The 57,671-nt window shown below is 67.3% G+C and carries 49 protein-coding genes; 32 read left to right on the top strand and 17 right to left on the bottom strand.

The genetic code is table 11. The features are described 5' to 3' along the window. Window positions 1–196: 196 nt before the first annotated feature. Complete coding sequence (locus AC3WON_RS17690) at window positions 197–760, bottom strand: winged helix DNA-binding protein (protein WP_492352379.1); 564 nt, start codon at window positions 758–760, stop codon at window positions 197–199. 106 nt (window positions 761–866) lie between these two features. Between AC3WON_RS17690 and AC3WON_RS17685 the strand changes: the two genes are divergently transcribed. The 14 genes from AC3WON_RS17685 (at window position 867) to AC3WON_RS17620 (ending at window position 17,358) form a co-directional block, all read left to right on the top strand. Continuing rightward, window positions 867–1,985 carry an LLM class flavin-dependent oxidoreductase gene (locus AC3WON_RS17685; protein ID WP_492352378.1) on the top strand — a complete coding sequence of 373 codons (1,119 nt, stop codon included), beginning with the start codon at window positions 867–869 and terminating at the stop codon, window positions 1,983–1,985. Beyond that, window positions 1,972–2,499, top strand: coding sequence for a flavin reductase family protein (locus AC3WON_RS17680; RefSeq protein WP_492352377.1), 528 nt, complete (start codon window positions 1,972–1,974; stop codon window positions 2,497–2,499). The genes AC3WON_RS17685 and AC3WON_RS17680 overlap by 14 nt, the downstream gene beginning before the upstream one ends. A 26-nt stretch (window positions 2,500–2,525) precedes the next feature. Continuing rightward, window positions 2,526–3,305 (top strand): cyclase family protein, encoded by a 780-nt coding sequence (locus tag AC3WON_RS17675; protein WP_492317251.1) that lies wholly within the window; start codon window positions 2,526–2,528, stop codon window positions 3,303–3,305. Between the two features lie 44 nt (window positions 3,306–3,349). Beyond that, entirely contained in the window at window positions 3,350–4,402 is a 1,053-nt protein-coding gene (locus AC3WON_RS17670) for a porin (protein ID WP_492352376.1), read from the top strand. 190 nt (window positions 4,403–4,592) lie between these two features. Next, complete coding sequence (locus AC3WON_RS17665; RefSeq protein WP_492352394.1) at window positions 4,593–5,927, top strand: MFS transporter; 1,335 nt, start codon at window positions 4,593–4,595, stop codon at window positions 5,925–5,927. Between the two features lie 137 nt (window positions 5,928–6,064). Next, complete coding sequence (locus tag AC3WON_RS17660) at window positions 6,065–8,260, top strand: thiamine pyrophosphate-dependent enzyme (RefSeq protein ID WP_492352375.1); 2,196 nt, start codon at window positions 6,065–6,067, stop codon at window positions 8,258–8,260. 79 nt (window positions 8,261–8,339) lie between these two features. Next, entirely contained in the window at window positions 8,340–9,800 is a 1,461-nt protein-coding gene (locus AC3WON_RS17655) for an indolepyruvate oxidoreductase subunit beta family protein (protein WP_492352393.1), read from the top strand. Window positions 9,801–9,836: 36 nt separating this feature from the next. Then, on the top strand, window positions 9,837–10,292 hold the full coding sequence (locus tag AC3WON_RS17650; RefSeq protein ID WP_492352374.1) for an acyl-CoA thioesterase: 456 nt from the start codon (window positions 9,837–9,839) through the stop codon (window positions 10,290–10,292). Window positions 10,293–10,354: 62 nt separating this feature from the next. Continuing rightward, the gene (locus AC3WON_RS17645) at window positions 10,355–12,682 is read left to right on the top strand and encodes a bifunctional salicylyl-CoA 5-hydroxylase/oxidoreductase (RefSeq protein WP_492352373.1); all 2,328 of its coding nucleotides are present in this window, start codon (window positions 10,355–10,357) and stop codon (window positions 12,680–12,682) included. A gap of 34 nt (window positions 12,683–12,716) precedes the next feature. After that, window positions 12,717–13,841: a cupin domain-containing protein gene (locus AC3WON_RS17640; RefSeq protein WP_492317245.1), complete on the top strand. Its 1,125-nt coding sequence runs from the start codon at window positions 12,717–12,719 to the stop codon at window positions 13,839–13,841. 70 nt (window positions 13,842–13,911) lie between these two features. Next, window positions 13,912–14,823, top strand: coding sequence for a fumarylacetoacetate hydrolase family protein (locus AC3WON_RS17635; RefSeq protein ID WP_492317244.1), 912 nt, complete (start codon window positions 13,912–13,914; stop codon window positions 14,821–14,823). Between the two features lie 52 nt (window positions 14,824–14,875). Further along, window positions 14,876–15,910: a carbon-nitrogen hydrolase family protein gene (locus tag AC3WON_RS17630; protein ID WP_492317243.1), complete on the top strand. Its 1,035-nt coding sequence runs from the start codon at window positions 14,876–14,878 to the stop codon at window positions 15,908–15,910. Continuing rightward, window positions 15,911–16,681, top strand: coding sequence for a maleate cis-trans isomerase family protein (locus AC3WON_RS17625; protein ID WP_492352372.1), 771 nt, complete (start codon window positions 15,911–15,913; stop codon window positions 16,679–16,681). A gap of 59 nt (window positions 16,682–16,740) precedes the next feature. Next, window positions 16,741–17,358 carry a flavin reductase family protein gene (locus AC3WON_RS17620; protein ID WP_492352371.1) on the top strand — a complete coding sequence of 206 codons (618 nt, stop codon included), beginning with the start codon at window positions 16,741–16,743 and terminating at the stop codon, window positions 17,356–17,358. A 15-nt stretch (window positions 17,359–17,373) separates the two neighbouring features. Here the strand turns inward: AC3WON_RS17620 and AC3WON_RS17615 are convergent, their stop codons facing one another. The 6 genes from AC3WON_RS17615 to AC3WON_RS17590 all read right to left on the bottom strand — a co-directional run bounded on the left by AC3WON_RS17615 (window position 17,374) and on the right by AC3WON_RS17590 (window position 24,099). Beyond that, on the bottom strand, window positions 17,374–17,832 hold the full coding sequence (locus AC3WON_RS17615) for a MarR family winged helix-turn-helix transcriptional regulator (protein WP_284494955.1): 459 nt from the start codon (window positions 17,830–17,832) through the stop codon (window positions 17,374–17,376). Window positions 17,833–17,894: 62 nt separating this feature from the next. After that, window positions 17,895–18,446 (bottom strand): DUF3526 domain-containing protein, encoded by a 552-nt coding sequence (locus AC3WON_RS17610; RefSeq protein WP_492352392.1) that lies wholly within the window; start codon window positions 18,444–18,446, stop codon window positions 17,895–17,897. Window positions 18,447–19,288: 842 nt separating this feature from the next. Then, window positions 19,289–20,689 (bottom strand): ABC transporter permease, encoded by a 1,401-nt coding sequence (locus AC3WON_RS17605; protein ID WP_492352370.1) that lies wholly within the window; start codon window positions 20,687–20,689, stop codon window positions 19,289–19,291. A gap of 14 nt (window positions 20,690–20,703) precedes the next feature. Then, window positions 20,704–21,420, bottom strand: a complete 717-nt coding sequence (locus tag AC3WON_RS17600; RefSeq protein ID WP_492317239.1) for an ABC transporter ATP-binding protein — start codon at window positions 21,418–21,420, stop codon at window positions 20,704–20,706. A 21-nt stretch (window positions 21,421–21,441) separates the two neighbouring features. Then, complete coding sequence (locus AC3WON_RS17595; protein ID WP_492317238.1) at window positions 21,442–23,553, bottom strand: TonB-dependent receptor; 2,112 nt, start codon at window positions 23,551–23,553, stop codon at window positions 21,442–21,444. A gap of 138 nt (window positions 23,554–23,691) precedes the next feature. Beyond that, window positions 23,692–24,099: a DUF2946 family protein gene (locus AC3WON_RS17590; protein WP_492352369.1), complete on the bottom strand. Its 408-nt coding sequence runs from the start codon at window positions 24,097–24,099 to the stop codon at window positions 23,692–23,694. Between the two features lie 246 nt (window positions 24,100–24,345). On the opposite strand from AC3WON_RS17590, the gene AC3WON_RS17585 reads away from it, so the two are divergent. After that, window positions 24,346–25,503 (top strand): methyl-accepting chemotaxis protein, encoded by a 1,158-nt coding sequence (locus AC3WON_RS17585; protein ID WP_492317236.1) that lies wholly within the window; start codon window positions 24,346–24,348, stop codon window positions 25,501–25,503. A gap of 110 nt (window positions 25,504–25,613) precedes the next feature. On the opposite strand, the gene AC3WON_RS17580 is transcribed toward AC3WON_RS17585, so the two are convergent. From AC3WON_RS17580 to AC3WON_RS17550, 7 genes are all read right to left on the bottom strand, one after another. Next, window positions 25,614–26,951 (bottom strand): aspartate aminotransferase family protein, encoded by a 1,338-nt coding sequence (locus AC3WON_RS17580; protein ID WP_492352368.1) that lies wholly within the window; start codon window positions 26,949–26,951, stop codon window positions 25,614–25,616. Window positions 26,952–26,976: 25 nt separating this feature from the next. Further along, a complete protein-coding gene (locus AC3WON_RS17575; RefSeq protein ID WP_492317234.1) occupies window positions 26,977–28,482 on the bottom strand; it encodes an N-acyl-D-amino-acid deacylase family protein in 1,506 nt (501 codons plus the stop codon). 26 nt (window positions 28,483–28,508) lie between these two features. Further along, window positions 28,509–29,462 (bottom strand): Bug family tripartite tricarboxylate transporter substrate binding protein, encoded by a 954-nt coding sequence (locus AC3WON_RS17570; RefSeq protein WP_439672094.1) that lies wholly within the window; start codon window positions 29,460–29,462, stop codon window positions 28,509–28,511. A gap of 207 nt (window positions 29,463–29,669) precedes the next feature. After that, window positions 29,670–31,025 (bottom strand): AtzE family amidohydrolase, encoded by a 1,356-nt coding sequence (locus AC3WON_RS17565; protein ID WP_492352367.1) that lies wholly within the window; start codon window positions 31,023–31,025, stop codon window positions 29,670–29,672. After that, the gene (locus AC3WON_RS17560) at window positions 31,015–31,194 is read right to left on the bottom strand and encodes a hypothetical protein (protein WP_492317231.1); all 180 of its coding nucleotides are present in this window, start codon (window positions 31,192–31,194) and stop codon (window positions 31,015–31,017) included. The genes AC3WON_RS17565 and AC3WON_RS17560 overlap by 11 nt, the downstream gene beginning before the upstream one ends. A gap of 18 nt (window positions 31,195–31,212) precedes the next feature. Next, on the bottom strand, window positions 31,213–32,538 hold the full coding sequence (locus tag AC3WON_RS17555) for an MFS transporter (protein WP_492317230.1): 1,326 nt from the start codon (window positions 32,536–32,538) through the stop codon (window positions 31,213–31,215). Window positions 32,539–32,720: 182 nt separating this feature from the next. Beyond that, a complete protein-coding gene (locus AC3WON_RS17550) occupies window positions 32,721–33,809 on the bottom strand; it encodes a helix-turn-helix domain-containing protein (RefSeq protein WP_492317229.1) in 1,089 nt (362 codons plus the stop codon). Between the two features lie 236 nt (window positions 33,810–34,045). Here AC3WON_RS17550 and AC3WON_RS17545 point away from each other — a divergent pair, with 236 nt between their 5' ends. The 15 genes from AC3WON_RS17545 (at window position 34,046) to AC3WON_RS17475 (ending at window position 51,164) form a co-directional block, all read left to right on the top strand. Next, complete coding sequence (locus AC3WON_RS17545; protein ID WP_492352366.1) at window positions 34,046–35,167, top strand: aromatic ring-hydroxylating oxygenase subunit alpha; 1,122 nt, start codon at window positions 34,046–34,048, stop codon at window positions 35,165–35,167. Window positions 35,168–35,195: 28 nt separating this feature from the next. Then, on the top strand, window positions 35,196–36,662 hold the full coding sequence (locus AC3WON_RS17540; protein ID WP_492352365.1) for an aldehyde dehydrogenase family protein: 1,467 nt from the start codon (window positions 35,196–35,198) through the stop codon (window positions 36,660–36,662). Between the two features lie 84 nt (window positions 36,663–36,746). After that, window positions 36,747–38,483: a choline dehydrogenase gene (betA, locus tag AC3WON_RS17535; protein WP_492317226.1), complete on the top strand. Its 1,737-nt coding sequence runs from the start codon at window positions 36,747–36,749 to the stop codon at window positions 38,481–38,483. Window positions 38,484–38,652: 169 nt separating this feature from the next. Then, complete coding sequence (locus AC3WON_RS17530) at window positions 38,653–39,543, top strand: TorF family putative porin (RefSeq protein ID WP_492317225.1); 891 nt, start codon at window positions 38,653–38,655, stop codon at window positions 39,541–39,543. 39 nt (window positions 39,544–39,582) lie between these two features. Then, window positions 39,583–39,885: a CBU_0592 family membrane protein gene (locus AC3WON_RS17525; RefSeq protein ID WP_010811003.1), complete on the top strand. Its 303-nt coding sequence runs from the start codon at window positions 39,583–39,585 to the stop codon at window positions 39,883–39,885. A 363-nt stretch (window positions 39,886–40,248) separates the two neighbouring features. After that, the gene (locus tag AC3WON_RS17520; RefSeq protein ID WP_492352391.1) at window positions 40,249–41,871 is read left to right on the top strand and encodes a trimethylamine N-oxide permease; all 1,623 of its coding nucleotides are present in this window, start codon (window positions 40,249–40,251) and stop codon (window positions 41,869–41,871) included. Window positions 41,872–41,951: 80 nt separating this feature from the next. After that, window positions 41,952–42,905, top strand: coding sequence for a PDR/VanB family oxidoreductase (locus AC3WON_RS17515; RefSeq protein ID WP_492352364.1), 954 nt, complete (start codon window positions 41,952–41,954; stop codon window positions 42,903–42,905). Between the two features lie 103 nt (window positions 42,906–43,008). Then, on the top strand, window positions 43,009–43,473 hold the full coding sequence (locus tag AC3WON_RS17510; RefSeq protein WP_011617667.1) for an SRPBCC family protein: 465 nt from the start codon (window positions 43,009–43,011) through the stop codon (window positions 43,471–43,473). Further along, window positions 43,454–43,810: an ArsR/SmtB family transcription factor gene (locus AC3WON_RS17505; protein ID WP_492317222.1), complete on the top strand. Its 357-nt coding sequence runs from the start codon at window positions 43,454–43,456 to the stop codon at window positions 43,808–43,810. Before AC3WON_RS17510 ends, AC3WON_RS17505 begins: the two co-directional genes overlap by 20 nt. Before the next feature lie 99 nt (window positions 43,811–43,909). Next, the gene (locus AC3WON_RS17500; protein ID WP_492317221.1) at window positions 43,910–45,124 is read left to right on the top strand and encodes an efflux RND transporter periplasmic adaptor subunit; all 1,215 of its coding nucleotides are present in this window, start codon (window positions 43,910–43,912) and stop codon (window positions 45,122–45,124) included. Window positions 45,125–45,134: 10 nt separating this feature from the next. Beyond that, on the top strand, window positions 45,135–45,827 hold the full coding sequence (locus AC3WON_RS17495; RefSeq protein ID WP_492317220.1) for an ABC transporter ATP-binding protein: 693 nt from the start codon (window positions 45,135–45,137) through the stop codon (window positions 45,825–45,827). A gap of 6 nt (window positions 45,828–45,833) precedes the next feature. Next, a complete protein-coding gene (locus AC3WON_RS17490; RefSeq protein ID WP_492317219.1) occupies window positions 45,834–46,988 on the top strand; it encodes an ABC transporter permease in 1,155 nt (384 codons plus the stop codon). Between the two features lie 15 nt (window positions 46,989–47,003). After that, window positions 47,004–48,170, top strand: coding sequence for an ABC transporter permease (locus tag AC3WON_RS17485; RefSeq protein ID WP_492352363.1), 1,167 nt, complete (start codon window positions 47,004–47,006; stop codon window positions 48,168–48,170). Between the two features lie 239 nt (window positions 48,171–48,409). Then, window positions 48,410–49,600, top strand: coding sequence for a sodium/glutamate symporter (gltS, locus tag AC3WON_RS17480; protein WP_492340405.1), 1,191 nt, complete (start codon window positions 48,410–48,412; stop codon window positions 49,598–49,600). Between the two features lies 1 nt (window position 49,601). Continuing rightward, on the top strand, window positions 49,602–51,164 hold the full coding sequence (locus AC3WON_RS17475) for a TAXI family TRAP transporter solute-binding subunit (protein ID WP_492317216.1): 1,563 nt from the start codon (window positions 49,602–49,604) through the stop codon (window positions 51,162–51,164). Window positions 51,165–51,186: 22 nt separating this feature from the next. Here AC3WON_RS17475 and AC3WON_RS17470 read toward each other — a convergent pair whose 3' ends face one another. Both AC3WON_RS17470 and AC3WON_RS17465 read right to left on the bottom strand, forming a co-directional pair. Further along, a complete protein-coding gene (locus tag AC3WON_RS17470; RefSeq protein ID WP_492317215.1) occupies window positions 51,187–51,996 on the bottom strand; it encodes a CDP-diacylglycerol diphosphatase in 810 nt (269 codons plus the stop codon). After that, complete coding sequence (locus AC3WON_RS17465; protein ID WP_436224843.1) at window positions 51,984–52,217, bottom strand: CDP-diacylglycerol pyrophosphatase; 234 nt, start codon at window positions 52,215–52,217, stop codon at window positions 51,984–51,986. Before AC3WON_RS17465 ends, AC3WON_RS17470 begins: the two co-directional genes overlap by 13 nt. A gap of 153 nt (window positions 52,218–52,370) precedes the next feature. Here AC3WON_RS17465 and AC3WON_RS17460 point away from each other — a divergent pair, with 153 nt between their 5' ends. Continuing rightward, a complete protein-coding gene (locus AC3WON_RS17460; protein ID WP_492352362.1) occupies window positions 52,371–52,856 on the top strand; it encodes a DM13 domain-containing protein in 486 nt (161 codons plus the stop codon). A gap of 811 nt (window positions 52,857–53,667) precedes the next feature. Here the strand turns inward: AC3WON_RS17460 and AC3WON_RS17455 are convergent. Beyond that, window positions 53,668–54,738: a porin gene (locus tag AC3WON_RS17455; protein WP_492317213.1), complete on the bottom strand. Its 1,071-nt coding sequence runs from the start codon at window positions 54,736–54,738 to the stop codon at window positions 53,668–53,670. A 310-nt stretch (window positions 54,739–55,048) separates the two neighbouring features. Here AC3WON_RS17455 and AC3WON_RS17450 point away from each other — a divergent pair, with 310 nt between their 5' ends. Beyond that, entirely contained in the window at window positions 55,049–57,628 is a 2,580-nt protein-coding gene (locus tag AC3WON_RS17450; protein ID WP_492317212.1) for a penicillin-binding protein 1A, read from the top strand. Window positions 57,629–57,671 lie beyond the last annotated feature (43 nt).

The raw sequence follows: 57,671 nt of genomic DNA, 5'->3' as shown, positions 1-57,671 counted from the left end.
CAGCCCCACGACGGCGAACCATCAGGGCCATCCCTCTTGGTGTTTCCCCTAACTCAAAATGCCTTGGCGAAGCCTGCGGGAGTGCGCTACATTTGCATCAAATAAATCTTTTATTTGATTATTTATTTGATGCGCGCGATACGTCACGCGCCACCAGGAGACAGCGCCCCCCGATGAGTTTCCAAAACAACTCCTTCTAGCGACGGCGGTGATAGGTCGCGATTTCACGCGTAGCGATCTCGTAGACCTTCTCCAGTTGTTCCAGCTGTCCGGCCGCCCTCAGCGCGCCGGGCTTAGGGCCGAATTCGCCTTGCGCGGTCTCGAGCAGTGTCTCGCGCCGCAAGCGGGCAAATTCGTCGCACACCCTTATGCCTTCGTCAGTGGCGAAGTAGTAAATGCCCGTGCGTGCGCTGCCGTATTTGTCGACCAGTTCGGCCTTGAGCAGCTTGCGCAACTCATATTGCATGTTGGGCACGTCCTGGCGATTGGTCATGTGCAGCAGGTCCTTGATGGTCTTGGGCCGCTCGTGCATCCGGATGATGTGCAGCAGGGTATTTTCCTGCCCGCTCAGCGTAATCCCGGTCACGGCCGCCAGGCATTCGGACTGCCACCGCAGGAACGACTGATAAACCCGCATGACGGCGTATTCGAGGTCGGTGATCTCGACGCTGAAATCATCCGTCGCCAGGTGCCAGCGATGTTGTTCGGCAGTACGGTCGATTTTCGCGGATGGCGTGGAGTTACTCGAGGTCTTGGGCATTGTCAGCTCGACGCACGTTGCGTGCGTGGGTTTTTCAGGGCAGTACGGGCGCCGCATTATCCGCGTGCGGCGCCTGCTAGGGATTCTACTTGGCCGGGAGATACGCATGAGAAAAATTCTGAACACGAAGGACTTTGTACTGGGCACGTTTGCGACCAATTGCTCGGGTGGCATGTCGGTGACCAAGATCGGCGAGCGCTGGGACAACTCGTGGGAAAACAACGCGAAGCTGGCCCGGATGCTGGACGATGCCGGCATCGACTTCATGCTGCCGATCGCGCGCTGGATCGGCTACGGCGGCGAGACCGACTTCCACGGCTCGGTGCTGGAAACGATCACGTGGGCGGCCGGGTTGCTGGCGCAGACCAAGAACCTGACCGTATTCGCCACCATCCACACCGCGGCCAACCACCCGGCGGTGGTGGCCAAGCAGATCGCGACACTGGACCAGATCGGCCAGGGCCGCGCGGGCCTGAACATCGTGGCGGGCTGGAACCGCCCCGAGTACGAAGCCCTGGGCCTGCCGCTGGCCGCCGGCCACGACAAGCGCTACAGCTATGCGCAGGAGTGGTTCGACGTCATCAAGCAGATCTGGGAGCGCGACGACGCCTTCAACTATGACGGCGAGAACTTCCACCTGAAGGGCATCTACGGCCTGCCCAAGCCGTGGCACGGCGAGCGCCCGCCGATCCTGAACGCCGCCGGCTCCGGCGAAGGCCGCGACTTCGCCATCCAGAACGCCAACTTCCTGTTCACGCCGGCGATCGACCTGGCGCGTTCCAAAGTGGAAGTGGCCGAGCTGAAAGCCAAGGCCCGTGCGGCGGACAAGCCGGTGCAAGTGCTGACCTTCTCGCACGTGGTGTGCCGCCCGACCGAGCAGGAAGCGCGCGACTACCTGCGCCACTTTGCGCAGGACAACGCCGACTGGGCTGCGGTGGACAACCTGGTGGCGCTGCAGTTCGCCAACGCGCAGTCGTTCCCGCACGACCTGCTGGCGCTGATCCGCGACCGCATGGCGGCGGGCCACGGCGGCTTCCCGCTGGTGGGCACGCCCGAGCAAGTGGCCGATGGCATCTGCGCGCTGGCCGAAGCCGGCTTCAAGGGCACCACGCTGTCGTTCGTCGACTACGTGAAGGAGTTCCCGTACTTCCGCGACACGGTGCTGCCGATCCTGGAGGCACGCGGCCTGCGCCAGCCCGGAGGGTCGAAAAATGGCGGCCAGTAAGCACGACCGGCTGGCGGCGCTGCAGCAACAGTTCAAGCAGGCAATGCGCGGCTTCGCCGGCGCGGTGACCGTGGTGACGGTGGCCGAAGGCGAAGAGCGCAGCGGCTTCACCGCAACCTCGGTGTCGTCGTTCTCGGCCGAGCCGCCGATGGTGGTGGCGTCGATGAAGGCGAGGAGTTCTTCGGCCGGGCTGCTGCAGAGCACGCGGCGCTTCGGCGTGAACCTGCTGCGCGTGGAGCAGCAGGCGATCGCGCAGCGCTTCACCGGCTTTGGCGGCGAGGCCGGCGCCGCGCGCTACGGCAGCGACGCCTGGACCCAGCTGACCCCAGACGGCGCCCCCGTGCTGGCCGATGCCGTGGTGGCAATGGATTGCGAGGCCGAGGAACTGCTGGAGCGCCACGGGCACATCCTGATCATCGGGCGCGTGCGGGCGGTCCATGTGGCCGAACAGGCCCCGGCGCCACTGCTCTACTGGCAGGGACGGTACACGCGGCTGGCGCACGCTTCGGCCTGATACGGCGTACACAACAAGGAAACCCCATGAGCAACACCGTGCAACAGCTTGCCGCGGACCTTTCCGGCGGCAAGGCAAGGATCATCGACCTGACGCAGACCCTGTCGCCGGACTTCCCCGCGCTGGTGCTACCCCCCGAGTTCGGGCAGGTGTGGGCGTTCAAGATGGAACGCATCAGCCAATATGACGACAAGGGACCGGGCTGGTACTGGAACAACTTCTCCTGCGGCGAGCATACCGGCACGCATTTCGACGCGCCGGTGCACTGGATCTCGGGCAAGGACCACGCCAACAACACCGTGGACACCATCGACCCGGCCAACTTCATCGCCCCCGCGGTAGTGGTCGATGCCAGCGCCGAAGTGGCGGAGAACCCCGACTGGGTGCTGACGGTGGCGCACCTGCAGCGCTGGGAAGCCGACCACAGCCGCATTCCCGCCGGCGCCTGGGTGCTGCTGCGCACCGACTGGAGCAAGAAGACGGATCCGGCGGAGTTCCTGGGGCTGCGCGACGACGGCGCTCACACGCCTGGGCCAACGCAAGAAGCCGTCGAGTGGCTGATCCATGAACGCAATGTCCACGGCTTCGGCGTTGAAACCATCAACACCGATGCCGGCCAGTCCTACGCCTGGCCGCTGCCCTACCCGTGCCACACGCTGATGCACGGCGCGAACAAGTACGGCCTGCAATGCCTGAAGAACCTGGACCAGCTTCCGCCCACCGGCACGCTGATCGTGGCGGCACCGCTGAAGATCCAGAACGGGTCGGGCAGTCCGTTGCGGGTACTGGCGATCGCGGCCACCTGACAGAGCCGCAGACGTCCACAAGAAATGAGAAAGGAAGGGAGACAATGAAGCACCAACGCAGGATCCTGGCCGCCGTGGCGGCCGCCGGCAGCCTCGCCATCGGCGCCGCACAGGCCCAGAGCGCCGTGCAGCTTTATGGCACGATCGACGCCTTTGCCGGCTCCGTGCGCGCCAGTGGCGATGCGCGCAGCACCGCGGTGGTCGACAGTTCCGGCCTGACCACCTCGTACTGGGGCATTGGCGGGCAGGAAGCGCTGGGCAATGGCCTGAACGCCGAGTTCACGCTGGAGAGCTTTTTCCGTACGGACAATGGCAAGGTCGGCCGCTTCGACGGCGATGTCATGTTCGGGCGCAATGCCTTTGTCGGTCTGAATGGCGGCTTCGGTGCGATCAAGCTGGGCCGCAATACCACGCCGTGGTTCGTGTCCATGCTGTTGTTCAATCCGCTGGCGGACTCGGCGGTGTTCTCGCCGATGTTCCTGCACACCTACACCACGCCGCCGGGTTCGCCGGTGGGCAACTCGGTCGCAGGCGACACCGCCTGGGACAATTCGGTGCTGTACCAGAGTCCGGGCTTCGGCGGGCTGCGCTTCAATGCGATCTACGCCACCGGGGAGAGCACCGGCCACCAGGGCAAGCAGAACTACGGCGGCAATGCCACCTATTTCAATGGCAACTTTGGCGCCACGCTGGCGGTGCAGCGCGTGGGGGTCAATGCACCGGAGTTCGCTGCCAGCGGCGCCAGCTACCAGATGGCCTACCTGGCGGGCGTGTCCTACGACTTCAAGGTGGTCAAGCTGTTCGGCCAGTACGCGCAGTCGGACAACAGCTTCAGCACGCTGAGCCGGCAACGCAACCGCACCATGCAGGTGGGCGCCAGCGCCCCGCTGGGACCGGGCTCGCTGATGGCAACGTGGGTGCGTACCTGGCAGGGCGGCAACGAGACGCTGGGCTCGGCCCGCCGCGATACCACCACGCTGGCCTACGACTACCCGTTCTCCAAGCGCACCGACCTTTACGCCGCCTGGCGCTATGACAAGGTGACCGACCTGAATCCGGGCAACACCTTCGGGCTGGGCCTGCGCCACAAGTTCTAGTGGCAGCCTCGGCGCCTCCAGTCGAGGCGCCGACCAGATTTCCTTCGTCGCTCCAAAAAAATATTTCCACAATCATATGTTTATGCCTAAACTATGTGGAACGACAACAAACGCGTGGCGACGATCGCGCGAAACAGGTTCCCTGGCGGCCTCTCCGGTTCCCTATCCGCCACCCATCAGGAGACAGACAATGACCCCAGCTGGCACCATTCAGCCCTGGCACCCCGCTTCTCGCGCGACCTATACCGTACTTTTCGTATGCTTCCTTGCGATTCTCTTTGAAGGCTATGACGTCGGCGTCATGGGAGCGGTATTGCCCGCACTCGCCGACGACCGCAACTGGAACCTGACGCCGCTGGAACTCGGTGCCCTCAGCAGCTATGCCCTGGTCGGCATGTTCTTTGGCGCCTTCCTGATCGGCACGCTGAGCGAGATGATCGGGCGCCGCCGCATGCTGCTGCTCTGTGTTTCCCTGTTCTCGCTGACCATGCTGGGCGCGTCCTATGCGCCGACGCCGGCCATCTTCGGCGTCTTGCGCTTCATCGGCGGGCTCGGCCTTGGTGGCGTCATTCCCGTAGCCGCCGCCTTGACCATCGAGTACTCGCCGCCGCACCGCCGCAGCTTCAACTATGGGCTGATGTACTCGGGGTATTCCGTGGGCATCCTTTGCGCCGCACTCATTGCGATGTGGCTGTTGCCCCGCCTTGGCTGGCGTGGCGTGATTGGCCTGGGTGCCGTGCCGATGGTGTTGATACCCCTGATGGCGTGGATGCTGCCCGAATCGCTGGAGTACCTGGTGGGGCAAGGGCGAATCGATGAAGCGCAGGCATTGGCCGATCGCACCGGTCATGGCCGGCTGCCGTCACAAGTCCGGCCCGCCAGCAGCGCCGCCCGCGCCACCTGGCGCGACGTGATGTCGAGCATGTTCGCCCGCAAGCAGCTGCGCGCGACGGCGTGCTTCTGGATCGCACTGTTCTTCGGCTTGCTGCTGGTTTATGGCCTCAATACGTGGCTGCCGACCATCATGCGCAAGAATGGCTACGACCTCGGCTCCAGCCTTTCCTTCCTGGTTATCTTCAGCCTCGCTTCCGCGGTGGGCGGCCTGTTCCTGGGCAGCGCGGCCGACAAGATGGGTGCGCGTGGCACCGTCGCGGTCTTCTACCTGATCGGCGCTCTCGCCATCGGCGCGCTGATGTTCCGCAACTCCGTTGTCGTCAACTACCTGCTGGTCGCGCTGGCTGGCGTTGGCAGCGTCTCGGCATCCCTGATCCTTACAGGCTATCTGGCCGGCTACTACCCGGCACACGCACGGGCCGCGGCAACAGGATGGGCCCTGAGCTTCGCGCGAATCGGCGCCATGAGCGGCCCGCTCGTCGGCGGTTACGTGGCCGGCTCAGGCCTGAGTTTCGGCTGGAACTTCATCACGTTCTCCATTGCGGGCCTTGTCGCTGCACTGGCTGTGGCGCTGCTGCCATCGACACGGCAACCAGTCGTGGCCCGCGCCGCCCAGCAAAGCAACGCATAAAGCGCCTGAAAAGGGAATTCGGCTTCCACGGAAGCCGTCCACGTGACCTCGAGTTCCGCGCATATATATGATTATGAAAATATTTATGTTCAAACTATATTCATCTCGCCACAACGTGGGCGTCAGGAAGAGAAGCCATGGCTGAGCGTTCGTTTGCCGAAGAAGTCAAGAAGTTGCGCCTGGGTTCCGGCGAGGTATTCAGCGGCGAGGGCATCCTCGCGGTCACCAAGGCGCTGCTGGAGTCCGGCGTCGCCTACGTCGCCGGCTACCAGGGCTCGCCGATCTCGCACCTGATGGACGTGCTGGCCGATGCGCAGGACATCCTTGCCGAGCATGGCATCCGCTTCGAGAACAGCGCGAGTGAAGCCACCGCGGCCGCGTCGCTGGCCGCCTCGGTCAACTACCCGCTGCGCGGCGCGGTCACGTTCAAGGCCACCGTGGGCACCAACGTGGCATCGGACGCGCTGGCCAACCTGGCATCGGGCGGGGTCACCGGCGGCGCGCTGATCATCGTCGGCGAAGACTACGGCGAAGGTTCCTCGATCATGCAGGAGCGCAGCCACGCGTTCGCGATGAAGTCGCAGATGTGGCTGCTCGATCCGCGCCCCAACCTGCCGTGCATCGTGCAGGCGGTGAAGGACGGCTTCGACCTGTCCGAAGCTTCCAATACACCGGTGATGCTCCAGCTGCGCGTGCGCTCGTGCCACGTACACGGCCAGTTCGTCGCCTCCGACAACCGCCGCAGCCGCTTCTCGATCCAGGACGCGCTGGACCACCCCACGCGCGACCTCAGCCGCATCGTGCTGCCCCCGGCGAGCTTCGTGCACGAGCACGAGAAGATCAAGCAGCGCTGGCCCGCCGCCGTGAAGTTCATCGAGGAACGCCAGCTCAATGAGTTCTTCCAGGGCGAGATGGATGACATCGGCATCGCCGTGCAGGGCGGCAGCTACAACACGCTGGTCCGCGCACTGGAGCAGCTCGGCCTGGCCGATGTGTTCGGCGAGTCGAAGATCCCGCTGTACGTGATGAACGTGGCCTACCCGCTGATCGATTCGGAGTGGGAACGCTTCTGCGCGGGCAAGCGCGCCGTGCTGGTGCTGGAAGAAGGCCAGCCCAACTTTATCGAGCAGAACGCCGCCAACATCCTGCGCATGGCCGGCACCACCGCGACGCTGCATGGCAAGGACCTGCTGCCGCTGGCCGGCGAGTACAACACCGCGACCGTGCTCAAGGGCTTGCGCGCCTTCCTGGAGCAGTACGGCAAGCTTGAACCGCTGCCTGAGCCGAAGCCGGCCCGCAAGGTGATCCCGCTGGTTCAGGCGCCGGCCGCCACCGTCGACGCCGTGGCTGCCGAGGTGCTGGAACCGCAGAAGCTGGTCGACGAGAGCGTGCATGCGCGCCCGCCCGGTTTCTGCACCGGCTGCCCGGAGCGCCCGATCTTCACCGCGATGAAGCTGGTCGAGCGCGAGATCGGCGAGCACCACGTCAGCGCCGACATCGGCTGCCACCTGTTCTCGATCCTGCCGCCGTTCAACCTGGGCAACACCACCATGGGCTACGGCCTGGGCGGCGCCAGCGCTGCGGCGCTGAACGCGCCCGGCGGCAAGCGCGCCATCTCCGTGATGGGCGATGGCGGCTTCTGGCACAACGGCCTGACCAGCGGCATCGCCAACGCGGTCTTCAACAAGAGCGATAACCTGACCATCGTGGTCGACAACAGCTACACGTCGGCCACCGGCGGGCAGGACATCCTGTCCTCGACCGCGCTGAACGACACCCGTAGCACCGGCCACGCCATCGAGGACGCGGTCAAGGGCGTGGGCGTCAAGTGGGTACGCACCATCCGCCGCACCTATGACCTGAAGGCGATGAAGGCCACCCTCAAGGAAGCGCTGACCACCGGTGCCAAGGGTCCGAAGGTGCTGATCGCGCAGAGCGAATGCATGCTGAACAAGCAGCGCCGCGAGAAGCCGAAGACGCGCAAGGCGATCGCAGACGGCCAGCGCGTGGTACGCGAGCGCTTTGGCGTGGATTCAGACACCTGCACCGGCGATCACTCGTGCATCCGGCTGTCCGGCTGCCCTTCGCTGACGATCAAGCCCAACCCGGACCCGCTGCGCACCGATCCGGTCGCCTCCGTGCTGGACAGCTGCGTGGGCTGCGGCCTGTGCGGCGAGGTGTCGCACGCTGCGGTCCTTTGCCCGTCGTTCTACCGCGCGCAGATCGTCACCAACCCGACCCGCATCGACAAGCTGCGCCAGCGCCTGCGCGACGCCGTGATCGGCTTCCTGCAGCGCCGCGATGCCGCGCGCCGCACCCGCCTTGCATTCTGAACACCAAGTTTCGAGAGGTTCAATCGTGAACGCACCCAACAACCTCAGCGCCAAGCCGATCAAGGTCGCCATCCTCGCCATGGGCGGCGAAGGCGGCGGCGTGCTGGCCGACTGGATCGTGGATCTGGGCGAGCACAACGGCTATATCGCGCAAACCACGTCGGTGCCCGGCGTGGCACAGCGAACCGGCGCCACCATCTATTACGTCGAGCTGTTCCCGCGCGACCTGGCCGAGCAGGCCGGCCGTCAGCCGGTGCTGGCGCTGATGCCCACCCCTGGCGATGTCGATGTGGTACTCGCCTCCGAGCTGATGGAAGCCGGCCGCGCCGTGCAGCGCGGACTGGTGACGCCGGAGCGCACCACGCTGGTGTCTTCCACCCACCGCGTGTACTCCATTGCCGAGAAATCCGCGATGGGCGATGGCCGCGTCGACAGCAACGAGCTGATCGCCCACGCCGGCAAGGCCGCCAAACGCTTTGTGCGCTTCGACATGGCGCAGGCCGCCGAAGCCAGCGGCAGCGTCATCAGCGCCGTGCTGTTCGGCGCGCTGGCCGGCACCGGCGTGCTGCCGTTCAGCCGCGCGCAGTTCGAAGCCACCATCGAGCGCGGCGGCGTGGGCGTGAAGCCCAGCCTGCGCGCCTTCGGCGCGGCGTTCGCCACGGCCGAGGCCGCCGAGACGCCCGCCGCGGAAGCCGCAAAGCCGCTGGGCGAACTCAAGCCGCAGGATCCCAGGGTTGCGCAGTTGCTGCATCGCGCCCGCGCCGAACAGCCGGCCGAAAACTGGCCCGTCGTGGTCGAAGGCGTGCGCCGCATGATCGACTACCAGGACGTGGCCTATGCCGGCCTGTATCTGGATCGGCTGGCCGCCGTGCGCCAGGCCGTCGGCAAGGACGACAGCGCCCTGCTGCGCGAAACCGCGCGCCACCTGGCGCTGTGGATGTCGTACGAGGACACCATTCGCGTGGCCGACCTCAAGACCCGCGACTCGCGCTTCGCGCGGGTGCGGGGCGAGGTGCGCGCCGGCGACAAGCAATTGCTGGCGATCAACGAGTTCATGCACCCGCGCCTGGAAGAAATCTGCGAGACCTTGCCGGCCGGAATCGGCCGCTGGCTGATGCAGCCGCATTTCGTGCACCGACTGGTGCGCCGCTTCACCACCTCCGGCCGCGTGGTCACCACCAGTTCGTTGCGCGGCTACCTGATGCTGTGGGCGGTGTCGCGCCTGCGCGGCATCCGCCGCAGCACGCTGCGCTATGCGCTGGAAACCGAGCGCATCGAGGGCTGGCTGGCCCAGGTACTGGCCGCCGCGCGCCTCAATCCGGCGCTGGCGCTGGAAGTGGTGCAGTGCCAGCGGCTGGTGAAAGGCTACAGCGACACCCATGTGCGCGGCCTGACCAACTACCAGACCCTGATGAACGCCGTGATGCGGGCCGGCGCCCGCCTGGCCCCGGCCACGCTGCGCGAGTTGCGCGAGGCCGCGCTGGCCGACGAGCACGGCAAGAAGCTGAAGGAAGCCCTCGCCCGCCACGCGCTGGCGTGACCCACACGGGCCAACCCCTAGCAGGAACCGCAGACCATGAGCACTACGCATACCTTCCGGCGCCAGCACAAGATCCATTTCTCGGAATGCGATCCGGCGGGCATCGTCTTCTACCCGCAGTACTTCGTGCTGTTCAACGACCTCATCGAACGCTGGGTCGACTGCCTGTTGCCGGCTGGCTATCACGGCGTGATCGACGCACGCCGGCTGGGCATGCCGACCGTGCACCTGGAGGTGGACTTCAAGGCGATCAGCCGCTTTGGCGACCAGGTCTGGCTCGAGCTGGAAGTGGTGCGGGTCGGCGGCAAGTCGATCACGCTGAACTGGCGCTGCACGGGCGCAGACGGCGAGCTGCGCATGTCGGCCACGCAGACCATCGTGATGACTTCGCTGGACACGCATCTGGCGCTCCCGGTGCCCGATGACCTGCGGGGCGCCATCGAACACGGTCCTGCCCCCGCAGACCAGCCTTATCCCGAAATCACCGTCTGAATGCCGACGGACCCGCAGCGCGGGTTCCAAGGGCTCCGGTAGTAACCTGATTGGAAGCAGCCATGAACATTGTATGTATCGGCGGTGGCCCCGCCGGCCTGTATTTCGGCCTGTTGATGAAACTCCAGGATCCCGCCAACAAGGTCGTGGTGGTCGAGCGCAACCGTCCCTATGACACCTTCGGCTGGGGCGTGGTGTTCTCCGACGCCACCATGGACAACCTGCGCGAGGCCGACCCGGTCTCGGCCGAGACCATCGGCGATGCGTTCAACCGCTGGGACGATGTCGAAGTCCACTTCAAGGGCCGCGCGGTGCGCAGCGGCGGCCACGGCTTTATCGGCATCGGCCGCAAGAAGCTGCTGAACATCCTGCAGGCGCGCTGCGAGGAAGTCGGTGTGGAACTGGTGTTCGAGAACTACGTCGAGGACGACCAGGCCATCGCGCGCAAGTACAACGCCGACCTGGTGCTGGCTTCCGACGGCCTCAACAGCGTGGTGCGCAAGCGCTATGCCGACACCTTCCGCCCCGACATCGACACGCGCAACTGCCGCTTTGTCTGGCTGGGCACGAAGAAGGTGTTCGACGCCTTCAACTTCATCTTCGTGCCGACCGAGCATGGCTGGTTCCAGGCGCATGCCTACCGTTTCGAAGACGGCACCTCGACCTTCATCGTCGAGACCCCGGAAGAAACCTGGAAGGCCGCCGGCATCGACCAGATGAGCCAGGAAGAAGGCATCGCCTACTGCGAGAAGCTGTTCGCCCCGTACCTGGACGGCAACCCGCTGATCAGCAACGCCGGCCACCTGCGCGGCTCGGCGATCTGGATCCAGTTCCCGCGCGTGATCTGCGAGAAGTGGGTGCACTGGAACACCCTGGCCGGCGACAGCGGCGTGGAGAAGAAGGTGCCCGTGGTGCTGATGGGCGATGCCGCCCACACCGCGCACTTCTCGATCGGCTCCGGCACCAAGCTGGCGCTGGAAGATGCCATCGAGCTGGCGCGCACCCTGCGCAACATCGACGGCTCGCTGGAAGATGCGCTGAAGCACTACGAAGCCGTGCGCTCGGTGGAAGTGCTCAAGATCCAGAACGCCGCGCGCAACTCCACCGAATGGTTCGAGAACGTCAAGCGCTATGAAGACCTGGAGCCCGAGCAGTTTGCCTATTCGCTGCTGACCCGCTCGCAGCGCATTTCGCACGAGAACCTGCGTGTGCGCGACAAGACCTGGCTGGAAGGCTACGAATCGTGGCTGGCCGAACGTGCCGGCACGGAGGCCGCCGCCGTACCGCCGCTGCTGACGCCGTACACCGTGCGCGGCGTGGAGTTGAAGAACCGCGTAGTGGTGTCGCCCACCGCCATGTATTCCTGCCAGGACGGCGTGCCGGGCAACTTCCACATGGTGCACCTTGGCAGCCGGGCACTGGGTGGCGCCGGCCTCGTGATGGTGGAAATGACGGCAGTGTCGCCGGACGGCCGCATCACGCCGGGCTGCCCGGGCCTGTGGAGCGACCAGCAGGCGGCGGCGTTTGCCGGCATCGTCGGTTTCGTGCACGAGCACACCAGCGCGCGCATCGGCGTGCAGATTGGCCACGCCGGCCGCCGCGGCTCGACCCAGCTCGGCTGGGAGCAGATGGATCACCCGTTGGCCGAGGGCAACTGGTCGCTGATCGCGGCCTCCGCCCTGCCGTACCTGCCGGGCGTTTCGCAGACACCGCGCGCCATGACCCGCGCAGACATGGACCGCGTACGCGATGACTTTGTCGCCGCCACCCGGCGCGCGGCGGCTGCCGGCTTCGACTGGCTGGAGCTGCAGGCGGGCCATGGCTACCTGCTGTCGGGCTTTATCTCGCCGGTGACCAACCAGCGCACCGACGAATATGGCGGCGCGCTGGAAAGCCGCATGGCCTTCCCGCTGGAAGTGCTGCGCGCGGTGCGTGCGGCATGGCCGCAGGACAAGCCGGTGTCGGTGCGTATTTCTGCCACTGACTGGGTCGAGGGCGGCAACAGCGCCGACGACGCGGTGGCCATGGCACGCCTGTTCAAGGAAGCCGGTGCGGACGTGATCGACTGCTCTTCGGGGGAGGTCAGCCCCGAGCAGAAGCCGGTGTACGGACGCATGTTCCAGACCCCCTTCGCCGATCGCGTGCGCAACGAGGCGGGCGTGCCGACGATCGCCGTCGGCGCCATTACCGAAGCCGACCAGGTCAACGGAATCATCGCGTCGGGCCGTGCCGATCTGTGCGCCATCTCTCGCCCGCATCTGGCCGACCCGTCCTGGTTGCTGCGCGAAACCGCGAAGCTTGGCTACCGCCGCGTCGAATGGCCGAAGCAGTACCTGCTGGCCAAGGACCAGCTTGAGCGCAACCTCGGGCGCGCGGCCGCGGGGGCCTGATGGCTTCCCTATGAACTCACCAGAGAGGAAGACGATGTCGAATACCTCGTATGACACCTACCGCGAAAACGTAGCCGGCCGCGCCGATGTGGAAGACACGCCCGAGCTGGTTTCTTACTACAAGGAGCTCGATGCGCTCAAGACCGGCGCGCTCTGGACCGTGGCCAACAAGATCGAGCCGTGGCAGCCGAAGTCCGAATCGGTGCCGGTGCTGTGGCGCTACCGCGACCTGCGTGACCACGTGCTGCGCTCGGTCGACCTGGTGACGCCGGAGAAAGCCGGCCGCCGCGTGATCTACCTGAACAACCCGGGCCGCCAGGACGTTTCGGCGGCGGTGGGCTGGCTCTACTCGGGCCTGCAGGTGATGCATCCCGGCGAGGCCGCCTCGGCACACGCGCACTCGTCGTCGGCGCTGCGCTTCATCATGGAAGGCAGCGGCGCCTACACCATCGTCGACGGCCACAAGATGACACTGAACGCCAACGACTTCGTGCTCACGCCCAACGGCACCTGGCACGAGCATGGCGTGGCGGCCGAAGGCACCACCTGTATCTGGCAGGACGGGCTGGACATCCCGCTGGTCAATGCGATGGAAGCGGGCTTCTACGCCGTGCACCCGGATCTGCAGCAGGCCGTGACGCACCCGGTCGACGACATGCCGGCGATCTGGGGTGGCAAGGGCCTGCGCCCGCATGAGGGCAACTGGAGCAAGCCGTATTCGCCGCTCTACAAGTACGAATGGGCCCCGACCTACGAGGCGCTGGTGCGCCACAGCAAGGTCACCGACGGCAGCCCGTTCGACGGCGTGCTGATGCACTACGTCAACCCGGTCACCGGCGGCCCGGTGATGCCGACCATCGGCGCCAGCATGCAGCTGCTGCGTCCGGGCGAAGCCACCAAGGCCCACCGCCACACGGGCAGCTTTGTCTACCAGGTAGCCAAGGGCAGTGGCTACTCGGTCATCAACGGCCAGCGCTTCGACTGGACCGAGCGCGACATCTTCTGCGTGCCGTCGTGGGCCTTCCATGAGCACGCAAACGCGTCGGCCAGCGATGACGCCGTGCTGTTCTGCTTCAACGACCTGCCGGTAATGCATTCGCTCGGGCTTCACCGCGAGCAAGCGCTGGCGGAGAACGGCGGGCATCAGGTGGTCCTTTGAACCTCAGCAGTACCTATTTTCCAAATTGTGCAGCCGCACCGATTGCGGCCTTTTCCGGAGTTATCAAACCATGCGTCTCGTAACCTATCGCGCTGAAGTCGCTGCCGCCGCCCGCCTGGGTGCCATCGTCGACGGCAATGTCGTTGACCTCGCCCGCTTCGGCGCCGCCGTCGGCGTGAGCATTCCCTCCACCATGCTCGAGTTCATCGACCTGGGCCCCGAGGCAGTCCGCTCGACCAGCGCGCTGCTGGACGAATACCGCGGCAAGCTGCCGTTCGGCGTGGCCGTGCCGGCCTCGAACGTCAAGCTGCTGGCGCCGATCCCGCGCCCACGCAAGAACATCTGGGGCATCGGCCTGAACTACGTCGAGCACGTCGCCGAATCCAGCCGCAGCCTGGACACCTCGAAGGAACTGCCGAAGGAGCCGGTGATCTTCTCCAAGCCGCCCACCACCGTGATTGGCCCGGGCGACGCGATCGAGCACAACAAGGAAATCACGCAGCAGATGGACTGGGAAGTTGAGCTGGCCGTCATCATCGGCACGCGCGGCAAGGGTGTGAAGGAGGCCGACGCGCTCAACTACGTGTTCGGCTACAGCGTGATGATCGACATCTCGGCGCGCGACTGCCGCCGCGCCGGCCAGTGGATCTACTCCAAGGGCCAGGACACCTATGCCCCGTTCGGCCCGGTCATCGTCACCGCCGACGAAATCGCCGACCCGCACACGCTGGACCTGTCGCTGACCGTCAACGGCGTGACCAAGCAGAGCTCCAACACCCGCCACATGCTGTTCAAGGTGCCGGCGCTGATCGCGGACATCAGCAAGGGCATGGCGCTGGAACCCGGCGACATCATCGCCACCGGCACGCCCGACGGCGTGGGCGCGGGCCGAACCCCGCAGGAGTGGCTGTGGCCGGGCGACACCGTGGTAGCCACGGTGGAAGGCATCGGCGAGCTGCGCCACCCGGTGGTAGCTGTCTAAATCCCGTCATCCCCGCGCAAGCGGGGATGACCGCTGCAAGCGAGGCACACATATGCTCAATCTGCCCAAATTCAAGGCTGCGGCCGTCCAGGCGGCTCCGGTCTTCCTCGATGCCGACGCCACGGTCGACAAGGTCTGCCGCCTGATCAAGGAAGCCGCCGATAACGGTGCGAAGCTGGTCGCCTTTCCGGAAGTGTTCGTGGCCGGCTACCCGTACTGGAGCTGGCTGACCAACCCGGTCGACGCCAGCCCCTGGTTCGAGCGGCTGGTCAAGGCTTCCATCGAGATCCCCGGCCCGGAGATCCGCAAGATCGCGCAGGCGGCGCAGGCCAACCACATCAACGTGATCGTCGGCGTGAACGAACGCAGCCGCACCGGCGTCGGCACCCTCTTCAATACGCTGGTGACCATCAGCGACGAAGGCCGCATCCTGGGCCGCCACCGCAAGCTGGTGCCGACCTGGGCCGAGAAGCTGACCTGGGCCAATGGCGACGCCTCGGCGCTGCGCGTGCACCAGACCAGCGTCGGCCCGCTCGGCTCGCTGGCCTGCGGCGAGAACACCAACACGCTGGCGCGCTTCTCGCTGCTGTCGCAGGGCGAGATGATGCACGTGGCCAGCTATATCGCGCTGCCGGTGGCCCCGGCCGACTACGACATGGCCGAGGCCATCAAGGTGCGCGCCGCCGCCCACTGCTTCGAGGGCAAGGTGTTCACCGCGGTGTCGTGCTCGACCGTGTCGGAGGAGATCATCGAGGCCATGAGCCCGCTGAACCCGAAGGCGCGCGAGCTGCTGTCGCGGCGCAACAGCGCCTTCTCCGGCTTCCTCGGGCCGGACGGCCGCGTCATCGGCGAGCCGCTGATCGACGCGGAAGGCATCGTCTACGCCGACATCGACCTGTCCCGCTGCATCCAGCCGCGCCAGATGCACGACATCACCGGCCACTACAACCGCTTCGACATCTTCGACCTGCGCGTCGACCGCCGCCCGCTGCAGCCCGCCCAGTTCCTGGACGGCGCCAGCCAGGCCTTCGACCTCGACGCCGAGGAAGCGGAACTCAACGCATTCGACCTTTTCGAGAGCAAGTAAATGTCTTTCCTGCTGACGCCCCAGAAGCCGCTGCGCATCGGGCAGATCGTGCCTTCCTCCAACACCACCATGGAGACGGAAATCCCCGCCATGTTGCGCGAGCGCGAGAAGGATTTCGCCGAGCGCTTCACCTTCCACTCCAGCCGCATGCGCATGAAGAAGGTGGTGAAGGAAGAGCTGGAGGCGATGGACCGCGACAGCGACCGCTGCGCCATCGAGCTGTCCGACGCACGCGTGGACGTGCTGGGCTACGCCTGCCTGGTGGCCATCATGAGCATGGGCAAGGGCTATCACCGCGTCTCCGAGGCGCGCCTGACGCAGCGCACCGTCGACAACGGCAACCCTGCGCCGGTGGTGACCAGCGCCGGCGCGCTGGTGGACGGCCTGCACGCCATGGGCGCGAAGCGCGTCTCGGTGGTATGCCCGTACATGAAGCCGCTGACGAAGATGGTGGTCGAGTACATCGAGAGCGAAGGCATCGAGGTCAAGGACTACACCGCGCTGGAGATCCCCGACAACCTGCAGGTCGCCGCGCAGGATCCGGCCGACCTGCTGGAGATCTACAAGCGCATCGACACCACCGGCGTCGACGCCATCGTGCTGTCGGCCTGCGTGCAGATGCAGTCGCTGCCGTCGATCCAGAAGGTACAGGACGAATCGGGCATCCCGACGGTGTCGGCGGCGGTGGCCACCACCTGGCAGATGCTGCGCAAGCTGAACCTGCGCGCCGAGGTCGCCGGCTGCGGTGAACTGCTGAGCGGCAAATACTGAGCGCCATCCCACGCTTTGGTCGCCCCTGCCCGTGCAGGGACGACGTTTCGCACACGCACATGGACGACATTCATTTCTACGAGCCCACGCGCGGCCATGGGCTCAGGCACGATCCGCTGGCAGCCATTGTCGGCCCGCGCCCGATCGGCTGGATTTCGACGGTGGACCAGGCCGGGCGCGCCAACCTGGCGCCCTACGCATTCTTCAACGTCTTCAACTACACGCCGCCGGTGGTGGCATTCTCCAGCATCGGCTACAAGGACACCGTGCGCAACGTCGAGAACACCGGCGACTTTGTCTGGAACCTGGTGACGCGCCCGCTGGCCGAGCGCATGAACGCCACCAGCGCGGGCGTGGCGCCGGAAGTCGATGAGTTTGGCCTGGCTGGCCTGACGCCGGTACCGTCGCGGCTGGTGTCGGCGCCGCGCGTGCAGGAGAGCCCGGTATCGTTCGAGTGCCGCGCTACCAAAGTCATGCAACTGAACCGGGCCGACGGCGCCATGCTCGATACCTGGATGGTGCTGGGCGAGGTGGTCGGCGTGCATATCGACCGGGCCTTCCTGCCGGACGGGGTCTATGACACCGCCGCCGCACGCCCGATCCTGCGCGGCGGCGGTCCGGCCGACTACTATGAGGTCAGCAAATCGATGCTGTTCCAGATGTGCCGGCCGGCCTGAGGCGCGGCCCTGCCCTCAGTTGGCAGGGCGGTGCAGGTGGATCAGCAGCTTCAGCGTGGCGCGCAGCTCGTCGGCCTTCTTCTTGCCGAGCGGCGCCAGCACATGGTCCTCGTGGGCCCGGGCCTGTGCGATCAGGGTGGAGGTCAGCTTCTGCCCGCGCGGCGTGATGCGCACCAGCGTGATGCGCCGGTCGGTCTCGTGCGGGATGCGCTTGACGTAACCCTGCGCCTCCATGCGGTCGAGCAGGCGCGTCACCGTGGGCTGCTTGGTCACCGAGATCTGCGCCAGTTCCCCGATGCTGATTGGCTTGCCGCCGGACAGCGTGGACAGGACGCGCCAGTCTGAGATGGTGAAACCATTGGCTTGCACGATCACGTGGAATTCCCCCGAGATCAGCTGGCTGGCCTGGGCCAGCAGGGCCGGGGTGTAGTTGTCGACGAAATCGTCGTCGGCGGTGTCGATGGGCTGGTTCATGCGGTCCGATGGGCGGGAAGCGGCCTCGTCGGCCGCGCGACGGGCAGAACATACCACGGCGGTCAAGGGCGCGCCAACCGCGCCCGGAACACAAAGAGCAAGCCCAGCATCGCCGCTGCCAGTCCGAGTTGCTGCAGTCCGCCAATCCCCACCGCCCCGCGCTCTCGTTCAACCCACTCGAACCGCGGCGCGTTCCGATATTCATCCGTCGACACACCGCGATAGCTCATGATGCGCGGGACGAAGTACGCGCGCCACTGCACTTCGAAGCGGTCCACCCGTGCCATGAAGCTGGCGTACCGCGGCGCGTCGCTGCCCGCCAGCCGGTCGGCGGCAAGCAGCAGCGACAGCGGCGGCGAGAGCCAGGCCCATCGCTCCGCCTGCGTGAAGCGCACCGCACGCGCGTGGTCGAACGCGGACGCGACCGGCCGGATCCGCGCTGCCTGGTCGAGGTAGCGCGGCATGAAGCTGACCGGCCATGCGTGCTGCCGTGCCGTGGCCGGGGCCCACTGTGGATTGGCCTGATACCACTCTTCCACCAGCTCCGACATCCTGGCTTCCGCGCTCTGCTGCGCCGCGCGGATCTGGACGATTGCCGCCAGCCGTGACGGCATCGGCATCGTGCGATCCGCCAGCGCCGCGACCATCGCAGGCGTGCCGAAGGTGGCGATGGCCCACAGGCCAAGCCCGGCCAGCACCGCCGTGGCGCCGGAACCGGGCAGCAGGTTGAGCGCAGCGCTGGCCGCACTCCAGAACGCGATGAACGCCGTCACGCAAAACAGCCATGCGAGATACGCCGACAGCGTTGCCGCGGGGTCCAGCAGGAATGCCAGCGCGGAAGCGAGCACGGCAATCAGCCAGACCGCGCCCGCCCGAACCGCGATGGCGGCGAACAGCACACGCCCGCCGGCCGCACCCTGCGCCATCGACATCCGCCACGTGCCGTGTTCGCGCTCGCCCTGGACCATGCCTGCGCACAGGCACACCAGCAAGAGCGGCGCCAGCAGCGCGATCGCCGTCGCCAGGTCGAAGGTGCCGTAGCGCTGCAACAGCGGGTTGGCCAGCCGCTCCTCGTTGCGCGCGTCGGTGTGGCGGCTCTCGACAGTGACGCGAATCGACGGCGGCAGCAGGTCCAGCACGCTGCTCGCCAGCGCCAACCCGCCACCTGGCCGCAGCTGCGCCACCGGGGCATCCGACCTGGCGAACCGGAATGCCGCCATCGCGGCCTGCTCCGGAGATGCCGGCGATGCCTTGGCCTGGGCAAGGCGCAATGCCGCCTGCCCGTTTGCTTCCAGCTGCTGCAGCTTTTCATGCCATGCGCGCGCACTGAGACCCGATGCCAGCGCGCACGCGCACAGGGCGGCAGCGAACAGCAGCAGCGCCCAACGGGCACTGCCCGCCGCGCAGAAGCGGCGGCATTGCGCGGCAAGCGCCTGCCTGGTCTGTCTTATGGGGCTCATGGCTGTATCCTGCGAAGAGAGAAGAACAGGCCGGCCACGGCCAGCCCGCACCACCAGAACATGATCGCGATCTCCGGCAACGCTGCCCGCAGCGCGAAGAGCGCCGGCGGCATGGTGTAGGCAAAGGGCCGGATTGCGCGCCAAAGCGCAGCGCCGGCGTACCTGGCATCGAACGAAGTCATGCCGCGCGTGTGGCCGGCATCCCATTCATCGATGACCGTGTTGACGCTGCGCCGATAGCGCTCCGCGGCGGCCTCGTAGTCGCGCTGGTGCGAGAGATCCGTTCCTGCCATCTTCATGGCGAAGTTGCGGACCGCCAGCGTGGGGCTCAGCAGCGCGGCGGCGCGCATCACGTTCTCCTGCGCCGCATAGCGCTGCCACAGCGCATCGAAATGCAGCGCATGGACCCGGTCGGCGTAGGCGTCGCGCTCCAGCCGCCGCAGCGGCGCCGCGCCCACGGGCAGGTCCTCGAGGCGCGTGACGCCATAGCGCGACAGCAGCGCCGCGTCATGGCGTTCGGTGCGGGCCGCCAGGCTGCCGTCGCCCGGCAATCCCTCCGTGTAGTCGCGCTGGATCGCCGCCCAGAACGCTTGCGCCGACGGCAGCGGCACGGCATGCCGCGCACCCGCCGCGCCAATGCCCGGGATCACGAAGACAAAGGCCAGCCACAGGCCCACCAGCACGAACAACGCGCTCCTGCCGTCGGCAACCCAGGCCGACACCGCCAGGCCCAGTCCCACCAGGATCGCGGTGTATAGCAGATAGGCGGCACCCAGGCCCGCGGCCCGCCACCAGACCGCACCATCCAGCGTGCCGCCGGCGCTGGCCGCGATGACCGGGGCCAGCGCCACGGCCAGCGCAAACACGGCAAAGCCCGCGCCCAGCGCCAGGAATTTGCCGGCCACGAGCCTGGCCGGCGCCACGCCGGCGCCGTGCATCATGCGCAGTGTGCCGCGCTGCCGCTCGCCGCTGACGGCATCGAAAGTGACGGCGATCACCAGCAGCGGCAACAGCACCGCGAACACGAAGCCGGCGCTCAGGTCGCCGAAGCGGGTGGATGGCAGCGCATCCTGCGCGGGCTCGAAGCGCGCCACATTGCGCCGGTGCGGCTCCAGCCACAGCGCCTGGCCGAAGTAGTCGCCCAGCCCCGGCTCGATCACCGTCAGCGCGGAGGCCGGCCGGAACACGTACAGGCCGAAGTGCGCGCCGCGATGCGGATGCTTGTCACCCTGGTCGTCCCACTGCTGCCGCGTCGCGGCGGCAACCTGCGCCACCTCGCTGGCGACGGCGGCATGCCGCTGCAGCGAGGCCAGGATGGCGACGGCCAATACCGCGGCGCCGATCGCAAGCAGTGCTGCGAAGCGCCCCTCCCTGGCCATCGCCCTGAATTCCTTCACAACCACGGTCCTGATCATGGCGCAACACCCTGCGCGCGCGCATGGGCCAGGTAGGTTGAGGCCAGTGCCTCGTGGCCGACGGTGGCCGCGTCGAACTCGGCCACCAGCACGCCGGCACGCAGGATGCCGATGCGGTCGGCGAGCTGCCTGGCGTTGAACAGGTCATGCGTGGCCATCAGCACCGCCATGCCCGCGTCCGCCGCTTGCCGGACACGGTTTGCCATGTCATCGGCCGCGGCCGGGTCCAGCCCCGAAGTCGGCTCGTCAAGCAGCAGCAATGACGCGGATTTGGCCTGGGCAATGGCCAGGCCCACCTTCTGGCGCATGCCTTTCGAGTATTTCGCTACGCGCCGGCCGTGCGCGTCGCGGGCCAGCCCCGCGCCGTCCAGCAGCGCCGTAGCCTCGGCGCGCGACAGGCCGATGCCGGCAATCGCACAGAAGTAATCCAGGTTTTCCGCGCCGGACAAGTAGGGATACAGCGCGACGTTCTCGGGCAGGTAGGCGACGCGCCGCCTGACCGCAGCCGGATCGGCAACGGGCGACAGTCCGTCGACCAGCACCGTGCCACCGGCCGGCGGGACAAACCCCAGCGTCACATCGATGGTGGTGGTCTTGCCCGCGCCGTTGCCGCCCAGCAAGGCGTAGACGCAGCCCTTCGGCACGGTAATATTCAGGCCGTCCACAACGCGACGCCCGTCGCGATGGACGACCAGGTCACGAATTTCAAGCATGTCGTGTCTCCGTCGAATACGTCAGAAGAAATAGCGTGCCGCCATGCCGGCTTGCCATTTCGGCTGCGGCGCTACCAGCAGCCCCGCTGCGGACCCATACGCGGCCTCGGTCGAGAACCGGTGCGGCTGCAGCACCGCGAACAGCGACAACTGGTATTGCTTCCAGTCGAGCACCGCGCGCAGGTCGAAGCGCGTGTAGGCCGGCATGAAACGCAGCTGGGTCTGCGGCGTTCCCATGTAGTAGGGAATACCGGTAGTCAGATAGGCATCGGCATTGACGGTCAGCTGCGCGCCCTGCAGCCGCTGGCGGTACTCGGCGCCCAGCTTGAGCTGGTGCCGGGGAACCGACAGCCTGGCCCCCGTGTTGGGCAGCGGGTTGTTCGCTTCGGCCTGGATGATCTGCCCGTAGCTGGCGTAGACCGACACCGGGCGGATGGGCCGCCAGCGGGCCTCCAGCTCATATCCCTTGCGCGTCGTGTCGCCGACCGACTTGAACGATCCGTCCGGCTGCCCCACGATCTCGTCCTCATTCAGCGTGTAGTAGGCTGCTGCGGTCACGGTCAGGTTGTTGGCCGGCGTCGCGGTAAAGCCCACGTCGTAGGATTTCACCTTCGACGGCGACACGTCATAGACCGTGCCGCCGGGCGCGCCCAGCGGGCCCGTGGCCCCGCTGCTGCTGATCTGCTCCGCGGCCGGCGAACGGAAGCCCTGCGCGACGTTGGCGAACAGGTCGAGCCGGGGCAGCACCGACCAGACCGCGCCGAGCTTGGGCGTGGTGACGCCCGAGAAGTAGTCGGTGCTCGCTGCCGGCAGCTTGCGGTTGACGATGTCGTAGTCGAACCAGTCGCGCCGCAGGCCCGCGGTCAGCTTGACCGCTTCGACCGGCTTGAACTGCCCCTGCACGAACAGCCCGTAGGTGAGCAGGTCGAGCTGCTGCGCGTTGATATAGTTCGCAGTGGGCACGCCACGCACCCAGATCCGGCGCTGCGCGTCGCCGCGGTCGCGGCGCACTTCCGCGCCGACCATGAGCGCGGCCCGGTCTCCGAACGTGAAATTGTTGGCCAGCCGGCCGCCGAAGATATTCCGGTCATCCGAACCCACGGTGTGCTGCACGCTGCTGGTGGCAATGCCGCGCTCGCGCTCGAAGGCTTCCCCGTACAACGTCGCATACCAGCCGTCCTCGCCATGCGCCGGGGCGCGATTCAGCGCGAACATCGAACGCTTGCCGCTGCCGAAGCCCGGCAGCCCGTATTGCGTGGAGCGCGGGTCCACCTTGCCGGATTGCAGGTCGCTCAGCAGCAGGTAGCCGGCGGCTGTCGATTCGGAGCGATAGTGGTTGAGCCGCAGGCTGTAGACGCCATCGCCGATCCTGGTCGACAGCTTCCAGAAGAAGTTGTCGCGGTCGGTGCTGCCGTCGTACCGGTAGCTATGGGTGCGGTAGATATCGGCCACGAACAGCGACCGGATCGACTCGGACCCGGGCCGCAAGGCATGGCTGCCTGACAGGACCAGTGTTGCGCGCTTGCCGTTGTACCGGTCGAAGCCGATGCCGATACTGGAGGGCACGTCGCCCGACTGCGTGCTGATCGGCACGGCACCCGCCCGGTTCTGGTCGCCATACAACGCGGACACCGGCCCCTTGACGACGTCGATCTGGCCGATCATGTCCGGGGTCAGCCATTCCAGGAATGCAGGCCCATGTCCGGCGCCGGCCTGGCTGGACGGCATGTTCTGCGGCACCCCGTCCACATAGACTGCGGTGTCGGCGCCGTGCGTGCCCTGGGTGGCGAAGCCGCGCATGCGGAAACCGTTGCCCGTGTCGCCCTGGTCGATGTTGTTGGCCACCACCCCAGGTACACGACGGAACATGTTGGAGATGTCCCGGCCGATATTGATGGTGCCCAACTCGTCGGCGGTGACGACCGAGACCGCGGCCGGCAGGCCGGTGCTGTCCGTGGTCACGAGCTTGCGCTTGCCTTGCAGGCTGGTGTCCTGCGTCGCCACCACGCTGACTTCCGGCAGCACCGTATGCTGGCCTTCGGCAAATGCGGCCTGGCTGAAGACGCCCGACGAGAGCGCGAGCAGTGTCCAGGCCAGGGGGCGCGCGGCACCCGTGTTTTCGTTCTTGTTCATGAGGCCTCGCGGCAGCCCGGCGGTATCCGCTATGGGCACCGGGCTTGCCGTACAAAATTCAGACGTGAGGATGCCGCCCGCCTGGCATGACGCAGCGGACGCGCAATCAGATGTAAGGGAAAGGGATGCGGCCGGGGGTTAGCCGGCGGCGCGGGCCAGCGCCGGTGGCGCGCGCAAGGCGGGCGGAGAGAGGAAGCGGGTACGCCATGTCGGCGCGGCGATATCGACCTGCCGTACCCGTGACAGCAGGCGCAGGATGACGCAGAGCAATTGCACCGCGATGGCGGTGCTGATGAAGAGATGCAACCGGGGCGAGCACCACAGGCAATCGCATTCCGTCGTGCCATCGGCAGGCACGCGGTCCGTGTCGGACGTGTCCGGCGTGGCGGCCGTATCGGGGATTGCGCCTGCGCTTGTGTTCGCCACGACAGCCTCCAACTGCGTTCCCGGTACCGCATGCACGTGCGTCACCGCGGCCCACGCCTGCACTAGCAAGAGCAGGAGCACGGCCCAGATGAGACGAACGATGTTCGCATGCTTACGCATTGATGGAGGCGCTGGCTGTGTCGACCGGCGCCATATTAACGCAACTCAATTGCAATTGTAAGTCGATGCCGCGACATATTGCTGCCGCCCGGCACCACCAGCGGCTTGCAGGTCTGCCTGTCCTGCAAGCCGCTAAAGACTGCACCGTTCCCGCCGTTAAGCAAGAGTTGGCCAGCGAAGACATTGGCAAGACAGGCAGCCGGCACGCCGGCGCCTGCACTTCTGGGGTGGAAACGGGGGACAGACATGCAAAACCTGGGGATTCGCATACGCCTGGGCGCGGCGTTTGGCGCCATGTGGTCGCTGATGGCGATCGGGATCGCGGTGGCCTTGCCGCGGATGCAGGATGCGGCCGATGCGCGGCGCCTGCTGATCGCGTTGGGCGTGGGTGGGCTATGCCTGGCGGTGGGCGCGGTCTGGGCGCTGGCGCGCAGCATCGAGGCGCCGTTGTCCGAGGCCGTCTACATTGCCGAAACCGTGGCGGCGGGCGACCTCAGCCAGGAGTTCGACACCGAGCGGGGCGGCGAGTTTGGGCGGCTGCTGGGCGGCCTGGGAGAGATGGAAGACATGCTCACCGACCTGGTGACACGCATCCGAGCTTCCACCGATTCGATCACCGCCGCTTCGCACCAGATTGCCGCGGGCAATACCGACCTGTCGCAGCGCACGGAAGAGCAGGCAGCGGCGCTGGAAGAGACCGCGTCGAGCATGGGCGAGCTGACCTCGATGGTGCAGCAGAACACCGAACGCGCGCGCGCCGCCAACGGGCTGGCGGCAACCGCATCGGGCATCGCCGCGCGCGGTGGCGAAGTGGTGGGCAACGTGGTGCAGACCATGTCGGCGATCAGCGCCAGCTCGCGCAAGGTCACGGACATCATCGAAGTGATCGAAGGTATTGCCTTCCAGACCAATATCCTGGCGCTGAACGCGGCGGTGGAAGCCGCGCGCGCGGGTGAGCAGGGGCGCGGCTTTGCCGTGGTGGCCGGCGAGGTGCGCACGCTGGCGCAGCGCAGTGCTTCGGCGGCGCGGGAGATCAAGCAGCTGATCGACGATTCGGTGCAGCAGGTGGACAGCGGCTCGGCACTGGTGGGCCAGGCCGGCGAGACCATGCAGGAGATCGTTCAGGCAGTGGCCAGCGTGACCGGGCTGCTGGGCGAGATCACTGCGGCCTCTGAGCAGCAGAGTGCCGGGATTGCGCAGGTCAATGAGGCGGTGGCGCAGATGGACACCGTGACGCAGCAGAATGCGGCGCTGGTGGAGCAGGCGGCCAGTGCCTCGCACGAACTGGCGGGCCAGGCCACTGAGCTGCAGCGCGTGGTGGGCGAATTCAAGCTGGATGCGGAACCGGCGTCAGCACAGGCGCCGGGGCATGGCGCATTCAGGCAGGTTGCTGCGTTCGGCTGATGTGGGCAGCGCTGCAGCTGCGGCCATGGCCCGCTGACCGCTTGTTTGCCCCCCTCTCCCGCAAGCGGGAGAGGGGGGCAAACCCGCGGGAGGCAGGAGCCTTCAGCAATTCAAGCCGTCACGCAAGCCGGCAGCACCGCCTGCACCGCCGCCGCAAAGCGCTCGACGATGCGGTCAATATCCTGCGGCGTGCAAATAAACGGCGGTGCGAACAGCACGTGGTCGCCGCGCACGCCGTCGACCGTGCCCCCCATCGGATAGACCAGCAAGCCATTCTGCATCGCGGCGGATTTCAACCGCGCATGCGTCTTCAGCGCCGGATCGAGCGTGGCCTTGCTGTCGCGGTCGGCAACGAACTCCACGCCAACGAACAAGCCGCGTCCACGGACATCACCCAGGTTGGGATGGTCACCCAGCGCCTCGCGCAGCTGTGCGCGCAGTTGCTCGCCGCGGGCCAGCACGTTGGCCAGCAGCTTGTCTTCGGCAATGGTCCGCTGTACCGCCAGTGCCGCGGCGCAGGCAGTCGCATGGCCGATATAGGTGTGGCCATGCTGGAAGAAGCCGCTGCCGCCGACGATGGCGTCGTAGATCCTGCGCGTCGACAGCATCGCGCCGATCGGCTGGTAGCCCGCGCCCAGGCCCTTGGCGATGGTGACGATATCGGGCACCACGCCATCCTCTTCGCACGCGAACAGGTAGCCGGTACGGCCCATGCCTGACATCACCTCATCCAGGATCAGCAGCACACCGTACTTGTCGCACACGGCGCGGATGCGCTTCAGGTAGTCGCCCACCGGCGGCACCGCGCCGGCGGTGGCGCCCACCACGGTTTCGGCGACGAAGGCGGCCACGGTGTCCGGGCCGAGTTCCAGGATCTTCGCTTCCAGCTCGTCGGCCAGGCGCTGTGCGTACTGCGGGTCGGTCTCGCCGGCCTGCTGGTCGCGGTAGGCATAGCACGGCGACACGTGGTGCGCCGGCACCAGCAGCGGCAGGAAGGGCTCGCGCCGCCAGGCGTTGCCGCCGATGGCCAGCGCGCCCAGGGTGTTGCCGTGGTAGCTCTGGCGACGCGCGATGAAGTGGCGGCGGCTGGGCTGCCCTACTTCGACGAAATACTGGCGCGCCAGCTTCAGCGCCGACTCCACCGCTTCGGAACCGCCGGAGACAAAGTAGACATGGTCGAGATCGCCAGGCGCGGCCTGCGCCAGCGTCTCGGCCAGCGTTTCCGACACCTCGGTGGTGAAGAACGAGGTATGCGCGTAGGCGATGGTGTCGAGCTGCGCCTTGATCGCCTCGATCACGCGCGGATGGCCGTGCCCCAGGCACGACACGGCGGCGCCGCCGGAGGCGTCGAGATAGCGCCGGCCTTCGCTGTCGATCAGTTCGATGCCCTGCCCGGCAACGGCAACGGGCAGCTTCTGGCGCGGATTGCGATGGAATACGTGGGTCATGATGATGTGGTGGTGGGGCCGCGCGTCAGCGGGGCAAAGCGGAATCGGTGTCGGCGGGGCAGCGCTCCAGCACGCGGCCGGAAAACGCGGGCAGTGCGCTGCCTTCGCTGTCCGTCTGCGTGGACTGTTCCCAGACCCTGGCGCCGTTGACCCAGACGCCGTGGATGCCGGTGCTCAGTTGCAGCGGGTCTTCAAAGGTGGCACGGTCCTGCACCCGGTCCGCATCGAACAGCACCAGGTCGGCAAACGCGCCCGGCACGATCCGGCCGCGGTCCGCCAGCCCGTATTGCTGCGCAGCCAGGCCGGACATCTTGTGGATTGCGGTTTCCAGCGTCATCAGCTGGTCTTCGCGCACCATGCGCGCCAGGATGCGCGGGAAGGTGCCCCACTGGCGCGGATGCGGGCGCGGATCGAAGGGCAGGCCGTCCGAGCCGAAGATGGTCAGCGGAAACTGCGCAATGCGCTCGACGTCGCGCTCATCCATGATGAAATAGATCGCCGCCGCGGGGCGCAGCTTTGCCAAGAGCGCGTCTTCGTCCAGGCCAAGCTCCTGCATCAGCTCGTGGAAGTCGCGGCCGCCCGCGGGCGGGTAGCCGGTGGACCAAGTGACCATGGTGCGCGTGGACTGGCGCACGCGGTCCAGCCGCAGCATGGTCGAGGTCGCGGGATAGGGATGGCAGTCCAGGCACAGCGGCTGCAGGCGCGCGGCGTCGGCCAGCAGCCCGAGGGTTTCGACCGAGCGGCCATGATTGCGCTTGCCCGCGACCTTGTGGTGGGAAAACACCACCGGGCAGCCAAGCGCGCGGCCAATGCGCAGCGCTTCTTCGATCGACGGCACGATGTCGTCGGTCTCGTCGCGCAGGTGGGTGGAATAGACGCCGCCGTGGGTGCGGACCGGCTCGCTCACGGCGATGATCTCGGCTTCGGTGGCGGCTGCCGCGGGCGGATAGAACGTGCCGGTCGAGACACCGAAGGCGCCCGCCTCCATCGCCAGCCTGACCTCGTCCCGCATCGCAGCGATTTCTTCTGCATTGGCGGCCCGGTCCAGTTCCGGCATCGCGCGCACGCGCAACGTCGAATGCCCGAGCAGCGGCACCACGTTGACATTGGCCGGCGTCGCGCGCAGCGCGTCGAGCCACTGCGCGAAGGTATCGAAGCGGAACAGCGCGGGCGGCCCCAGCAGGTCCAGCGGCTGCGGCGGCGCGCTGCTGACCAGCGGTGCCACGCTGATGCCGCAGTTGCCGGTGACCACGGTGGTGATGCCCTGCGACACCTTGGGCGTCATGTCCCGATGCACCAGCAGGTAGCCGTCGTCGTGCGTGTGGGCATCGATAAAGCCCGGTGCCAGCACGCGGCCGGCTGCGTCCACGGTATGTTCCGCAGTCATGTCAGCGCAGTCGCCCACGGCGACGATGCGGTCGCCCGCGACTGCCACATTGGCCACGCGGCGGGCTGCGCCCGTGCCGTCCACGACCGTGGCGTTGCGGAAGATCAGGTCGGCGCGCCGGGGCGCGGCTGGTTGCGATGCCATCGTCAATCCTTGTCTCGTCGGCGGTGTTATTGCGGCGTGATGCCGGCCTGCCTGACCACGGCCGCCCATTTGTCGGTTTCACGCGCGGCATAGCCGGCCAGCGCCTGCGGCGTGCCGCCGACCGTCTCGGCGCCCAGCGCGGCGAACTTGTCCTTGATGGCCGGATCCGCCAGCGCGCGGTTGAAGGCGCCGTTGAGCTTGCCCACCACCCCGGCGGGCGTGCCTTGCGGCGCGACCAGGCCGCCCCAGGCCACCCCTTCGAAACCCGGCACGCCGGACTCCGCGATGGTGGGCAGCGCCGGCAGCAGCGGCGAGCGCGCCAGGCTGGTCACTGCCAGCGGCTTGAGCTTGCCGGCCTTGATCAGCGGCAGGATGGTCGGCATGTTGTCGATCAGCACATTGACCTGGCCGCCCATCACATCGGTGGCGGCCTGCGGGCTGCCCTTGTAGCCGACGTGCGTCCAGGCCAGCCCCGCCTTGTCCGCGAGCAGCTGGCCGGTCAGGTGGCCGGACGTGCCCTGGCCCGGCGAGGCATAGGTGACCTTGTCCGGGTTGGCCTTGACGTAGGCCACCAGCTCGGCAAAGGTCTTCACCGGCATCTCCGGCCTGACCGCGATCACATTCGGCACCTTGAACAGCAGCACCACCGGCACGAAGGCATCGGGCCGGTACGGCAGCTTGCGGAAGGTGCTCTTGTTGATCGACAGCGTCACGTTGTTGGCATAGCCGAGCGTGTAGCCGTCAGGCGCGGCGCGTTCCAGTTCGGAGATGCCGATCACGCCCGAGGCGCCGGGCTTGTTGTCGATCACGAACGACTGGCCCAGCGACTTGCCGACTTCGGCGCCCAATGCGCGCATCAGCACGTCAGGACTGCCGCCGGCGGCTGACGGCACCACCAGGCGGATCGGGCGCGACGGATAGCTGTCCGCCACTGCCGGGCCAGCCAGGCCCGCGGCGCCCAGCCACAACAGGGTGGCCATGAGCCGTCGCTTTTGCTGCTGCCTTTGCTCTTGCATCTCGATATCCCGTTCAGTACCTGGGTTGGACCCGACTACGCGTTTGCAGTATAGGGGCATGGCCCGAGTCGATGCAACATTTGTTTCTTATGAAGAAAAAATGAAACAAGCGTGATGCGGCGCCGGCACGACAGCCCTTGCCGTAACGGCCCGAACTCCATGAAACAGTCGTTACAGCCATCGGGGCGCCGCGCTGCGGCACAGCCCCTGCGCCTCAAGGAAGCGCGCCGCCGCCAGTGCCTGGCTCTCCAGCCAGGGCGCCGCCACGATCTGGATGCCTGCGGGCAAGCCCTCGCCCGCACAAGGCGCGGCCACCACTGGCAGGCCCGCCAGCGACAACGGGCGCGTCAGGTGCCCGGCATCGGCACGCGGGCGGTAGATGCGGCCGGCGCCGTTGACGGTGTCGGCACCGATCGGCGTGGCCGCATAGGGCGTCGAAGGGGCCAGCAGCAGGTCGACGTCATCGAACAGCGCCAGCAGCCGCTGCCGCCACGCCGACTGGTACTGGCGCGCGGTGTCATACCAGCCGCGCGGCATCGCGAGCCCGGCCAGGATGCGCTGGCGCACGAAGGCGCTGTGGCGGCCGTGGCGCTCGGAGAACCCCATGGCCTGGTGGTTGCGCCCGACTTCGTAAGCGGAGATCACTGAGGCGGCGTCGCGCGCCGAATCGGCGTCGGGCAGGTCGATAGTGCGCACCGCGCCAAAGGCCGAAGCCACGCGCAGCACTGCCGCCTGCACCCAGGGCTCGGCAAAATCAGAGAAGCCGCGGCCGAGCACGCCGACGCGCAGCGTCGCGACACCACGGCCTTGCGGATCAGCAGGCGCGTCCACGCCGAGCATGGCCGCATAGGCCAGCGCGAGGTCACCGGCGCTGCCGGCCATCGGGCCGACCGTATCCAGGCTCTGCGCATACGGCACGCATCCGGCCAGGGACAACCGCCCCGTGGTCGGGCGCAGCCCCCAGATGCCGCAGAACGCTGCCGGGGCGCGGATCGACCCATTGGTATCCGATCCCAGCCCGAACGGGACCACCCCGGCAGCCACCAGCGCCGCGGTGCCGGCCGACGAGCCGCCGGTGATGCGCGACGGATCGAGCGGATTGCGCACCGGACCGCCGATCACGTTCTCGCCGGTGGCGCCGCACGCGTATTCGTCCATCGCCGCCAGCGCAACGGGCACCGCGCCCGCGGCGACCAGCGCCTCGACCGTATCGGCATGGCGCGGTGCCGGCGGCTCCTGCGCGCGTGGCGCGGCGCCGGCCAGCGTGGCGTGGCCGCGCACGTCCAGCAGGTTCTTCACCACGAACGGCACGCCCGCCAGCGGCGGCAGCGGCCGGCCCTGCGCGCGCAGCCGGTCCAGCGCGGCGGCCTGCGCCAGTGCACTGTCCGCCAGCAGCGCCGAGCAGGCATTGAGCGGCGCGGCGGCTTCGGCGCGCTGCAGGGCGTCTTGCACCAGGTCGAGGGCAAGCCGCTCGCCGCTGCGTACCTGCGCGGCCATGGCGGCGGCGATCAGCGTGTCAGCAGCCATGCTGCCCCTCCGCTTGCGCCAGCGCCTGGCGCAGGCCCGCCACCATGGCCGCCATGCCGGCCAGCAGCGCGGCGGCCTGCTCGCAATCCTGAGGTGCCACCGGCACCTGCAGGCTCGCGGCGGCTTGCGCCACCAGGCCGGCGGGAGCGTCGTCGCTTGCTTGTGCCATGGTTGCTTGCGCCATCCCTCAGCTCCGCGATTGCATCAGCTGGCGCGGAATCGCCAGGATCAGCACGGCCGCGGCCAGCATCAGCCCGGCCAGCGCCAGCACGCCCAGCGAGATGCTGCCGGTGCTCTGCTTGATGCCGCCCATCAGCACCGGGCCGATCAGGCCGGCCAGGCTGGCCGCGCTGTTGATCATGGCAATGCCGCCAGCCGCGGCGGTGCCGGCCAGCACGCGGCCCGGCAGGCCCCAGAACATCGACAGCGTGGCCATCAGGCCGGAAATGCCGATAGTCAGGAACACCATCGCCATCACCGTGTTGTGCGGAAACAGCGTGCTCGCCCACATGCCAACGGCGGCCACCAGCAGCGGCAGCGCGGAGTGCAGGCGGCGCTCGCCGGTGCGCTCGGCGTGCGCGGCGTTGACGTTCATCGCCACGCACGCGACCGCATACGGGATCGCCGTCAGCATGGCGATCTCAAGCGGCGACGACATCCCGGTCGACTGGATGATGGTGGGCAGCCAGAACACCAGGCCGTAGTTGCCGATATTGAACAGCAGGCAGATCGCCATCAGCATCCACAGGATCGGCGACTTGAGCGCGGCGATGAAGCGGGTGTTCTTCTTCGCGTTCTCGGTGGTCAGCGTGCGCGTGATGGCGCCCGCTTCGGCCGGCGTGAGCCACGGCGCGGCCTCCGGCGACTCGGGCAGCATGCGCAACAGCAGCAGGCCCAGCACGATGGCCGGCAGCGCCTCGATCAGGAACATCCACTGCCAGCCTTGCAGCCCGTGCAGGTCATGCGTGGCCGACATCAGCGCGCCGGAGATCGGGCCGCCCAGCACCATGCCCAGCGGCATCGCCAGGAACAGGATCGACATGATGCGCGACTGCCGGTCGGCCGGGTACCACTTGTTCAGGTACATCACCGCGGCCGGGAAGAAGCCGGCCTCGGTCACGCCCAGCAGGAAGCGCGCGGCGTAGAACTCCATCGGCGTGGTCACGAACATGGTCGCGGCGGATACCAGCCCCCACAGGATCATGATGGCCGCCATGCTGCGGCGCATGCCGAGCCGGTAGATCAGCAGGCTGCTGGGCACCTGGCACAGCATGTAGCCCCAGAAGAAGATGCCGGCGCCCAGGCCATAGACCACGTCGCTCAGCCCCAGCGCCTGCTGCATCTGCAGCTTGGCGAAGCCGACGTTGACCCGGTCCAGGTAGCTGAAGAAGTAGCACAGCACGATAAACGGCACGATGCGGCGCGTGACCTTGGCGAACGCCGTGGCGGCGGCGTCCGGCAGCAAGGCGGCGTGGCCCGGGGACTGCGGGATGGCTGGCTTGGCCAGGGACATGATGGATCTCCTCCTTGTACAGGCGCGCGGGATCCGGCGCCATGGAGATGCCATCATAGCGGAACATGAAACAAACGTTCCACTAAGGTTTACGCTGAAACAAACGGTTTTATTCCTTCGCGTGATGCAGAAGGCCCGCCCCAATGAAAAAGGGCGGCAATGCATGCCGCCCTGTGGCGCTGTCAGGCTGGTGCGCGTGACTTGTCCGCCGCACGCTTGCGCGAGGCCTTGCCGCCGCCGCTTGCCGGCGGCGCTGCCGGCTCGGTGACATCCTGCGAGGCGCCGACCATGGTCAGGGCGTTGCCGTGCTCGTCCAGCGTGACCTCGCCTTCCTCATGGATGTCGCGATGGCTGCCGTCGGGCAGCTGGATGCGGTAGTCGACACTGTACGGCGCCTTGTCGACGATGGCCGCGCGGATGGCCGCCTGCACGCGGGCGCGGTCTTCCTCGACGATCGACGCCAGGTAGCGCTCCATGGTCACCTTGAACGCCTGCGGGGCCCAGCCGAAGATGCGGTAGGCCTCGTCGGTCCAGGCGCAGTCGTCGGTCTGGATATTCCAGTACCAGCCGCCCAGGTGGGCAATCTCCTGCGCCTTGGCCAGCAGCGCCTCGTTCTGGCGCAGCGCAGCCTCGGCGCGGCGCCGCTCGGTGATGTCCAGGCTGACGCCGATCATCTTGACCGGGCGCTGGTCGAAGTCGCGCACCAGCGTGGCCCGCGACGAGATCCAGCGCGTGGTGTCGCCGTGCACGACGCGGAACTCCCACTCGTGCATCTCCTGCGCGCCCAGCGTGCGCGCCAGCACCTCGCGCAGGCGCGCAACGTCGGCCGGATGCACGCAGGCCCAGAAGTCGTCCATGTTGCGGATATGGCGGCCGAACAGCGTGACGTCGTTGGACGAGTAGGTCAGGCCATCGGTCAGCACGTTCCATTCCCAGGTGACGATGCCCGAGACCTCCTGCGCGAACTTCATGCGCGCCTCGCTCTCCATGATCTCCGCCAGGTGCTTCTGGCGCAGTTCCTTGATGTGCGGGTCAGAGGCGGTGCTGGCCTCCAGGTCGGCGATGGCCTGCTCGCCGTAGCGCAGCCACAGCCAGTTGACGCCCAGGAAGCGCGCCAGCGCGAGCAGCCGCTCGTATTCGATCTCGCCGCCGCGGGTCCACTTGTGCACCGCCGACGGCGATACCGACAGCGCCTCTGCCACCTGCTTGAGCATGATCCTTTTGCCTTCCAGCACCCCCTTCAGGCGCGCGGCAAAAGTGTCTTCCGTCATGGGCATCCCCTCCGCTTTTTTTCAACCGATGGTGAATTGAGTTACTCGAACCTTACACCATCCCAGCAAATCGCGCGAATTGATAGCTACAGACCATCAATCTAGCAGACTTCATCGTTTTTTTGAATTGCGGTACCCCTACGCTCCTCACTAGACTTCACCTCACATCACCAATAGTAATTTAATTAACTATTAGTGAATCGATAAAGCACCGAGACCAACGAGGAGACAACCCCATGCAAGAGACCATCGCCCCCGCCTGCGGCACCACCCCGCCGCTGGCCTATACGCTGCCGGCCCACTACTACACCTCGCAGGAAGTCTTCGAGCAGGAGAAGAAGACCATCTTCGCGCGCAGCTGGGTGTGTGTGATGCACAAGAGCCAGGTGGCCGAGAACAACCAGTACGCCACGGTGAAAGTGGCCGGCGAGAACGTGTTCGTGGTGCGCGGCCGCGACGGCGTGTTGCGCGCGTTCTACAACGTCTGCCCGCACCGCGCCCATGAGCTGTTTGCGGATGGCGCGGGCAAGGCCAAGAACGTCATCACCTGCCCGTACCACGCCTGGTCGTTCGGCCTGGACGGCAAGCTGATCCACGTGCGCAACGCCGAGAACGTGCCGGGCTTCTGCAAGGACAACGCCGGCCTGACGCCGGTGCGCGTGGAAGAGTTCTGCGGCCTGGTCTTCGTCAACCTGGACATGGACGCGAAACCGCTGGCCGAGCTGGCAGGCGGCCTCAACGACGAGATCCGCGCGCGCTGCCCGGACGTCGACAAGCTGGTGCCCGCGCACAAGCTCAGCTACGAGATGAAGGCCAACTGGAAGGTGGTGGTCGACAACTACCTGGAATGCCTGCACTGCCAGACCGCGCACCCGGCGCTGGTCGAGTCGATCAGGATGGAGACCTACAAGCACGAAGTGCGCGGCCTCTACACCAGCCAGGTCGGCCAGACCCGCTCGGGCAGCGACGCCTTCACCTATGACAGCGACGCCCCCAACACCGACTTCGCCGCCTACTGGCTGTGGCCCAACGTGACGCTGAACGTGCTGCCGGGAGATGGCAACTACGGCGTGTTCTACATGTTCCCGGTGGATGCCGACACCACCATCCAGCACTTCGAATTCTACTTCCGCGACAGCACGCCCACGGCCGAGCAGGAGCAACTGATCGAGTACTACAAGAACGTGCTCAAGCCCGAAGACCTGAGCATCGTCGAATCGGTGCAGCGCGGCCTGAAGTCGCGCGGCTACCGCAACGGGCAGGGCCCGCTGCTGGTCACCGACGACAAGACCTCCGCCATCGGCGAGCACGGCGTGCAGCACTTCCAGCAGATGGTGCTCGACGCCCTGGCCGCCTGAAACGAACCACCGAACCGGAACCGCAGCAATGATCCAGACCCAGCTCTATATCGACGGCCAGTGGCAGTCGCCCATCGACCAAGGCACGCGCGCCATCCTGAGCCCCGCCGACGAGTCCGTGATCGCCCAGGCCGCCGAAGCCACCCGCGCCGACGCGCGCCTGGCCATCGCCGCTGCGCGCAAGGCCTTCGACGGCCCGTGGCGCCAGACGACGATCCGTGACCGCGCCAGGCTGCTGAACAAGATCGCCGAACTGATCGACCGCGATGCCGGGAGGCTCGCCCACCTGGAGTCGCTCAACACCGGCAAGACGCTGACCGAGAGCCGGACCGACATGGGCGATATCGCCGCCACCTTCCGCTACTTCGCGGGGCTGGTCGCATCCGAGTCGGGCGCGGTCAACGAAGCCCCGCACCATGTGATCAGCCGCACGCTGCGCGAGCCGGTTGGCGTGTGCGGCCTGATCACGCCGTGGAACTACCCGCTGCTGCAGGCCGCATGGAAGATCGCGCCCGCGCTGGGCGCAGGCAATACCGTGGTGATCAAGCCCAGCAACCTGACGCCGCTGACCACGCACCACTTCACGCAACTGGTGGCCGAGCTGGACCTGCCGCCCGGTGTGTTCAACCTGGTGACCGGCGGCGCCGAAGTCGGCGCCGAGCTGGCCGAGAGCCTGGACGTGGACCTGGTCTCGTTCACCGGCGGCGCCTATGCCGGCGAAAGCATCATGAAGGCCGCCACCGGCAACTTCAAGCGCATCGGCCTGGAGCTGGGCGGCAAGAACCCGAACATCGTCTTTGCCGATGCCGACCTGGACGCAGCGGTGGATTACGCGCTCAATGCCGCGTTCTTCCACGCCGGGCAGGTCTGCTCCGCCGGCTCGCGCCTGATGATCGAGGACAGCATCTATGATGCATTCATCAGCCGGCTGGCCGAGCGCCTGCCGCGCATCGTGATCGGCAACGGCTTCCACGGCGAGACCCAGATGGGCCCGGTGCAGTCGGCGCAACAGCACGAGAAGATCCTGGGCATGGTGCAGGCCGGCATTGCCGAGGGCGCACGGCTGGTTCACGGCGGCAAGCGGCCGGCGGGCGACGTCTTCAAGAAGGGCTACTGGCTGGAACCGACGCTGCTGGCCGACGTGACGGCAGACATGAAGATTGCGAAGGAGGAGATTTTCGGGCCGGTGATCACGGCCGAGCGCTTCCGCTCCGAGGAAGAGGTGCTGCGTGCCGCCAACGACACCCCGTACGGCCTGGCCGGCGCGGTCTGGACCCGCGACCTGGACAAGGCCAACCGGATGTCGCGCGGGCTGCGCTTCGGCACAGTGTGGGTCAACGACTACCACCCGTACTTCCCGGAAGCGCCGTGGGGCGGCTACAAGGCGAGCGGCATCGGCCGCGAGCTGGCCCGCGTCGGCCTGGACGAGTACACCGAACTCAAGCACAGCTATATCAACCTGGCCCCCAAGGCGATGGGCTGGTTTGGCGCCTGAGCGCAGCTGACTTCGCAATCGCGTGCGCGGCAGGCCCGCCCCCGGGCGCCACGCACGGCGTCAAGCAAACAAGGAGATTGCACCATGCAGGCAATCCATGAGTACGACTACATCATCGTCGGCGCGGGCTCGGCCGGCTGCGTGCTGGCCGCGCGGCTGACCGAGGATGCCGATGTCTCGGTGCTGCTGCTGGAAGCCGGCGGCCCCGACTGGCGCCTGGACTGGCGCACCCAGATGCCGGCGGCACTGGCGTATCCGCTGCAGGGCACCACCTACAACTGGGCCTACGTGACCGAGCCCGAGCCGCATATGAACAACCGGCGCATGACGCAGGGCCGCGGCAAGGGGCTGGGCGGTTCGTCGCTGATCAACGGCATGGTCTATATCCGCGGCAACGCGATGGACTACGACGGCTGGGCAGAAAACAAGTCGCTGGAGAACTGGAGCTACGCCGACTGCCTGCCCTACTTCCGCAAGGCCGAGACCTATGACAAGGGCGCCAACGACTACCACGGCGGCAACGGCCCGCTGCACGTGACTACGCCCAAGGCCGATATCAGCCCGCTGTTCCGCGCCTTTATCAAGGCCGGCGAGCAGGCCGGCTATGGCCAGACCGATGACCTGAACGGCTACAAGCAGGAAGGCTTCGGCCCGATGGACCGCACCACCACCGCGCGCGGGCGCCGCTGCAGCACCTCGCTGGCCTATCTGGACCAGGCCAAGGACCGGCCCAACCTGACCGTGCATACGCGCGCGCTGGCGGACCGCATCCTGTTCTCCGGCCAGCGCGCCATCGGCGTCTCGTACATCCAGGGCGACCATGTGCGCGAAGCGCGTGCGCGCCGGGAAGTGATCGTCAGCAACGGCGCGATCGCCTCGCCGCAACTGCTGCTGCGCTCGGGCGTGGGCAATGCGGACGAGCTGCGCGCATTTGGCATCGAGTCGGTGGCAGACCTGAAGGGCGTCGGCGAGAACCTGCAGGACCACCTCGAGATGTACCTGCAGTACGAATGCACCAAGCCCGTATCGCTATACCCGGCGCTGAAGTGGTGGAACAAGCCCGCGATCGGCATCGAATGGTACCTGCGCGGCACCGGCACCGCGGCCTCCAACCACTTCGAGGCGGGCGGCTTTATCCGCAGCAGCGATGACTTTGCCTGGCCCAACCTGCAGTACCACTTCATCCCGCTGGCGATGAACTACGACGGCAGCAACCCGGTGCAGTCGCATGGCTTCCAGTGCCATGTGGGCTCGATGCGCTCGCCCAGCACCGGCTTTGTCAAGCTGGCCAGCCGCGATCCGCGCGTGAAGCCGCGCCTGCTGTTCAACTACATGGCGCACGACGTCGACTGGCGCGAGTTCCGTGCCGCGGTGCGCCTGACGCGCGAGATCATCGGTCAGCAGGCGCTGGACCAGTTCCGCGGCCGCGAGATCAAGCCCGGCATGATGATCCAGAGCGATGCCGAAATCGACGCCTTCGTGCGCGAGCATGCCGAGACCGCGCTGCACCCGTCCTGCACCTGCAAGATGGGCGACGCTTCCGACCCGATGGCGGTGGTCGACAACCAGGGCCGCGTGCACGGGCTGTCGGGCCTGCGCGTGGTCGATGCCTCGATCATGCCGAAGATCATCACCGGCAACCTGAACGCGCCCACCATCATGATGGCCGAGAAGCTGGCCGACGTGATCCGCGGCCGCGCACCGCTGCAACGCTCGACGGCGCCTTACTACAAGGCCGCCACCGCGCGTGGCGGGGCGCAGGCAGACGCGGTGCGGCATCCGCCAGCCACTGCGCGAATGCCGATGCCGATGCCCGCCTGACCAGGCGGCGCGGCGCGCGGGCTTCCCGCCAGAACCCCTGACCGACGCATGTGCTGCCGGGACTTCGGTCCCCGGCGGGCAGCGTGCGTCCGGTCGGCGCGCCGCGCACCCACACCACAAAGCCGGCTACCCAGAACAAACACAGACCGGCTGCAAGGAGGAGACTTCCATGCTGCGCAAATGCTTTGCTTCAAAACGGGCCCTGCAAGGCGCCCTGCCCCTGCTGCTGTGCCAGGCGCTGAGCGCGCAGGCGCAGACCAGTGCCGGGGCCGAAACCACGCTGGCCGTGGCGCCGGTGCCGCAGGTCACGGCAACCGTGCCGCCGGCCGAGGCTGCATCGCCAGCGCCGCTGAGCGCCAACCTGACCCTGACATCGCAATACGTATCGCGCGGCTTCCGCCAGACCTGGGGCAGGCCTGCGGTGCAGGGCGGCATCGACTACGCCCACCCGAGCGGCTTTTCCGCGGGTACGTGGATGTCGAGCATCAGCGACAAGTTCATCGAGGGCGGCACCGTCGAATGGGATCTGTATGCCGGCTACACCGGCACCGTCGGCGATCTCACCTATGCCGGGCAGGTCTACTACTACCTGTACCCGGGCGCGAAACTGCAGTACGCGCAGACCAAGTACAACTACGGCGAGGCCGTCGCGTCGCTGACGTACAAGTGGTTCAACGTCAAGTACTGGCTGACCTATACGCCCGACTACTTCGGCTACAACAGCGCCTCGCTGCTCGCCGGCAATGACCTGCACAGCCGCGGCTCCGGCTACCTGGATATCAACGGCACCTTCGACCTGGGCCATGGCGTCACGCTGCTGCTGCACTACGGCCAGGAGCGCGTGCGCAACTTTGCCGCCTACAACTTCCGCGACGTGCGCGTGGCGCTGTCCAAGGCCTTCGAGGGCGGCTGGACCGTGACCGGCGCCTATACCCGCGGCTGGGGGCGCACCGACGTCTACGACAAGTACACCACCGGGGCGCTGGATTCGTCCGGCAACCCGTCCGTTTCCAACCCGCTGAAAAGCACGTTCCTGGTCTCGGTGACCAAGACGTTCTGACGGCAATCTTCAACCGCTGTTTTACCGCTTCCTACCACCATGGCCTCCCTGGGTCTTACCGACGCGACCGGCCTTGTCGGCGTTGCCGCCTACGTTGCCGCGCATTTTGCCGTGCAGGTCCTGCACAAATCCCCGACCGGCAGGCTGGCCGTCGTCCTCAACGTGATCGGGCCGAGCTGCATCCTGATCTCGCTGACCGGCGCCTTCAACCTGGCGTCGTTCCTGACCCAGTGCTTCTGGCTGGGGCTGACGCTGCTGGGCTGGTGGCGCAACCGGCGGGCGGGGCATGCGGTGGTGGAAACGCTGGGCGGACCGCGCCCGGGACAGCCCGTGCAGCAGTAACGAAGAGGCGGCCAGGGCGCTTGGCAACGACGATACAAAACTTCCGTTGCCTTGGCTCCCAGCCGTTTCTATACTCACCCCGAAGCACCATTGGTAATCTAATTAACCTATGGTGAATCGACAAGAAACCCGAATGCCTGAGACCCGTAACGGGCCGCATGGCAACCCCGGGATGACAACAGGAGACAAGGATGAGAAACGCCCCCAGAATCCCCGCCAGACATTCCCGACCGTCGTAACCCCGGCAGGCAGTACCGCAACGTACCCACCCAGACCGCAGACGGCAGACCGTGACGGAGCGCAGCTCCAGATAAACGGCAACCCGGGAAGCAAGGAGACATCGTGTATTCACAGAAAGACGTGCTGTCGATCGGCGCGCAGGCGCCGATCGCCCCCGCCCAACCGCAGCAGCAAACCCAATCGCATGAACTGCAGCGCACCCTGACCTGGAAGGATGCCTTCTGGGTCACCAGCGGCGTGCCCGCGGGCGTGCTCTTCACCATCGGCGGCGTGTCCGCCACCATCGGCAACCCGGCCTGGGTGATCTGGATCCTCGCCATCCTGGTCGGCTTTGCGCAGTGCTTCGTCTATGCCGAGATCTCGGGCCTGTATCCGCACAAGTCCGGCGGCGCCTCGGTGTATGGCGCGCTCGGCTGGGTGCGCTACAGCAAGTTTGTCGCACCGGTCTCGGTGTGGTGCAACTGGGTGGCCTGGTCGCCGATGCTGGCGCTGGGCACCAGCCTCGCCGCCGGCTACATGCTGAGCGCGCTGTTCCCGCCCGATTCGGTCATCAACACCTGGCAACTGACGCTGGTGGACCTGGGCTTTGTCAGCAAGGGCCTGACGCTGCGGGTGAACTCCACCTTCATCCTGGCCACCGCCTTCCTGCTGGTCACCTTCAAGCTGCAGCACAGCGGCGCTTCCGCCGCGGCCACCACGCAGCGGATCCTGGGCATTGCCTCGCTGACGCCGCTGGTGCTGATCGCGCTGGTGCCGATGTTCACCGGCGACATGCCGTCCACCAACTTCCTGCCGCTGCTGCCGCTGACCCATGACGCCGCAGGCGCCCCGGTGCTGGGCGGCTGGAACGCCGCCGGCATCAGCACCGCCATGGGCGCGATGTTCCTGGCGTGCTGGTCGACCTTCGGCTTCGAGACCGCGGTCTGCTACACGCGCGAGTTCAAGGATCCGCAGAAGGACACCTTCAAGGCGATCTTCTGGTCCGGCGTGCTGTGCCTGTTCATGTTCATCGCGGTGCCGATCGCCTTCCAGGGCTCGCTGGGCCTGTCGGGCATGCTGGAACCGGCCATCGTCGACGGCTCCGGCGTGGGCGCGGCCATGGCCAGGTTCGTCGGCGGCGGCGCGGTGGTGTTCAACGTGATCGTGGTGATGCTGGTGCTGGCGATCCTGCTGATCGTGATGACCTCGATGATGGGTTCGTCGCGCACGCTGTACCAGGCCTCGGTCGACGGCTGGCTGCCGCGCTACCTCTCGCACGTGAACGAGCACGGCTCGCCCACGCGCGCGATGTGGACTGATCTGGTGTTCAACCTGTTCCTGCTGCTGATGTCGAACTACATGGCGGTGCTGTCGATCAGCAACGTCTGCTACATGATCTTCGTGTTCCTGAACCTGCAGTCGGGCTGGATCCACCGCATGGACCGCCCGGACTGGGCCCGCCCGTACAAGTGCAAGAACTGGCTGCTGGCACTGGGCGCGTTCTTCGGCTTCTTCGACCTGGCCTTCGTCGGCGCCGGCGCCAACTTCCAGGGCGAGCACACGCTGCGCAACGGCCTGATCGCCGCGCTGCTGATCGTGCCGGTGTTCGTGTACCGCCACTACATCCAGGACAAGGGCCGCTTCCCCGAGTCGATGCGCCGCGACATGGAGCTGCCCAATGCGCGCGCCGGCGTACTGCCCTACGTGGCGCTGGTCGTCGGCGGGCTGGTGGTGTGGATCGCTGCCAAGCTGACGGTGATCACCTGACGGCTCCGGCAGGCCGGCCCGATGCCGGCCAGCCCCCCTTTCCCGATTTCCCTGCTTTTCCTGAATTCCGAGGTACCGCCATGACTGACACGCTCCGCGTGCGCGTCGGCCGCGTCGAGCCGCTGGCCGCCGGCATCAAGCGCTTCACCCTGCAACCCTGCGACGGCGGCGCGCTGCCCGCCTTCGACAGCGGCAGCCACGTGGTCGTCCATATGGACGGCGGCCGGCTGCGCAATGCCTATTCGCTGACCAGCACGCTGGGCGAGCCCGGCCACTACCAGATCGCGGTGCGGCTGGAAGAGGCTTCGCGCGGCGGCTCGCGCTATATGCACGAGCAGGTCAGCGAAGGCGACGAACTGCATATCGGCGCGCCTGGCAACCTGTTCAGCCTGGACCACGGCGCCGGCCGCCACCTGCTGATCGCCGGCGGCATCGGCATCACGCCGTTCATGACGCATATCCAGGCGCTGGCCGCGCGCGGCGCGGTGTTCGAACTGCACTACTGCTTCCGCAACGCCCGTTCCGCCGCCTTCCTGGACGTGCTACCCGCCACGCTGCAGCCCGGCCAGCTTCACCTGTACGAGAGCGACAGCGGCACCATGCTCGACCTCGCCGCGCTGATCGCCGCGCAGCCTGCCGACACGCACGTCTATGTCTGCGGCCCGGCGCCGCTGAACGACGCCGTGGTCAACGCCGCGCGCGCCGCGGGCTGGGACGCGGGCCGCATCCACTTCGAGCAGTTCCGCAACGAGGTCGACGCCACCGGCGGCGCCTTCGAGGCCGTGCTGCAGAAAAGCGGGCTGACGTTGCAGGTCGGCGCCGACGAACCGCTGCTGCGCGCCATCGAGAAGGCGGGCATCAAGGTGGACTGCATGTGCCGCGAAGGCATCTGCGGCTCCTGCGAAACCACCATCCTGGAAGGGCAGGCCGATCACCGCGACCAGTACCTGTCGGATGCCGAAAAAGCCGCGCAGAAGACGATGATGCTGTGCGTGTCGCGCTGCAAGGGCCAGCGGCTGGTGCTGGATCTCTGACCATACTGAGGTCATTCGCAACCTTTTGGTTGCGTTTCCCCACCCGGTCTCCTAACATGCAACCACAACGTTGCCTATTCATCCCTGAACAAGGAGACCGGACATGGCTTCATCCACCGACCGCATCGAGCGCAGCATCCTGCTGGCCGCCCCCATCGAACGCGTCTGGCACGCACTGGCCGACGCCGACACCTTCGGCAGCTGGTTTGGCGTGAAATTCGACGGCGTGACCTTCGCCCCAGGCCAGCGTGCCGTGGGCAGCATCACCTATCCCGGCTATGAATACCTGAAGTTCGACGTAGAGGTCGAGCGCATGGAACCACCGAGGCTGCTGTCCTGGCGCTGGCATCCGGCGCCAATGGAGCGCGGCCGCGACTATTCGGCCGAACCGCCCACGCTGGTGGTGTTCGAGTTGAAGGAAGCCGAAGGCGGCACGCTGCTGACCGTGGTCGAATCCGGCTTCGACCAGATCCCGCCCGAACGCCGCATGGAAGCTTTCCGCATGAACAGCGGCGGCTGGGACGGGCAGATGGAAAACATCCGCAAGCATGTCAGCGGCGCAGCCTGAAACCCCGCCCGCGCTCGAAGCGCGCGATGCTGCGACCGTCTTCGCCGCGCTTGGCGACGAAACCCGGCTGCGGCTGGTGGCAGCGCTGTGCGCGGGCGGCGCGATGTCGATCGCGCAGCTGACCGCGGGCAGCGCCATGACGCGCCAGGCGGTCACCAAGCACCTGCAGGTGCTGGCGCAGGCCGGGCTGGTGCGCGACAGCCGCGCCGGCCGCGAGCGCCTGTGGCAGCTCGAGCCCGGCCAGGTCGAAGCCGCGCGCCGGTCGCTGGAAGCGATCGGGCGGCAATGGGATTTCGCGCTGGCGAAGCTGAAGCTGGCGGTGGAGACCAGTCACTAGCCGCCCAGGTGGTTTTCACCCTTGCTCGCGGGCAATGGACACCCTTTCACTCGCCGCTATACTGGGAGCCCCTCCCATCACAGCGAGAGGAAGCGCGCAGTGGCTGACCACGACCTGTCCAGGCTGAAAATCGACCGGAGCGCCGCCGCGGCCGGCGCCGGCATCCGCCCCCGGCGCAGGTGGCTGCGCTACGCAGTGATCGCGCTGGCCGTGCTGGCCCTGGCCGGCATCGCCATGAAGCTGGCCGGGCCGCAGGCGGTGCAGACCGCCACCGTCACCTCCGCCTATCCCACGCAGAATTTCACCGTGCTCAATGCCACCGGCTATGTCGTGCCGCAGCGCAAGGCGGCGGTCGCGTCCAAGGCGCAGGGCCGGCTGGAATGGCTGGGCGTGCTGGAGGGCTCGCACGTGAAGAAGGACGAGATCATCGCGCGGCTGGAGAGCAAGGACGTCGCCGCCTCGTTCGCGCAGGCCCAGGCACAGGTCCAGGTGGCGCAGGCCAACCTGGCGCTGCAGCAGGCCGAGCTGAAGGACGCCGAGGTGAACCTGCGCCGCTCGAAGATCCTGATCGTGCCGAACGCCATCTCGCGCACCCAGTACGACGCCGACGTGGCGCGCTTTGACAAGGCGCGGGCCTCGGTCAACAGTTCGCGCGCGTCGATCGCCTCGGCCCAGGCCAATGCCCGCGCGGCCGAGGTCGCGGTGGAGCAGACCGTGGTGCGCGCGCCCTTCGATGGCGTGGTGCTGGTCAAGCATGCCAACGTGGGCGACAACATCACGCCCTTCTCTGCCGCCGCCGACACCAAGGGCGCGATCGTGACCATCGCCGACATGGAGACGCTGGAGGTGGAAGCCGATGTCGCCGAATCCAATATCGGCAAGATCCGCGCCAACCAGCCGTGCGAGCTGCTGCTGGATGCGCTGCCGGGATTGCGGCTGGCGGGGCAGGTGTCGCGCATCGTGCCGACGGTGGACCGCTCCAAGGCCACTGTGCTGGTCAAGGTGCGCTTTGTCGACCGCGATGCGCGCGTGCTGCCGGACATGAGCGCCAAGATCGCCTTCCTGTCGCGCGCCGCCTCGGCGCAGGACCGCCAGCCGGTGGTGGCGGTGCAGCCCGCCGCCGTGGTCACGCGCCAGGGCCGGGAGCTGGCCTATGTGGTGAAGGACGGCCGTGCGCATGAGGTGCAGGTCAAGACCGGCGACAAGCTGGGCGAACTGGTAGCCGTGCAGGGCGTCAAGCCGGGCGACGTGCTGGTGCTGTCGCCGGCCGACAATCTCGGCGACGGCGACCGCGTCACCGTGGCCAAGCCGTAGAGAGGACAGCATGAGCGCAGCACCGCTGGTGCAGATCAGCCACGTCGCCAAGTCCTACCGGCGCGGCGTGCAGACCGTGCCGGTGCTGACCGATATTTCGCTCGATATCGGCGCAGGCGAATTTGTTGCGCTGATGGGACCGTCGGGCTCGGGCAAGAGCACGCTGCTGAACCTGATCGCCGGCATCGACCGGCCCGACAGCGGCACGCTGCACGTGGCGGGGCTGGACATCACGCGGCTGCCGGAAGCCGAGCTGGCCGACTGGCGCGCCGCCAATGTCGGCTTTATCTTCCAGTTCTACAACCTGATGCCGGTGCTGACCGCGTTCGAGAACGTGGAGCTGCCGCTGATGCTGACCAGCCTGCCGCGTGCGGAGCGTCGTGCGCGCGTGGAACTGGTGCTGGACATGGTCAACCTGGCCGACCGCATGCGCCACTACCCGTCGGAGCTGTCGGGCGGCCAGCAGCAGCGCGTGGCGATTGCACGCGCGCTGATCACCGACCCGGCCCTGATCGTCGCCGACGAGCCCACCGGCGACCTCGACCGCACCTCCGCCGCCGAGATCCTGGCGATGATGCAGCGGCTCAATGCCGATGCCGGCAAGACCATCATCATGGTCACGCACGATGCGCACGCCGCGGCCGCGGCGGGGTCGCTGGTGCACTTGGAGAAGGGAGAGTTGATCCGTGGCGAGATTGCCTAAGTCGTCATGTACGCACTCAAGCTGATCACCCGCAACGCATTGCGCCACAAGCTGCGCACCGCGCTGACGGTGTTCGGTCTGGTGATCGCGGTACTGGCGTTCGGGCTGCTGCAGACCGTGATCGACGCCTGGTATGCGGGCGCATCGGCGGCTTCCAGCGCGCGCCTGGTCACGCGCAATGCGATCTCGCTGGTGTTTCCGCTGCCGCTGAGCTACGAAAGCCGCATCAAGGGCGTCGACGGCGTGAGCTCGGTGGCGCGCTCCAACTGGTTCGGCGGCGTCTACCGCGATCCCAAGAACTTCTTCGCGCAGTTCGCGGTATCCGACAACTACCTCGACCTCTATCCGGAATTCATCGTGCCCGACCAGCAGCGCGCCGACTACCAGCGCGACCGCAAGGGCGCGCTGGTCGGGCGCCAGCTGGCCGACCAGTTCGGCTTCAAGCTTGGCGACGTGGTCCCGATCAAGGGCACCATCTACCCCGGCACCTGGGAGTTCGTGGTGCGCGGCATCATGGAAGGGCGCGACGAGAGCACCATCACGCGCCAGATGGTGTTCCACTGGGAATACCTGAACGAGACCGTGCGCAAGCGCACCCCGCGCCAGGCCGACCAGGTCGGCGTTTTTGTGCTGGGCGTGGACAACCCCGACAACACCGCCGCGATCTCGCGCAATGTCGATGCGGTGTTCCGCAATTCACTGGCGGAGACGCTGACCGAGACCGAGCAGGCCTTCCAGCTGGGCTTTGTCGCCATGTCCAACCAGATCATCGCGGCGATCCGCGTGGTGTCCTATGTGGTGATCGTGATCATCATGGCGGTGATGGCCAACGCCATGGCGATGAGCGCACGCGAGCGCACCGTGGAATACGCCACACTCAAGGCGCTGGGCTTCGGCCCCGGCTTCCTGGCGCTGCTGGTGTTCGGCGAGTCGCTGGCGATCTGCGTGGCCGGCGGCGCGCTCGGCATGCTGGCGACACCGCCGGTGGCAAGCGCCTTCAAGCAGGCCGTGGGCGGCGTGTTCCCGGTCTTCACCGTGTCGCCCCAGACCATGCAGCTGCAGGCGGCCTGCGCGCTGGCGGTGGGCGTTTTTGCCGGCATCGTGCCGGCGGTGCAGGCTGCGCGCGTGCGTATCGTCGAGGGCCTGCGGGCCATCGGCTAGCGCGCGGAGACTGACGTGGCGATCCCGCTGACCTATATCGCGCGCAACCTGTGGGCCAGGCGCCTGACCACCGCGCTGACCGCGGGCGGGCTGGCGCTGGTGGTCTTTGTCTTTGCCACCATGCTGATGCTGGACGCCGGCCTGAAGAAGACCCTGGTCACCACCGGCGAGCAGAACAACGTGGTGCTGATCCGCAAGGGCGCCGAGACCGAGATCCAGAGCTCGGTCAACCGCGACCAGGCCAGCATCATGGAGATGCACCCGGCCGTGGCCATGAGCGGCGCGGGCCGGCCGCTGGCCTCGCGCGAGGCGGTGGTGCTGATCTCGCTCACCAAGACCAGCACCGGGCAGCCGTCCAACGTGGTGATCCGCGGCATCTCGCCGCCGGGCATGGACCTGCGCCCGCAGGTGCGGCTGGTGGCCGGACGCATGTTCCGGCCGGGCTCGTCCGAGATCATCGTCGGCAGCAGCATCGCCGGCGGCTTTGCCGGGGTGCAGATCGGCGAGCACCTGCGCTTTGCCCAGCGCGACTGGACCGTGGCCGGCCACTTCGACGCCGGCGGCAGCGGCTTCGACTCCGAGATCTGGGGCGACGTGGACCAGCTGATGCAGTCGTTCCGGCGCAATGCGTATTCGTCGATGGTGGTGCGTCTGGCGGATTCGGCGCTGTTCGACCGCTTTCGCGCCGAGATCGACGTCGACCCGCGGCTGGCCGACGAGGCCAAGCGCGAGCAGGCCTTCTACAGCGACCAGTCCAAGGCGCTGTCCAGCTTTATCAATATCCTGGGCTTCACGCTGTCCACCATCTTTTCGGTCGCGGCGATGATCGGCGCCATGATCACCATGTACGCCTCGGTGGCCAACCGCGTGGCGGAGATCGGCACGCTGCGCGCGCTGGGTTTCAAGCGCGTCAACGTGCTGACCGCCTTCCTGATCGAAGCCGCGCTGCTGGGGCTGGTGGGCGGCATCGCGGGCCTCGCATGCGCCGCGCTGATGCAGTTCGCGTCGTTCTCGACCACCAACTTCCAGACCTTCGCGGACCTCTCGTTCCGCTTCATCCTGACCCCGGCCATCGCGCTGCAGACGCTGGCGTTCTCGATGGTGATGGGGCTGGCGGGCGGATTCCTGCCGGCGGTGCGGGCGGCGCGGATGAATATCGTGGACGCGTTGCGGGCGCGCTGAGCGAGGGTTTGCTCCCCTCTCCCGCAAGCGGGAGAGGGGGCACGGCATCGGCATTCACGGCCCGGTAGTCGCTGCGCCCCACCCCCATCCTTTCCTTGCCTTATTCCACCCGCGCGTCTACAACCCGTAGTGATGCATGCTCCCCGTCAGGCATTGCCGGCGGCCAGTGCACCCCCGGCACGGCCAGCGGCGCCCGATGGCAAGGTACCCCCGCAACCCTCTCCGCCAGGACGCGCCCGATGAACCTCGACCTGCTGGGCTCGCTGCTGACTGCCGTCGTGGTGCTGCTGATCGGCACGCTGGTCAACCGCAGCGTCGGCGTGCTGTCGCGCTACAACATTCCCGACCCTGTCACCGGCGGCCTGCTGTTCGCGATCATCGCCTCGGTGGCGCTGGCGGCAGCGAACTTCCGCGTGGTGATCGATCCCGGCATGAAGCCGGTGCTGCTGCTGATGTTCTTCGGCGGCGTCGGGCTCTGCGCCGACCTGCGCATGCTCAAGCGCGGCGGCAAGGCACTGGTGATCTTCCTGATCATCCTGCTGCCCTATATCCTGGTGCAGAACGTGGTGGGCGTGGCCATGGCCAGGACGCTGGACCTGCATCCCATCTTCGGGCTGGTGAGCGGATCGATCACGCTGGTGGGCGGCCACGGCACCGGCGCCGCCTATGCCGAGCGCTTTGCCGAAGTCAACAACCTGCAGGCGGTGATGGACCTGTCGATGACGGTGGCCACCATCGGCCTGATCGTGGGCGGCATCATCGGCGGCCCGGTGGCGCAGTACCTGATCTCGCGCTACAAGCTGCGCTCGACCGCGCGCGAGGCCGGCGACACCGAGGAAGAAGCCGCCGCGGTTTCGCCCATCACCACCGTGGGCGCGCTGGCCTCGCTCGCCGGCATCCTGGCCGCGGTGATCGGCGGGCGCTGGATCGCCGCGCAGATGCCCACCGGCGCCATCACCATCCCCGGTTTCCTGTGGTGCATGATGCTCGGCATCGCCATCCGCAACCTGCTGCCCTTTGCCGGCGTGCGCTTTGACGACCGCGCCACCGACCTGATCACCAATATCTGCCTGTCGCTGTTCCTGGTGATGACCATGATGGCGCTGGACCTGGCCGAAGTGGCGCTGTCCGCCGGACCCTTCCTGCTGATCATCGCCATGCAGGTGGTCTTCATCATCCTGTATGTGGTGCTGGTGTGCTTCCGCTTCATGGGGCGCGACTACGAGGCCGCGGTCACCTCGGCCGCCTTTATCGGCTTCAACATGGGGTCGACCGCCACCGCCATGGCCAATATGCGCGCCATCACGTCCCGCTACGGGCCGGCACCCACCAGCTATTTGATCACGCCGCTGGCAGGCGCGTTCTTCGTCGACCTGATGAACGCCTTCGTGCTGACCATGCTGCTGGCGTTGCCGCTGATCGGAGGCTGACATGCGCCGCGCCCTCTTCACCCTCCTCATCGCCTTGCTGGCCAGCGCCTGGCTGGCAGGCTGCGGCGGCGGCCCGCCCGCCGACGGCATCCGCGCCGGCATCAACGAGCGGCTGGCGCAGGCGCTGCCGCCGGGCACGGTGGAACTGGCCGGCCTGGACCGGCGCGGCTCGCAGGCAGACACCAAGGCCCCGGCCGGTGAAACCCGCCGCGTGGTGTACTTCGATGCGGAACTGAAACTGCTGCGCGACTACGACTTCGGCGCCTGGGACTCGCCCGGCGTGGCCGGGCTGGTGTCGGCGCTGGGCGCGGGCCCGCGCGGCATCACCGGCATCACCAGCGGCGGCAACAAGGCCGGCGACATCATCCGCGCGCATGGCACGGCGCTGTACCGGCGCGACGGCGAGCGCTGGGTCGGCGTGCTGCCGGCCGGCTACCGCCCCGCTGAAGCCCCGACCGTCGCCACCGATGCGCAAAGGGGCCCGGCGGCGATCCTGGACGCGATGCGCAAGGTGATCGAGTCCGTGCAGAAGGATGCCTCGCCGGCACAGCGCGCCGTGATCGAGCAGGAGCTGACCACCGCGCACGCCAACATCCGCGCGCGGCTGGCACGGGTCAACGAGGGCTATGCCATTGCCGCCGGCGCCGAACACGGCCAGTACCTGCGTTTTGCGAAGGCGCTGGTGGACGGGGCGCGCGTGCGCGCGATGCCGCTGGTCACGCACGGCGGAGAAGAGAACCTGCGGCTGCTGCGCGCCGGCAAGGTCTCGGTGGCGCTGGCGCAGGGCGATGCGGCGCTGGAAGCCTACGAGGGCAAGGGCGTGTTTGCCGCCGACGGCCCGCAAGCCTCGCTGCGCGCCATCGGCAGCCTCTACCCCGAGCCCGTGCACGTGCTGGTGCGCGACGCCGATCCCGCCCGCTCGGTGTCAGAGCTGCGCGGCAAGCGCATCGCCGTGGGCGAGCGCGGCTCAGCCTCGCGCGTGACCGCGCTGCGCGTGCTGGCTGCGCATGGCCTGACCGACAAGGACTTCAAGGCCGAGGAAGTGGGGCTGGGCACCGGGCTGGTGGCACTGCGCCAGAACCAGGTCGACGCGGTGATCCAGGTGATCGGCGTGCCGGCCGACAGCATCCGCGACGCGCTCGGCGAAATGCCGCTGCGGCTGCTGCCGCTGGACGAACGGGTCATCACCGCGATGGTCGGGCAGAAGGCGGGCTATTTCCGCGCCACCATCGCGCCGGGCACCTATCCCGGCCTGCACACGCCGGTGCGCACCATCGCCACGGCGGCGATCCTGGTGACCGGGCCGGACCTGTCCGATACCGAAGTGGCCGAGCTGACGCGGCTGGTCTACCGCCACGGACGCGACTTTGTCGCCCGCGGCAGCGCCCAGGGCGCGCAGATCGCCGTGGCAACGGCGCGTGAAGGGCTGATGATCCCGCAGCACCTGGCGGCGGCCAAGACGCTGGACGCGCTGGCGACGCCCGGCATTCCGCCCGCCAAGCCCGGCGGAACGCCCGCGAAGCCCGTTGCAACGCCTGCGGCTTCGGGCGCCCGTGCGCAGTAAGGCCCGGCGGGCGGGCCGCCGATCAGCCCGCCGCGCTCGCCAGGCCTTCAGCCAGCCGGCAGCGCCGGTCCAGGAAATCGCTGGCGTGGCCGTTGCTGCCGGCCGCGCTGTCGACGGGCTGGTCGATCACGACAAAGCCTGCCCCGCCCTGCCGCTCCCGCACATAGGTGACAAAGATGCCGCGGTCCGGCGGCGCTGCGGCGGCGACCCCCTTGGTGCCGTCACGCACAAGCTGGAAAGGGTCGACCGCCAGCACCGGCGCGCTGGCCGGCACAAAGATCGCGCGCACCGGCTTGTCCTCGATCCGCAGCGTGGTCCAGCCGGTGCCGATCGGCCCGGCCGCGCCATTGGCCACGGCGCGCGCGGCCGCGCTGATGCAATCGAGATGGATATGCAGCTGGTCCTGGCTGCGCGAGGCGCGGGAATTGATCGCCAGGCCCAGCATGTCGTCGGGCACGGCCTTGCCAAGCGAGCGGCCAACGATGCCGCGCTCGGCCCAGCCGAAGGCCCAGGGGTTGGCGCCTGCGCCGTCCCAGGCTCTGGCGTCGTCGATGCCGGTCACCGTCCGTGCCGGGATCACCAGGTAATGCGACTTGCCGATCGCGTCCTTGTAGAGCACCAGTCCCTGGGACCGGTCCACTTGCGCGCAATCGGGATGAGCCGCCGCTGTACTGCCAAGGCAGCGCTGCTGCACGTTGCGCCACAAGCCATCGCGGCCGCCCGACAGGACGCCGACGACGTTTTCGGCGGTGCAGCCGGCCAGGGCCAGGATGGCCGCCAGCCACAACGCGGGGGCACCGCGCCAACCGCGGGCCGGCTTCAGCGCCGGCACGAAACTCCGTAGAAAGTCCCGGCGCGTGGATTAGACACCACATAGGCGTGGCGCTGCGCCCAGAACTGCGCGGTACGGAAGGCATCGGCCTCGCGCTCGCTCCAGTCCGTTGCAAGCAACGGCAGGGCTTCGGCATCGGTGGTGAGATAAACCCGCGCCTGATAGCGGGCGGATTGCAGCGTGCCGGTACGGATGGTGCGGATCGTGACGTGGAGGGTCATAGGCAGCTTCTCGACTAGGCGACTACCAAATCATAACCACTTCCGTGTGTTGGATTGGTGAAACCGTTGCGAATGTGCTAAGGCACCACAGATCTGTCAGGATCCGGCTACGGCGACGACATACCCGCATCCTCATGCCTTCGGGAGAAAAACATGCCGGCCAACCCGCTCCGCAAGCCCGCCATCCTTGTGCTGACCCACCTTGCCGCGCTGGCCGTGGGCTTTGCTGCGGGCATCTATGTCTTGCCGATCCTGACAGAACAGGCTGGCGCCAGTGCGGAGCAAGTGCAGGCTGTGTCACAACAGTCGCGCTACACCGGCACCTTCCGCAAGGACTTGGCGGGCAGCGACGCGCTGCACTGGGTCAGCGGCCGGCTCCATGTTTCGCCGCAGGCGCTTGCCTTTGAAGGCAGCGTTGCGCCGGGGCCGGATTATCGGATCTACCTGGCGCCGGAGTTTGTCGATAACAAGGAGGCCTTCCTTCGGATCAAGGATCGGTCGCTGCAGGTTGGTGAGCTGAAGACCTTTGGCAACTTCACCGTGGCGTTGCCGGCTGGCGTGGATCCGGCGCGGTATGGGGCGGTGGTGATCTGGTGTGAGAGGTTTGGGCAGTTTATTGGGGCGGCAAGGTATCGGTAGTCATCGCCATACGACCGGCTTGTCGCTCTTGGCGGGCGTGGGCTGTTTCGCCGGCGTAGCCGGCGACCTACTTCTTGTCCAAGCGACAAGAAGTAGGCAAGAAACGCGTCGCCTATGCGGCTGGCAATCAATTACGCGGCGTCGGTCATATGGGCGGCGGTGCTTGCCGTTTGGATGTGGTCGCGGTTCGACCCTGCTACGCCATGTGAGTGTGTGCCAGTGCCTGCGATAACCGGCTTTTGAACGATCCCCATGTCGGGCGGTGGCCCGCGCTCTCGAGCGATATCGCATCAACGCCTTCGGCTGCGCACCGCGCAAGCGCCCAATGACCGTCAACGCATTTTGAGCCTGCGCAGCAGCCGTAGGCGTCCCCGCGATGCGGCTGGCAGCAGGCGGCCTACGCCCTGCATGGGGATTGTTCAATAGTGGGTTAACGGAGGCGCTGCCACTGACTCACATGGCGTAGCAGGGTCGAACGGGCACCCACGCCGAACGGCAACCACCACCAACACCGTGAAATTTATTGCCAGCCGCATAGGCGACGCGTTTTTTGGTTACTTTTTGTCGCTCGGACAAAAAGTGACTCGCCGGCTACGCCGGCGAAACAGCCACGCCCGCCAAGGGCGACAACCGACCGCATGGCAACAATAGAAACACGCCGCAACCAAGGGCGGGGACCAGAGAAAAAAGGGCCGATCAAACCAACCGGCCCAACGAACCCCGCAATGCAATCCGCAGGTGTCGATATGACAGTTAATCGCCCACCCATGCCGGCATCACAACCTGCCAGGCGGGCATCAGACAGTTACGCTCAGAAGCGATGACGCAGACCAACGGTAGCACCGGTCTGGTTCTCACCAGCCACTACCGTACCAACCCCATTCAGCCCCAGCGCCGACCCCGACTTGTTCTTCGAGTACCCAACATTCAGGTACACATCCGTACGCTTGGACAGCGAGTAGTCCGCCGACAGCACGAACATCCACGGATCGGCATCGCTATTGCGCGTGTCGTTGTAGTAGGCCGCGCCGGTCAGCTGGAAGGCAGGCGTGAAGCGGTACTGCGCGCCAGCCCAGTACACATTGCTGCGGGTCGAAGCAGCGCTGGCGCTCGACACGCCGTCGTCCTTCAGCCAGCGATAGCCGGCAAACACCTTGGCGCCGCCGAAGGCATAGGCCGTACCCACCGCGGCGCGCTTGGCGGCACGGTCCTGCAGCGCCACGGTGGCGCCCTGGTACTGGTCGTAGGCAGCGCCGACCGAGAAGCCGCCCGCGGCGTACGACAGGCCGCCGCCGAAGTTGCGCGCGACCTTGGGCTCGCCCGCGACTTCGCCGTTGTTGTCGCGGCCGAAGCTGTAGAAGCCGGTGGCGGTCAGGCCGCCGAACTTGCCGGTGTACTTGATGGCATTGTCGGCACGGCCGTTGAAGGCCGAGTCAACGCTGTTCAGCGAGTAGCGCGGGCCCACGCCCATCGGGTCGAAGGCGCCGAACAGGTCGTACAGCGCGTTCTGCTGGCGGCCCAGCGTGACCGCGCCCCAGCCGCCCTGCAGGCCGACGTAGGCCTGGCGCCCGAACAGGCGGTTGCCCTGGCCCGAGGTGCCGGTATCGATGTCGAACCCGCTCTCCAGCACGAAAATACCCTTCAGGCCGCCGCCCAGGTCTTCGGTGCCGCGCAGGCCCCAGCGCGAGCCGGACAGGTTGCCGGAGTTCAGGCGCGTTGCCGTACCCTGGGCGCCGTTGCTGCCCGGCACGTGGCTGATCACTTCGACGCCGGCATCGACGATGCCGTAGAGCGTCACGTTCGACGCGGACTGGGCCGACGCCACCCCGGATACGGCCGACGCGGCCGCTGCTGCCGTCATTGCAAGGAGAGCTTTCTTCACTGTGATTTCTCTGTGTTCTGTTTGAGGCACGACACCGCGCCGGACCCAGGCCGGGTCGGCAAGGCCAACCCGGTCCGCCGGGCAACCCGGCAACGGCGCATCGTCCGCACAAAGTGCGGCTCCGGCATTGTCGTGGCGCAATATGAAAGCTTTGTGACCCTTGCTTCGCAGCAACAAGTGGCGGATAACCCTCGAATGGGGGTTTTCCCTGTAACCAAGGGGAACGTTTTGGTAGGATGCATGCTTTTCCGACGACGGTAATGCCAGTGCTCCGTGCCGCCATGTGCCTGTGCCTCGACCGCTTCGCCTCATGAGGCTGGCTGAGATCAAGACCCGGCTTGCCCCGCTGCTCGCCTCGCTGCAGGCTTCATTGCCTGCCCCCCTCCAGCAACGCCTGTCAGGCATGGCCGCGCGCCTTGCACGCGCCGGTCTGACCCGGCCCGGGTCGCTGCGCCCCACGCGGCGCGGCGTGCTGGTGGGCCTGGCCGCCATCCCCGCGGCCCTCCTGCTCTATGTGCTGGTCCTGATCCCGTTCACGCCGGGCATCAGCGATATCCGCAAGGCCAAGTCCGAGCAGCCGGCCCAGGTGCTGTCCGCCGACGGCAAGGAACTGGCGGTGTTCAAGTGGGCCAACCGCGACTGGGTGCCGCTGTCGCAGATTTCACCCAATGTGGTGGCTGCGCTGATCTCCACCGAAGACCACCGCTTCTACCAGCACCATGGGCTGGACTGGCGCCGGCTGGCCTCGGCCGCGGTGCATACCTTCTCCGGCGACCGCCAGGGCGGGTCCACCATCACCCAGCAGCTGGCGCGCAACCTGTATCCCGATGAAATCGGCCGCGCGCCCACGTTGACGCGCAAGCTCAAGGAAGCCATCACCGCGCTCAAGATCGAGGCGCTCTATACCAAGGACGAGATCCTCGAGACCTATCTCAACACGGTGCCGTTCCTGTACAACGCGTTCGGCATCGAGATGGCGGCGCGCACCTACTTCGACCGCCCGGCGCGCTCGCTCGACGTGCTGCAGAGCGCCACGCTGATCGGCATGCTCAAGGGCAACAGCTACTACAACCCGGTGCTCAACCCCGAGCGCGCGCTCGACCGGCGCAATATCGTGCTGGGCCAGATGGTCAAGCGCGGCAAGCTGGATGCGGCGCGCTACGAGCAGCTGAAGAAGCGCCCGCTGCGCATCGACTTCGAGCGCCAGACCGAGCCGCCCGGCCCCGCGCCGCATTTCGCGCAACAGCTGCGCAAGTGGCTGATCGGCTGGGCCGACCGCAATGGCTACGACATCTACGCCGACGGCCTGGTGGTGCATACCACCATCGACGCCCGCCTGCAGGCCATGGCCACGCAGGCCGTGGTGCAGCAGGGCAACCGGCTGCAGGCCATCGCCAACGCGGCCTGGGCGCCGCGCGCGGGCTGGGCCGCCAACCTGCCGCTGGTGCAGGCCTTCGTGCGCGAGACCCCAGAGTACCGTGCCGCCATCGCCGCCGGCACCGCGCCGGAAGAGGCGCTGCGCCATCTGATGTCCGACCATGCCTTCATGCGCGCGCTGCACCAGCAGAAGACGCGCATCCAGGCGGGCTTCCTGGCCATCGATCCGCGCAACGGCGAGATCCGCGCCTGGGTCGGCAGCCGCGACTACACCCAGGACGCGTTCGACCACGTGCAGCAGGCGCGCCGCCAGCCGGGCTCGACCTTCAAGCCCTTTGTCTACGGCGCGGCCTTTGAAGAAGGCAAGACCCCCGACGACACGCTGGTGGACCAGCCGGTGGAAATCGAACTGGCCGGCGGCGAGGTCTGGCGCCCCACCGATGAAGGCCGCCCCACCGGCCGCGCCATGACGCTGCGCGACGGCCTGGTCTATTCGCGCAACACCATCACCGCGCAGCTGATGCACGAAGTGGGGCCGACGCGCGTGGCGCGGCTGGCGCGCGACATGGGCGTGCGCGACAGCCAGCTCGACGTGGTGCCGTCGCTGGCGCTGGGCACCAGCCCGGTCACGCTCAAGGAGATGGTGGCCGCCTACGGCACCATCGCCAACGCCGGCGACTATATCGCGCCCACCATGGTGACGCGCATCGAAGACCGCCAGGGCAATGTGCTGCAGGTGTTCCGGCCGGCGCGCGCCGAGCACGCGCTGCCCGCCGCCACCACGCAAACCCTGCTCGACGTGATGCGCGACGTGATCGACCGCGGCACCGGCGCCAGCATCCGCTCGCGCTTCGGCATCCGCGCCGACGTGGCCGGCAAGACCGGCACCACCCAGGACAATGCCGACGGCTGGTTCATCCTGATGCATCCGGAGCTGGTGGCGGGCGCCTGGGTCGGCTTCAACGACAGCCGCGTCACGCTGCGCAGCGACTACTGGGGCCAGGGCGCGCACAGCGCGCTGCCGATGGTGGGCGACTTCTACCAGCGCGCGCTGCGCTCGCGCATCGTCGACGGCCGCGCGCGCTTTGCCGAGCACGAAGAGACCAGCCTGTTCGCATCGCTGGGAACGCAGCTGCGCGGCTGGTTCAGCCAGCTGTTCACACGCGACAAGGCCAGCGAGACTCCGGCGCCGCGCCCGGCACCGCGTCGGCCGGCGCTGCCCGCGCCGGAGGCTGATGCCGCACCGCCGGCCGGTGCGGCATCGTCTGCCGCGGCGGATGCCGGCCCGGATGAGCCCAGCCTGGCGCTGGACCGGGGGGAGACGGTGATTGCGGTGCCGCAGGACATGAGCGCGGGCAGCGCTCCGGTTGCGCCACCCCCTCAGGCCGAACCAGCGCCTAACGCCGCCCCTGCCTCCCCGGCTTCCGCAAATCCGCCCGCACCGCCTGCGCCCCCAGCGCCCATCACGCCCCTCGCGCCAACCGTCATCACCCCAGCCAACGGCAGCAACTGAACGCCCCTCCGGAGAGCGCGGCGGGGGGGGGGGGGGGGGGGGG

Source organism: Cupriavidus sp. FW305-46 (assembly GCF_058787075.1).
This window is presented reverse-complemented; position numbering and strand designations above follow the sequence as displayed.

Bases quoted from the DNA above. Each gene is read 5' to 3' on its own strand.
- AC3WON_RS17460 (WP_492352362.1), top strand. From the start codon at position 52,371: ATGCCGGCCAACCCGCTCCGCAAGCCCGCCATCCTTGTGCTGACCCAC.
- AC3WON_RS17670 (WP_492352376.1), top strand. From the start codon at position 3,350: ATGAAGCACCAACGCAGGATCCTGGCCGCCGTGGCGGCCGCCGGCAGC.
- AC3WON_RS17475 (WP_492317216.1), top strand. From the start codon at position 49,602: ATGCGCCGCGCCCTCTTCACCCTCCTCATCGCCTTGCTGGCCAGCGCC.
- AC3WON_RS17505 (WP_492317222.1), top strand. From the start codon at position 43,454: ATGTCAGCGGCGCAGCCTGAAACCCCGCCCGCGCTCGAAGCGCGCGAT.
- AC3WON_RS17550 (WP_492317229.1), bottom strand. From the start codon at position 33,809: ATGACGGAAGACACTTTTGCCGCGCGCCTGAAGGGGGTGCTGGAAGGC.
- AC3WON_RS17690 (WP_492352379.1), bottom strand. From the start codon at position 760: ATGCCCAAGACCTCGAGTAACTCCACGCCATCCGCGAAAATCGACCGT.
- AC3WON_RS17655 (WP_492352393.1), top strand. From the start codon at position 8,340: ATGGGCGGCGAAGGCGGCGGCGTGCTGGCCGACTGGATCGTGGATCTG.
- AC3WON_RS17635 (WP_492317244.1), top strand. From the start codon at position 13,912: ATGCGTCTCGTAACCTATCGCGCTGAAGTCGCTGCCGCCGCCCGCCTG.
- AC3WON_RS17575 (WP_492317234.1), bottom strand. From the start codon at position 28,482: ATGGCATCGCAACCAGCCGCGCCCCGGCGCGCCGACCTGATCTTCCGC.
- AC3WON_RS17530 (WP_492317225.1), top strand. From the start codon at position 38,653: ATGCTGCGCAAATGCTTTGCTTCAAAACGGGCCCTGCAAGGCGCCCTG.
- AC3WON_RS17515 (WP_492352364.1), top strand. From the start codon at position 41,952: ATGACTGACACGCTCCGCGTGCGCGTCGGCCGCGTCGAGCCGCTGGCC.
- AC3WON_RS17450 (WP_492317212.1), top strand. From the start codon at position 55,049: ATGAGGCTGGCTGAGATCAAGACCCGGCTTGCCCCGCTGCTCGCCTCG.
- AC3WON_RS17565 (WP_492352367.1), bottom strand. From the start codon at position 31,025: ATGGCTGCTGACACGCTGATCGCCGCCGCCATGGCCGCGCAGGTACGC.
- AC3WON_RS17645 (WP_492352373.1), top strand. From the start codon at position 10,355: ATGAACATTGTATGTATCGGCGGTGGCCCCGCCGGCCTGTATTTCGGC.
- AC3WON_RS17495 (WP_492317220.1), top strand. From the start codon at position 45,135: ATGAGCGCAGCACCGCTGGTGCAGATCAGCCACGTCGCCAAGTCCTAC.
- AC3WON_RS17580 (WP_492352368.1), bottom strand. From the start codon at position 26,951: ATGACCCACGTATTCCATCGCAATCCGCGCCAGAAGCTGCCCGTTGCC.
- AC3WON_RS17650 (WP_492352374.1), top strand. From the start codon at position 9,837: ATGAGCACTACGCATACCTTCCGGCGCCAGCACAAGATCCATTTCTCG.
- AC3WON_RS17595 (WP_492317238.1), bottom strand. From the start codon at position 23,553: ATGAACAAGAACGAAAACACGGGTGCCGCGCGCCCCCTGGCCTGGACA.
- AC3WON_RS17570 (WP_439672094.1), bottom strand. From the start codon at position 29,462: ATGGCCACCCTGTTGTGGCTGGGCGCCGCGGGCCTGGCTGGCCCGGCA.
- AC3WON_RS17610 (WP_492352392.1), bottom strand. From the start codon at position 18,446: ATGCCGTCACGGCTGGCGGCAATCGTCCAGATCCGCGCGGCGCAGCAG.
- AC3WON_RS17555 (WP_492317230.1), bottom strand. From the start codon at position 32,538: ATGTCCCTGGCCAAGCCAGCCATCCCGCAGTCCCCGGGCCACGCCGCC.
- AC3WON_RS17685 (WP_492352378.1), top strand. From the start codon at position 867: ATGAGAAAAATTCTGAACACGAAGGACTTTGTACTGGGCACGTTTGCG.
- betA (WP_492317226.1), top strand. From the start codon at position 36,747: ATGCAGGCAATCCATGAGTACGACTACATCATCGTCGGCGCGGGCTCG.
- AC3WON_RS17630 (WP_492317243.1), top strand. From the start codon at position 14,876: ATGCTCAATCTGCCCAAATTCAAGGCTGCGGCCGTCCAGGCGGCTCCG.
- AC3WON_RS17540 (WP_492352365.1), top strand. From the start codon at position 35,196: ATGATCCAGACCCAGCTCTATATCGACGGCCAGTGGCAGTCGCCCATC.
- AC3WON_RS17560 (WP_492317231.1), bottom strand. From the start codon at position 31,194: ATGGCACAAGCAAGCGACGACGCTCCCGCCGGCCTGGTGGCGCAAGCC.
- AC3WON_RS17510 (WP_011617667.1), top strand. From the start codon at position 43,009: ATGGCTTCATCCACCGACCGCATCGAGCGCAGCATCCTGCTGGCCGCC.
- AC3WON_RS17675 (WP_492317251.1), top strand. From the start codon at position 2,526: ATGAGCAACACCGTGCAACAGCTTGCCGCGGACCTTTCCGGCGGCAAG.
- AC3WON_RS17665 (WP_492352394.1), top strand. From the start codon at position 4,593: ATGACCCCAGCTGGCACCATTCAGCCCTGGCACCCCGCTTCTCGCGCG.
- AC3WON_RS17615 (WP_284494955.1), bottom strand. From the start codon at position 17,832: ATGAACCAGCCCATCGACACCGCCGACGACGATTTCGTCGACAACTAC.
- AC3WON_RS17465 (WP_436224843.1), bottom strand. From the start codon at position 52,217: ATGACCCTCCACGTCACGATCCGCACCATCCGTACCGGCACGCTGCAA.
- AC3WON_RS17680 (WP_492352377.1), top strand. From the start codon at position 1,972: ATGGCGGCCAGTAAGCACGACCGGCTGGCGGCGCTGCAGCAACAGTTC.
- AC3WON_RS17545 (WP_492352366.1), top strand. From the start codon at position 34,046: ATGCAAGAGACCATCGCCCCCGCCTGCGGCACCACCCCGCCGCTGGCC.
- gltS (WP_492340405.1), top strand. From the start codon at position 48,410: ATGAACCTCGACCTGCTGGGCTCGCTGCTGACTGCCGTCGTGGTGCTG.
- AC3WON_RS17585 (WP_492317236.1), top strand. From the start codon at position 24,346: ATGCAAAACCTGGGGATTCGCATACGCCTGGGCGCGGCGTTTGGCGCC.
- AC3WON_RS17625 (WP_492352372.1), top strand. From the start codon at position 15,911: ATGTCTTTCCTGCTGACGCCCCAGAAGCCGCTGCGCATCGGGCAGATC.
- AC3WON_RS17620 (WP_492352371.1), top strand. From the start codon at position 16,741: ATGGACGACATTCATTTCTACGAGCCCACGCGCGGCCATGGGCTCAGG.
- AC3WON_RS17660 (WP_492352375.1), top strand. From the start codon at position 6,065: ATGGCTGAGCGTTCGTTTGCCGAAGAAGTCAAGAAGTTGCGCCTGGGT.
- AC3WON_RS17640 (WP_492317245.1), top strand. From the start codon at position 12,717: ATGTCGAATACCTCGTATGACACCTACCGCGAAAACGTAGCCGGCCGC.
- AC3WON_RS17600 (WP_492317239.1), bottom strand. From the start codon at position 21,420: ATGCTTGAAATTCGTGACCTGGTCGTCCATCGCGACGGGCGTCGCGTT.
- AC3WON_RS17590 (WP_492352369.1), bottom strand. From the start codon at position 24,099: ATGCGTAAGCATGCGAACATCGTTCGTCTCATCTGGGCCGTGCTCCTG.
- AC3WON_RS17525 (WP_010811003.1), top strand. From the start codon at position 39,583: ATGGCCTCCCTGGGTCTTACCGACGCGACCGGCCTTGTCGGCGTTGCC.
- AC3WON_RS17490 (WP_492317219.1), top strand. From the start codon at position 45,834: ATGTACGCACTCAAGCTGATCACCCGCAACGCATTGCGCCACAAGCTG.